At 69.1% G+C, this 57,359-nt stretch carries 51 protein-coding genes and 2 pseudogenes (1 of these 53 running past the window's edge); 22 read left to right on the top strand and 31 right to left on the bottom strand.

Translation table 11 applies throughout. The features are described from left to right. Positions 1-652, top strand: the 3' portion of a protein-coding gene (locus tag A5702_RS19860; protein ID WP_068222923.1) for a nitronate monooxygenase family protein. The gene continues 368 nt to the left of window position 1, outside the view; the window shows 652 of its 1,020 coding nt (coding positions 369-1,020); the start codon falls outside the window, past its left edge; the stop codon is at positions 650-652. Here the strand turns inward: A5702_RS19860 and A5702_RS19855 are convergent. The 5 genes from A5702_RS19855 to A5702_RS19835 all read right to left on the bottom strand — a co-directional run bounded on the left by A5702_RS19855 (position 647) and on the right by A5702_RS19835 (position 5,790). Next, positions 647-1,471, bottom strand: a complete 825-nt coding sequence (locus tag A5702_RS19855; RefSeq protein ID WP_067822957.1) for a class I SAM-dependent methyltransferase — start codon at positions 1,469-1,471, stop codon at positions 647-649. The genes A5702_RS19860 and A5702_RS19855 overlap by 6 nt on opposite strands. After that, on the bottom strand, positions 1,468-1,938 hold the full coding sequence (locus tag A5702_RS19850; RefSeq protein WP_067822960.1) for a GbsR/MarR family transcriptional regulator: 471 nt from the start codon (positions 1,936-1,938) through the stop codon (positions 1,468-1,470). The genes A5702_RS19855 and A5702_RS19850 overlap by 4 nt, the downstream gene beginning before the upstream one ends. A 94-nt stretch (positions 1,939-2,032) precedes the next feature. Continuing rightward, the gene (locus A5702_RS19845; protein ID WP_068222918.1) at positions 2,033-3,301 is read right to left on the bottom strand and encodes an amidohydrolase family protein; all 1,269 of its coding nucleotides are present in this window, start codon (positions 3,299-3,301) and stop codon (positions 2,033-2,035) included. A gap of 133 nt (positions 3,302-3,434) precedes the next feature. Continuing rightward, positions 3,435-4,208 carry a class II aldolase/adducin family protein gene (locus tag A5702_RS19840; protein ID WP_068222916.1) on the bottom strand — a complete coding sequence of 258 codons (774 nt, stop codon included), beginning with the start codon at positions 4,206-4,208 and terminating at the stop codon, positions 3,435-3,437. Further along, positions 4,195-5,790, bottom strand: coding sequence for a class I adenylate-forming enzyme family protein (locus A5702_RS19835; protein WP_068222914.1), 1,596 nt, complete (start codon positions 5,788-5,790; stop codon positions 4,195-4,197). The genes A5702_RS19840 and A5702_RS19835 overlap by 14 nt, the downstream gene beginning before the upstream one ends. 906 nt (positions 5,791-6,696) lie before the next feature. On the opposite strand from A5702_RS19835, the gene A5702_RS19830 reads away from it, so the two are divergent. Continuing rightward, positions 6,697-7,056: an SHOCT domain-containing protein gene (locus A5702_RS19830; RefSeq protein ID WP_055401544.1), complete on the top strand. Its 360-nt coding sequence runs from the start codon at positions 6,697-6,699 to the stop codon at positions 7,054-7,056. On the opposite strand, the gene A5702_RS19825 is transcribed toward A5702_RS19830, so the two are convergent. The 4 genes from A5702_RS19825 to A5702_RS19810 form a co-directional block, all read right to left on the bottom strand. Continuing rightward, entirely contained in the window at positions 7,033-7,557 is a 525-nt protein-coding gene (locus tag A5702_RS19825; RefSeq protein WP_068222909.1) for a hypothetical protein, read from the bottom strand. The two genes, A5702_RS19830 and A5702_RS19825, sit on opposite strands and share 24 nt — an antisense overlap. After that, positions 7,550-8,902, bottom strand: a complete 1,353-nt coding sequence (locus A5702_RS19820) for a molybdopterin-dependent oxidoreductase (protein ID WP_082956139.1) — start codon at positions 8,900-8,902, stop codon at positions 7,550-7,552. The genes A5702_RS19825 and A5702_RS19820 overlap by 8 nt, the downstream gene beginning before the upstream one ends. A 72-nt stretch (positions 8,903-8,974) precedes the next feature. Continuing rightward, positions 8,975-10,381 (bottom strand): acyl-CoA desaturase, encoded by a 1,407-nt coding sequence (locus A5702_RS19815; RefSeq protein WP_068222907.1) that lies wholly within the window; start codon positions 10,379-10,381, stop codon positions 8,975-8,977. Between the two features lie 16 nt (positions 10,382-10,397). Further along, positions 10,398-11,495 carry a ferredoxin reductase gene (locus tag A5702_RS19810; protein ID WP_055401550.1) on the bottom strand — a complete coding sequence of 366 codons (1,098 nt, stop codon included), beginning with the start codon at positions 11,493-11,495 and terminating at the stop codon, positions 10,398-10,400. Positions 11,496-11,745: 250 nt separating this feature from the next. Here A5702_RS19810 and A5702_RS19805 point away from each other — a divergent pair, with 250 nt between their 5' ends. Further along, a complete protein-coding gene (locus tag A5702_RS19805; RefSeq protein WP_067822980.1) occupies positions 11,746-12,594 on the top strand; it encodes a DMT family transporter in 849 nt (282 codons plus the stop codon). Here the strand turns inward: A5702_RS19805 and fadD1 are convergent. From fadD1 to A5702_RS19760, 9 genes are read right to left on the bottom strand one after another with little or no spacing between them, the layout of a single operon-like run. Then, complete coding sequence (gene fadD1, locus A5702_RS19800) at positions 12,591-14,195, bottom strand: fatty-acid--CoA ligase FadD1 (protein ID WP_068222903.1); 1,605 nt, start codon at positions 14,193-14,195, stop codon at positions 12,591-12,593. The genes A5702_RS19805 and fadD1 overlap by 4 nt on opposite strands. Next, the gene (locus tag A5702_RS19795) at positions 14,192-15,793 is read right to left on the bottom strand and encodes an NAD(P)/FAD-dependent oxidoreductase (protein ID WP_067822987.1); all 1,602 of its coding nucleotides are present in this window, start codon (positions 15,791-15,793) and stop codon (positions 14,192-14,194) included. The genes fadD1 and A5702_RS19795 overlap by 4 nt, the downstream gene beginning before the upstream one ends. Further along, positions 15,790-16,746: an alpha/beta hydrolase gene (locus tag A5702_RS19790; RefSeq protein ID WP_067823116.1), complete on the bottom strand. Its 957-nt coding sequence runs from the start codon at positions 16,744-16,746 to the stop codon at positions 15,790-15,792. The genes A5702_RS19795 and A5702_RS19790 overlap by 4 nt, the downstream gene beginning before the upstream one ends. Before the next feature lie 29 nt (positions 16,747-16,775). After that, a complete protein-coding gene (locus A5702_RS19785) occupies positions 16,776-17,177 on the bottom strand; it encodes a Zn-ribbon domain-containing OB-fold protein (RefSeq protein ID WP_067822990.1) in 402 nt (133 codons plus the stop codon). 2 nt (positions 17,178-17,179) lie between these two features. Further along, positions 17,180-18,382: a thiolase family protein gene (locus A5702_RS19780; protein ID WP_067822993.1), complete on the bottom strand. Its 1,203-nt coding sequence runs from the start codon at positions 18,380-18,382 to the stop codon at positions 17,180-17,182. Next, a complete protein-coding gene (locus A5702_RS19775) occupies positions 18,379-18,834 on the bottom strand; it encodes a MaoC/PaaZ C-terminal domain-containing protein (RefSeq protein WP_067822996.1) in 456 nt (151 codons plus the stop codon). Before A5702_RS19775 ends, A5702_RS19780 begins: the two co-directional genes overlap by 4 nt. Positions 18,835-18,841: 7 nt before the next feature. Beyond that, on the bottom strand, positions 18,842-19,342 hold the full coding sequence (locus tag A5702_RS19770) for a MaoC family dehydratase N-terminal domain-containing protein (RefSeq protein WP_067822999.1): 501 nt from the start codon (positions 19,340-19,342) through the stop codon (positions 18,842-18,844). Next, positions 19,339-20,457, bottom strand: a complete 1,119-nt coding sequence (locus tag A5702_RS19765; protein WP_068222901.1) for an acyl-CoA dehydrogenase family protein — start codon at positions 20,455-20,457, stop codon at positions 19,339-19,341. The genes A5702_RS19770 and A5702_RS19765 overlap by 4 nt, the downstream gene beginning before the upstream one ends. A 17-nt stretch (positions 20,458-20,474) precedes the next feature. Beyond that, positions 20,475-21,653, bottom strand: a complete 1,179-nt coding sequence (locus A5702_RS19760; protein WP_068222900.1) for an acyl-CoA dehydrogenase family protein — start codon at positions 21,651-21,653, stop codon at positions 20,475-20,477. Positions 21,654-21,900: 247 nt separating this feature from the next. On the opposite strand from A5702_RS19760, the gene A5702_RS26770 reads away from it, so the two are divergent. Then, positions 21,901-22,065, top strand: coding sequence for a hypothetical protein (locus A5702_RS26770; protein WP_197281170.1), 165 nt, complete (start codon positions 21,901-21,903; stop codon positions 22,063-22,065). 11 nt (positions 22,066-22,076) lie between these two features. On the opposite strand, the gene A5702_RS19750 is transcribed toward A5702_RS26770, so the two are convergent. Further along, positions 22,077-24,749: an FHA domain-containing protein gene (locus tag A5702_RS19750; protein WP_082956138.1), complete on the bottom strand. Its 2,673-nt coding sequence runs from the start codon at positions 24,747-24,749 to the stop codon at positions 22,077-22,079. 309 nt (positions 24,750-25,058) lie between these two features. After that, complete coding sequence (locus A5702_RS19745; RefSeq protein WP_067823009.1) at positions 25,059-26,096, bottom strand: alpha/beta hydrolase; 1,038 nt, start codon at positions 26,094-26,096, stop codon at positions 25,059-25,061. A gap of 181 nt (positions 26,097-26,277) precedes the next feature. On the opposite strand from A5702_RS19745, the gene A5702_RS19740 reads away from it, so the two are divergent. After that, complete coding sequence (locus A5702_RS19740) at positions 26,278-27,123, top strand: SDR family NAD(P)-dependent oxidoreductase (protein ID WP_067823012.1); 846 nt, start codon at positions 26,278-26,280, stop codon at positions 27,121-27,123. A gap of 4 nt (positions 27,124-27,127) precedes the next feature. Here the strand turns inward: A5702_RS19740 and A5702_RS19735 are convergent, their stop codons facing one another. The 4 genes from A5702_RS19735 to A5702_RS19720 form a co-directional block, all read right to left on the bottom strand. Beyond that, complete coding sequence (locus tag A5702_RS19735; RefSeq protein ID WP_067823015.1) at positions 27,128-27,631, bottom strand: isoprenylcysteine carboxyl methyltransferase family protein; 504 nt, start codon at positions 27,629-27,631, stop codon at positions 27,128-27,130. A gap of 11 nt (positions 27,632-27,642) precedes the next feature. Continuing rightward, entirely contained in the window at positions 27,643-28,749 is a 1,107-nt protein-coding gene (locus A5702_RS19730; protein WP_082459784.1) for a type III polyketide synthase, read from the bottom strand. Between the two features lie 114 nt (positions 28,750-28,863). Further along, the gene (locus A5702_RS19725; protein ID WP_082956136.1) at positions 28,864-31,098 is read right to left on the bottom strand and encodes a molybdopterin-dependent oxidoreductase; all 2,235 of its coding nucleotides are present in this window, start codon (positions 31,096-31,098) and stop codon (positions 28,864-28,866) included. Between the two features lie 50 nt (positions 31,099-31,148). After that, entirely contained in the window at positions 31,149-31,574 is a 426-nt protein-coding gene (locus tag A5702_RS19720; RefSeq protein WP_068222898.1) for a PPOX class F420-dependent oxidoreductase, read from the bottom strand. Between the two features lie 177 nt (positions 31,575-31,751). Between A5702_RS19720 and A5702_RS26480 the strand changes: the two genes are divergently transcribed. The 4 genes from A5702_RS26480 to A5702_RS19705 all read left to right on the top strand — a co-directional run bounded on the left by A5702_RS26480 (position 31,752) and on the right by A5702_RS19705 (position 34,890). Next, a complete protein-coding gene (locus A5702_RS26480; RefSeq protein ID WP_156349483.1) occupies positions 31,752-31,928 on the top strand; it encodes a hypothetical protein in 177 nt (58 codons plus the stop codon). A 45-nt stretch (positions 31,929-31,973) separates the two neighbouring features. Beyond that, positions 31,974-32,417, top strand: coding sequence for a nuclear transport factor 2 family protein (locus A5702_RS19715; RefSeq protein ID WP_068222895.1), 444 nt, complete (start codon positions 31,974-31,976; stop codon positions 32,415-32,417). A gap of 154 nt (positions 32,418-32,571) precedes the next feature. Beyond that, a complete protein-coding gene (locus A5702_RS19710; RefSeq protein WP_055401585.1) occupies positions 32,572-33,960 on the top strand; it encodes a wax ester/triacylglycerol synthase family O-acyltransferase in 1,389 nt (462 codons plus the stop codon). Between the two features lie 57 nt (positions 33,961-34,017). Further along, complete coding sequence (locus A5702_RS19705; RefSeq protein ID WP_231965107.1) at positions 34,018-34,890, top strand: alpha/beta fold hydrolase; 873 nt, start codon at positions 34,018-34,020, stop codon at positions 34,888-34,890. Positions 34,891-34,952: 62 nt separating this feature from the next. Here A5702_RS19705 and A5702_RS19700 read toward each other — a convergent pair whose 3' ends face one another. Further along, positions 34,953-35,435 (bottom strand): nuclear transport factor 2 family protein, encoded by a 483-nt coding sequence (locus A5702_RS19700; protein ID WP_067823026.1) that lies wholly within the window; start codon positions 35,433-35,435, stop codon positions 34,953-34,955. A 379-nt stretch (positions 35,436-35,814) separates the two neighbouring features. Between A5702_RS19700 and A5702_RS19695 the strand changes: the two genes are divergently transcribed. Continuing rightward, positions 35,815-40,239 carry a cation-translocating P-type ATPase gene (locus A5702_RS19695; protein WP_082956135.1) on the top strand — a complete coding sequence of 1,475 codons (4,425 nt, stop codon included), beginning with the start codon at positions 35,815-35,817 and terminating at the stop codon, positions 40,237-40,239. A gap of 5 nt (positions 40,240-40,244) precedes the next feature. Here A5702_RS19695 and A5702_RS19690 read toward each other — a convergent pair whose 3' ends face one another. From A5702_RS19690 to A5702_RS19680, 3 genes are read right to left on the bottom strand one after another with little or no spacing between them, the layout of a single operon-like run. Continuing rightward, entirely contained in the window at positions 40,245-40,841 is a 597-nt protein-coding gene (locus A5702_RS19690; RefSeq protein ID WP_068222890.1) for a PaaI family thioesterase, read from the bottom strand. Beyond that, a complete protein-coding gene (locus A5702_RS19685; protein ID WP_068222888.1) occupies positions 40,838-41,638 on the bottom strand; it encodes a mycofactocin-coupled SDR family oxidoreductase in 801 nt (266 codons plus the stop codon). Before A5702_RS19685 ends, A5702_RS19690 begins: the two co-directional genes overlap by 4 nt. Beyond that, positions 41,635-43,245, bottom strand: coding sequence for an NAD(P)/FAD-dependent oxidoreductase (locus tag A5702_RS19680; protein WP_231965106.1), 1,611 nt, complete (start codon positions 43,243-43,245; stop codon positions 41,635-41,637). Before A5702_RS19680 ends, A5702_RS19685 begins: the two co-directional genes overlap by 4 nt. A 204-nt stretch (positions 43,246-43,449) precedes the next feature. Between A5702_RS19680 and A5702_RS19675 the strand changes: the two genes are divergently transcribed. The 7 genes from A5702_RS19675 (at position 43,450) to A5702_RS25885 (ending at position 49,435) form a co-directional block, all read left to right on the top strand. After that, positions 43,450-44,634 carry an acyl-CoA dehydrogenase family protein gene (locus A5702_RS19675; RefSeq protein ID WP_055405611.1) on the top strand — a complete coding sequence of 395 codons (1,185 nt, stop codon included), beginning with the start codon at positions 43,450-43,452 and terminating at the stop codon, positions 44,632-44,634. Positions 44,635-44,643: 9 nt separating this feature from the next. Next, positions 44,644-45,552 (top strand): biphenyl-2,3-diol 1,2-dioxygenase, encoded by a 909-nt coding sequence (gene bphC, locus A5702_RS19670; RefSeq protein WP_055405612.1) that lies wholly within the window; start codon positions 44,644-44,646, stop codon positions 45,550-45,552. Next, positions 45,549-47,015: an FAD-dependent oxidoreductase gene (locus A5702_RS19665; protein WP_068222887.1), complete on the top strand. Its 1,467-nt coding sequence runs from the start codon at positions 45,549-45,551 to the stop codon at positions 47,013-47,015. The genes bphC and A5702_RS19665 overlap by 4 nt, the downstream gene beginning before the upstream one ends. A gap of 137 nt (positions 47,016-47,152) precedes the next feature. Next, positions 47,153-47,962, top strand: a complete 810-nt coding sequence (locus A5702_RS19660) for an IclR family transcriptional regulator (protein ID WP_156669683.1) — start codon at positions 47,153-47,155, stop codon at positions 47,960-47,962. Next, a complete protein-coding gene (locus tag A5702_RS19655) occupies positions 47,959-48,309 on the top strand; it encodes a hypothetical protein (RefSeq protein WP_068222876.1) in 351 nt (116 codons plus the stop codon). The genes A5702_RS19660 and A5702_RS19655 overlap by 4 nt, the downstream gene beginning before the upstream one ends. After that, entirely contained in the window at positions 48,302-48,934 is a 633-nt protein-coding gene (locus tag A5702_RS19650) for a Dabb family protein (RefSeq protein WP_068222874.1), read from the top strand. Before A5702_RS19655 ends, A5702_RS19650 begins: the two co-directional genes overlap by 8 nt. A 63-nt stretch (positions 48,935-48,997) precedes the next feature. Continuing rightward, positions 48,998-49,435 carry an SRPBCC family protein gene (locus A5702_RS25885; protein ID WP_082956134.1) on the top strand — a complete coding sequence of 146 codons (438 nt, stop codon included), beginning with the start codon at positions 48,998-49,000 and terminating at the stop codon, positions 49,433-49,435. A 30-nt stretch (positions 49,436-49,465) separates the two neighbouring features. Here the strand turns inward: A5702_RS25885 and A5702_RS19640 are convergent, their stop codons facing one another. Continuing rightward, the gene (locus A5702_RS19640; protein WP_068222868.1) at positions 49,466-50,353 is read right to left on the bottom strand and encodes an SDR family NAD(P)-dependent oxidoreductase; all 888 of its coding nucleotides are present in this window, start codon (positions 50,351-50,353) and stop codon (positions 49,466-49,468) included. Further along, complete coding sequence (locus A5702_RS19635; RefSeq protein ID WP_068222865.1) at positions 50,350-52,281, bottom strand: NAD(P)/FAD-dependent oxidoreductase; 1,932 nt, start codon at positions 52,279-52,281, stop codon at positions 50,350-50,352. Before A5702_RS19635 ends, A5702_RS19640 begins: the two co-directional genes overlap by 4 nt. A 102-nt stretch (positions 52,282-52,383) precedes the next feature. On the opposite strand from A5702_RS19635, the gene A5702_RS19630 reads away from it, so the two are divergent. From A5702_RS19630 to A5702_RS19610, 5 genes and pseudogenes are all read left to right on the top strand, one after another. After that, on the top strand, positions 52,384-53,970 hold the full coding sequence (locus tag A5702_RS19630) for an acyl-CoA synthetase (protein ID WP_068223038.1): 1,587 nt from the start codon (positions 52,384-52,386) through the stop codon (positions 53,968-53,970). Next, positions 53,970-55,109, top strand: a complete 1,140-nt coding sequence (locus A5702_RS19625; RefSeq protein ID WP_068222862.1) for an acyl-CoA dehydrogenase family protein — start codon at positions 53,970-53,972, stop codon at positions 55,107-55,109. The genes A5702_RS19630 and A5702_RS19625 overlap by 1 nt, the downstream gene beginning before the upstream one ends. Beyond that, entirely contained in the window at positions 55,106-56,131 is a 1,026-nt protein-coding gene (locus A5702_RS19620; RefSeq protein ID WP_231965104.1) for an acyl-CoA dehydrogenase family protein, read from the top strand. Before A5702_RS19625 ends, A5702_RS19620 begins: the two co-directional genes overlap by 4 nt. 69 nt (positions 56,132-56,200) lie before the next feature. Beyond that, positions 56,201-56,677 (top strand): nuclear transport factor 2 family protein, encoded by a 477-nt coding sequence (locus tag A5702_RS19615; protein WP_068222860.1) that lies wholly within the window; start codon positions 56,201-56,203, stop codon positions 56,675-56,677. Further along, a pseudogene (locus tag A5702_RS19610) lies at positions 56,677-57,036 on the top strand (SDR family NAD(P)-dependent oxidoreductase); the annotation flags it as partial. The gene A5702_RS19615 and the pseudogene A5702_RS19610, both read left to right, overlap by 1 nt. Here A5702_RS19610 and A5702_RS25880 read toward each other — a convergent pair. Further along, positions 57,010-57,359: pseudogene (locus A5702_RS25880) on the bottom strand (SDR family NAD(P)-dependent oxidoreductase); the annotation flags it as partial. The pseudogenes A5702_RS19610 and A5702_RS25880 overlap by 27 nt on opposite strands.

Below are 57,359 nucleotides of genomic sequence, written 5' to 3'. Positions count from 1 at the left end.
GTCGTTCACCTTCGGTATCCCGCCGCGCAGCGTCCTCACCGCGTTGCATAAGGCCGGCAGCGTCGTGGCGCAGACGGTGACGACGCCCGAGGAGGCGGTGCAGGCGCGCGACGCCGGGGTCGACGCGCTCGCCGTGCAGGCGGCGACGGCCGGCGGACACTCGGGCACGCTCTCGCCGCGGAAGCCGTTGACGCCGGTGCCGATCGCCGAGTTGGTCGAACGGATCGTCGCGGCGGTGCCGCTGCCGGTGATCGCCGCCGGCGGGCTTGCCACCCCCGCCGCGGTCGCCGAGGTGATCCGCGCGGGAGCCGCCGCGGCCGCCGTGGGAACGGTGCTGCTGCGTGCGGACGAGAGCGGCGCCTCCGCCACGCACCGGGCGGCGCTGACCGATCCCGCGTACACCGAGACGGTCCTCACGCACGCCTTCACCGGCCGCCCCGCCCGCGGTCTGCGCAACGCCTTCATCGACGCCCACGAGGCGCAGGCGCCGCTGGGCTATCCGGCCATCCACTACCTCACCAGCCCGTTGCGTAAGGCCGCGGCCGCGGCGGGCAAGCCCGACTACGTCCACCTGTGGGCGGGCACCGGGTACCGGAACGCCACCGCGGAGCCCACCTCGGTGATTCTGCGGCGGCTGGCTTCCGACCTATGAGTATTCGAAGCGATTGAGCACGTCGTAGTTGCGGGCGCCCGCCACCCACATGACCTGATAGATCAGCCGCACCGGCGTCGAGTCGATCTGTCGGTAGCCGGCGAGCGTCGAGGTCTGCTCGAGCAGCCGCAGCCGCGGGTTCCATGCCTGAAGCGCCCGAGCGTCGCGGATGCCCCATTTGATGATGCCCCTGGTGAACGCCTTTGACAGCAACGGCGCCAGCGTCGACAGCGTGTCGAAATGCATTTCGCCGCAGCCGAATCGGTCGGTTAGGCGCAGCAGCAGCCGGCGAACCTCGCCCTCCGTCAGATACATCAGCAGGCCCTCCGCGATCACCAGCGTGGGGCGCCCGGTCGGCGTCTGCTCCAGCCACCGCGGGTCGGTCACCGACGAGCCGATCATGCGGTAGCGCTCGGTGTCGTGGTAGAGCCGGCGCCGGAGCTCGATGACGCCGGGCTGGTCGACGTCGAACCAGGAAACCGATGGCGGCACGGCGAGCCGGAACGCGCGGCCGTCCAGCCCGCAGCCCAGGTGCAGCACCACCGCGTCGGGGTGACGCCGCAGGAAGTCGGCGCACCAGTCGTCGAGTCGCTTGGCCCGCAACGCGACCAGGTATTGGTTGGACGCCGGCAGCGAGCTGCGATGGATTCGCTTGAAGTCGTAGTCGATGCGCTCCACCGCTTCCGCGGCCGCCTTATCGCCCAAAATGGGCCGGCGCGAGCGGCTTTCGTGGGCGCGCAGGTACAGCGTTACGAGGTTTGTCCACTCCACCGAGCCCCACGGCACGGCGGTGAAGTCGACCTTCTCCGTCGAGGTCATGGCTTCCTCCTTGCCGCCCGATATTCGGTCCACATCTGCATCAGCTTCTCGCGGTAGGCATCGGTGCAGAACTCGCAGAAATCGCGGAAATCCTCGACGCGCTGCCGCTGCTCGGCCCGGTCCTCGTCCAGCACGGAAAGCGCGAACTCGGCGGGTTCGATGCCCAGCCGCATCAGCGAGAGCTGCGTTCCCAAAACGCTGGTGAACCCGCCCGGCGTGACCCGGTAGAGGTGTTGACGGTCTGGGCTGGGCAACCGCTCCACCATGCCGCCCTCGAGGAGCTGCCGGGCGACGGTGCTGATGGAGGCCTTGCTGACCGACAACGCGTCGGCCAGCTGGGTCAAGGACTGCTCGGGCGGGTGGCAGATCAGCAGCCACCCGTATAGCCGGCCCATGGTCCGGGTGGCACCGAGCATTTCGAAGAACAGCCCGAGGCGGTCGACGAACTCGGACTCTTCCGGCGACATGATTCTCCATTACGTTTAGTACATACTGAACGTAGTTTACGCAATGTATGCCGGTCAAGGAGGGGCGCTTGCGGCGACGGCGATGCCCGCGGGATCAGAACGCGTCCGGGTTACGCTGCACTTCCGTCGGCACCGGGTGCCGATACAGGCGAGAGGCGTTCTCCCAGCTGAACTTTCGTATCACGTCGGCCGGCAGGTCACCGATCTGTTCGTGGATCGTCTGCTGGGTGTGGGGCCAGGTGGAGTCGCAATGCGGGTAGTCGGCCTCCAGCATGATGTTGTCCACGCCGATCCGGTCGCGTTGCACGAACGACGATTTGTCCTCCACCGCGCAGAACCAGAAGTTGCGGGTGAAAACCTCCGCGGGAGTCAGGCTTTCGCCGAGGGCCTGCCAGGTGCCGTACATCGCGTGATAGCTGAGCATGTGGTCGAGGCGATCCAGCAACCCGGCCACCCATCCGATACCGCCCTCCGACAGGCAGATCTTCAGGTTGGGGAACCGGCTGGGCAGGCCCGAGTACAGCCAATCGACGGCCGCCGAGATGGCGTAGGCGAAGAACAGCACGCCCTGCACGTCCGGCGGGGCGTCGTCGGTGGTGGACGGCGAGGAGCCCGACGACCCGATGTGCAGGTTGACGACGGTGCCCGTCTCGGCGCACGCCGCCATCATCGGGTCCCAGTGGCCGGAGTGGATGCTCGGCAACCCCAGCATCGCGGGGTTCTCGCTGAATGTGACGGCGTGGAAACCGCGCTCGGCGTTCTCGTAGATCATCCGCGCGCCGAGCTCGGGGGCCAGCAGCCACGGCAATTGGCATGGAATGATGCGTTCGGGGTAGGAGCCCGCCCACACGTCGAGGTGCCAGTCGTTCCAAGCGCGCACCGAGGCCAGCGCCAGGTCGCGGTCGCTGGTCACCTGCTGCAGGCGCTGGCCGGCGAATCCCGGCAGAAACGACGGGAAATTGAGCGAGGCGTAGATGCCGTTGAGGTCCATGTCCCTGACGCGCTCGTGGATATCCCATGCGCCCCTGCGCATCTCGTCGAAACGGACCGGCTCGAAGCCGTACTCGGCCACCGGCCGGCCGACGACGGCGTTGAACCCGACGTTGGGCAGTTCGCGCCCGTCGTAGACCCACGTCTGTCCCCCGGCATCGGTCTCCACGACTTTGGGTGCCCGGTCGGCGAACTTGCGCGGCAGCCGGCCGGTGAACGTGTCGGACGGCTCGACGATGTGATCGTCGACCGAGATCACCGTGTACCGTCGCGGCGAGCGCGGCGGATCCGGCAGGAACGTCACCGAGCGCTGCCCGCCGGTCTTTGCGGTGGTGAAGTTCAGGTCGGCGGCCAGCTCGTCGATCGATTTCACTCGTCAATCTCCTTGCCGGACAGCGTGCGTGTAGCGTGCGGCGAGGGCTTCCGGCGTGAGCCCAGGGCGGGAATCCAGCCCGAATTTCGCCCTGAGCGCACGCCCGACGCCCTGGATGCACACTTGACGGTGTTCACGTGAGCACGTCGGGATCGGCCTTGATGGTCATCCTGGCCGCCCCCGCCCAATACACGTCGGCGGCGCGTTCGACGAGCGACCGCTGCATGCCCGCCATGTCCGACCACTTCATCGACACCGGTTCCTTGCCGGTGAGCAGCACGTCGTAGGCCAGCTTGCACACCCGCTCGATGGACGCCGCGCGGTAGACCGCCTCGGGCAGGTTGCGGCCGGTCGCGATGACGCCGTGGTTGACCAGGATGGTCAGGTTGGCGGAGCCGATGCGGGCCGCGAGTTCGGCCGCCCGAGCCGGCGTGTCGATCTCGCCGTCGTAGGTGTCCACCAGGCAGAGGTCGTCGAGGAACAGCGAACCGGTCTGGTGCACCAATTCGGGCAGCAGGCCCAACGCGGCGAGCACGCACACGTAGTAGGGATGGTTGTGAATGACCACCCGGGCGTCGTCGCGGACCCGGTGCAGCTCGGTGTGGATGTGGATGGCCGGGGTGACGTCCCACCGGCCGCGCAGCACCCGGGCTTCGTCGTCGACCACGCAGATGTCGGACGCGGTGATCTCCTGCCACCACAGACCCCACGGGTTGACCAGCATCTGCGTCTGCCCGTCCGGTTGCCAGGTGATGTGTCCGGCCATGTTCTCGGCGAATCCGATGCCGGCCAGGTGCCGGAAGGCCACGGCGAGGGCCTGCTCGTCGGTCAGCTCGACCCCGATGGGCGGGACCACCGACGGCGCCCACACCTCCAGGCCGCCGCGGCGCGGATCAGGAGCGGTCATCTTCGGCCTCCGTTCTGGCTCGAATATCCTCGCGCAACCGGCCTTTGGCAACCTTCCCGCCCGAGGACCGCGGCAGCTCGTCAACCACGACGAGCCGTTCCGGCCAGAGCTCCTTCGACACGCCCAGCCCCGACAGGTGATCGCGCAGCTCGGGCAGGTCGATGGTGGCCGAGTCGACGAGTTCGGCGTAGAGGCAGACCCTTTCGCCGAACAACGGGTCGGGCATCGCGACCGCCGCCGCGACCGCGATGGCGGGGTGGGTGGTGGCGGCGTCCTCGACCTGGGTCGCGCTGATGTTCTTGCCGCCGCGCAGGATGAAGTCGGAGGTTCGCCCGGTCACGGTCAGGTAGCCGTCCGAGTCGATTTCACAAATGTCGCCCATACGCATCCAGCCGTCGCGGGTGAACAGCTTGTCGTGATCGGTCCCGCCCAGGTAGCCGAGGCTGGTCGCCGGACCGCGGCACGCGGGCTGGCCGCGCCCCGACGCGGTCACGTCCCGTTCCCCGTCGAAGAGCCGGACCGCCATCTCGGGGACGATCCGGCCGCCGGTGCGCAGCCGGCGTTCCCGCGGGTCGTCGACGGTGGTCGCGCTGAGCATCCCGGTTTCGTTCGAGCCGTAGAACTGCAGAATCGTGGCGCCGGTCAGCTCCTCGAACTCGGCGGCGGGGCGGTACGGCAGCGCCTCGCCGCCGGTGAACACCACGCGCAGCGAACTCAGGTCGTAGCCGGGCGTGGCGGGATCCGCCATCAACATGGTCAATTGGGTGCTGACACAACACAATACGGTGGCGCGGTGGCGAGATATCGCCTCGCAGGTGGCCGCGGTGCTGAACCGCTCCAGGATGACCGCGGTGGCGCCGAGGTAGATCGGCGTGGTGTGGCTGGTCCACAGCCCGAAGCCGAATGGCGTCGGGATGACCGGCAGAAAAACGTCTTCCGGCGTCAGCAGGCCGTTGGCGACGGCCTTCTGGTGGAAATAGTGCCAACGATTCTGGGTGTGCACCACGCACTTGGGCAGGCCGGTGGTGCCGGAGGTGGAGTTGATCAAAAAGACATCGTCGGGCCCGAGCCGACGTTCGGCCGTGAGCGGCTTCGGCTCACCGTCCAATCGCGGGGCCTCGGCGCCTAAAACCAGCGCGGGCAGCGAAAGCTCGTCGGCAACCGCAGTCGCGGCACCGCCGCGCTGGGAGTCGCTGATCAGAATCTTCGGTTGCGAGCTGCGCAGTATCGCGGCGACTTCGCGGGCTCCGGCGCGCGCGCCGACGCCGACGACGACGGCCCCGCACCGCTCGATCGCCACGAACAACACGTGCAGGGCGGCGGAATCGCCATGCCACACCGCCACCCGAGCGCCGGGCGCGACCCCGGCCCCGACCAAACGCCGGGCTAAGTCCGTTGCGGCGGAGTCGAATTCGCTCCAGGTAAGTGACTCACCCGGATGGTCGACGTACGCGCGACGACGCGGTGATCGTTCGGCGTTGCGGCGCACCGCATCCGACAACGTCGTGTCGGACCACCAGCCGGCGGCGTGGAAGCGGGCCACGTCCTCGTCGGTGAACGCCGGCGAGGACGGTGTCTGCATGAGCCGATCATAGGAAAGCCATGGACGGGCCCGTGCGCCATCGCCGCTAGGGGTTCTCCGGGGCCGGCGCGGGTGCGTCGTGTTGCGGGTCGCTAACGGGACCCGGAGGACGGGGGCGCGGCTTATGGCAGTTGCGCGTGCACCCGCAGTTGAGGCCGATGATGCAGCCGCCCCCGCCGGCGGGTTGCACCGGCAGGGCACCGCCCGGAGCGGGCGGTGGCGCCGGCGCCACGTGGGACGAAGACGTGGGGTTCGCGGCCCGGGTGACCATGCCGGCGTCGGACCAACCGAACGCCAGGACGAGCGCTGCGAAAACACCGCAAACCGCGGCCACGGGCTGGGCTTGTCGAATCTTCACGATCTCTCCAGTGTGTTTCTCGCCGCAGGGGTGGGCAATTGCGTTGTTGGACTAGGGATTTGGCGGCGTGGAGGCGGGCGGGACGTGCTGTGGATCGCCGGCTACAGCAGGCGGATGTGGGCGCGGCGGCGATTGGCAGTGTTGAACACATCCGCAGTTGAGGCCGATAAAACAGGGCGAGCTGGGCAGTCCGAGGGCACTGTCGCCGATCCGTGAGGACGGGGCCGACGCAACGGGTCTTGTCAGCTCCGCCGTCGCGGCGACGTCGAAAGGCGTAAAGACAAGTGCGGCCAGGCAGGCGCACAGCGCCGTCGCCTTCCCGGTCCGCCCATTTCCCATGCCGACCAGAGTAGTTACTCCCCGCGCACCGCGCAGAACACGCGCGGACTTTCAAAGAACACTCCAAGAAGTCGCCAAGAATCCTTCAAGCGCGGCCGTGGACGGTGAAGTCGCCCAGTGCCCTTTGGGATCGGTAGCGGCGTGGGTCGGTTGCACTTGCCCGACCACCGCTGCCGCCCGCAGCGAACAACACGGAAGGTACACCGCGGATGAAAAGCAAGGTCGTCGTGCTACTGGCCGGCGGGATGCTCGCGCTCGTGCTGCTGACGCGCTATTTCGCGCTGAGCCAGGCCGGTATGCCGTTGGGGTGGATGCTCTACCTCGGCCTGCCGATCACCGGCGCCGGAGTGCTGTTCGCGCTGCGGCTGCTCGACCTCGGCGCCGGGTGGACCACCAAGGACGCGGCGCTGCGCCACCACAGCGGCATCCAGGCCCAGCCGGTCGCGCTCCCGGTATCCGAGCCGCCGCTCTACCAGCGGCTCAGGCAGCTCGAGGACCTGCACGCCAGGGGCGCGATCTCCGACACCGAGTACAGCGCCCAGCGCCTACAGATCATCGCCAACATGTAAGCCGGGCGCGGGCTCGGGCCGCCGATGCGCCCTCGCCATGCGGATCGCATAGATCGCCGCGCTGACCCCGAACATCGCCGCGGTCAGCAGCAGCCACCGCCCGAGAAATGGATCCTGGGTTTGCCCGGTCGCCGCCGAATACGTCGGGGCGCCCTGCTTGATGATGCCGGGGAGGAACACCAGCAGCGTCAGGCCCGCCCCCAGCGCGGGCACCCGGACGTGATTGATTACCGGCACCCGGCGCGGTGCCGGACCGACAACGGCCCGCGACAGCAGCGCGTCGAGAAGCGCATAGACCGGGAACAACACCAGGTCGTGCGCGACGATGGCCGCGGCGAACCACACGATGATCGACTGCCACCACACATGTGGGTTCCACAGCGTAACCGGTTCCATGGTGGCCACCACGTAACCCAGGAGCGCGAACCCGGCGATCAGGGTGAGCAGATGCACCGGGCCGGAACCATAGATCCTAACGAAACCCGTTCGGGCGCTAGGCATTTGCGGCCCCTCGAAAGGCGATGGACTCCACCCATTTGGTGTTGTGCACCCCCGGCAGCGCCGGCACGATGACGCGCGCCGGGTAGCCGTGATCCGGTGACAGGTCGGCGCCGTTGACGCGCAACGCCAGCAGCGCATCCGGGTGCAGCACCTGGCTCTTCTGCAGTGTCGCGCGGCCGAACGCGCCGTTGCGCTCGAGGGAGGATACGTAAGCCGACTCCGGCGCGGGGACGCCGGCCCGCCGGGCCAGCTCCGCCAACCGCACCCCGGTCCACGTCTGGGTGGTCGACCAGCCTTCGACGCAGGCGATCGGAAGCACGGCGGTGTGCTGCGGCATGGCCAGCAGCGCCGCGCGATCCAGCACCACCGGGGCGGCACCGCCGCTCAGGGTCAGCCGCCAGCGCTCGCCGGCCTCCGCGGCGGAGATGCCGGCCACCGCCGCGGTCCGGTTGATCTCGAAGTCGTTGGGTCCGTCTCCACGGGTGCGCCCCCGGGGCAGCAGCAGCGCGGCGGGCCGCGTCCAGCCACCCAGCGTCTGACCCGCGGTGATGACCGCCATGAACAGCGCGCCGCCGCCCACCAACGCCAGGGCGCTGCGGCGGCTCATCGTCGCCGGGCTGGGGTCCGCGGCGACCAGCCCGTCCGGCTCCCACGGCTGCGCAACGGTTTCGGCGCGCCCGGTGCGCAGCACGTCGCGCGGCGAGATCGAGCGCAGGCCGGACCACATCGTCGGAATCTTGATCGCGATGTGCACGACGAATCCGGCGATGAACACCCAGGCGCCGAAGTAGTGCGCGGTGTAGAAGCTGAAACCGAAGATGTAGTCGTACTGGATGTTCAGCACGCCGGTGATGATTTCGAACAGGATGCCACCGACCAGCATCAGCAACGAAACCCGTTCCAGCAGTTGGGCTGTCGACCGGGCGGGCGGCCAGGCGAACAGCCTCGGTATCACCGACCATAGTTTGGCCAGCACCACCGGGATCAGGACGAGCCCGAGCCCGACGTGCAGCCCCTGGGTGAGCCGGTACAGCCACGAAGGGGTGGTGGGCCAATCGAACGTCGGCAGCTTGAGCCACCCGACGTCGCCCGGAATGGCCTGGCCGAACCGCGGCCCGTAGGCGACGTAGGACAGCAGGCCGGTGATTATGACGATCGGCAGCGTCACCAGCAGCACCGAGCCGAACACCGAGGTCAGCCACGGACCCCGCAGCGGGCTGCGCCATCGCTGCGCCCGCCGGACGCCCGGCGGCGGGTGCTCGTCCAGCCGACGCCACAGCCACGCGGGAAACCCGTACCCGTCGGAAGCGTCCGGCGCGTCGGTGTCTGCTTTCGGTTCGCCCATGCCGTGCATCATCGATGATGAGACACGGCGGGCCGGCGAAAATGGTTCAGACTCGCCGATCTGCGGCGCGCGTCAGTCCTTGCCCCGCGGCGGCGGCTGCACCTCGACGCCGGCGGAGTCGTGTTCGGGACCGGCGGCCGGGTGTTCGGCCGGGACCCGATCTCGGAAGCGGTCGCCCTCGCTGGGCCGGTCGGGATCGGGCCGGTGGACGTTGCCGTGGTAGGGGCCGGGCTTCGGCCGCGGCGCTCCGCCCGGGAAGGCCAGCCGGAAGATGCTGCGGTGCACCATCCCCCACTGCTTGCCGAAACGACCGGAGTTGTACGGCAGCTCGTAGCGCTCGCAGATCTCTTTGACCTGTGGCGCGATCTCCGAGTAGCGACTGCTCGGCATGTCCGGGTAGAGGTGGTGCTCCACCTGATAGCCCAGGTTGCCGCTGATGATGTGGAACAGGGGGCTGCCGTCGATGTTCGCGGCGCCGAGCAATTGGCGCACGTACCAACCGCCGCGCGTCTCGTTCTCGACCTCTTCCTGGGTGAACGTGTAGGTCTGGTCCGGGAAGTGGCCGCAGAAGATGATGGCGTGCGCCCACACGTTGCGGATGACGTTGGCCAGCGCGTCGGCGGCCAGGGTGCGTAGGTAGGTGCTCTCGACGCCGGGCGCGACTTTGTCGAGGAAGTTCGCCGCGGCGCCGGCGCGACGGCCCTTCGACACCCTGCGCAGCCTTCTGGCGATGCGGGATTGCGACGGCTGTTCGAGCCGGCCGCCCAGCGCCAACTGGGTGAGCGCGAACGCGCCGGCGCTGATGGCCGGCCAGCCGAGGTAGTCCTTGTAGATCTGCGCGCGCGCCTTGACCCCGATGCCCCGTAGGTCCTTGCGCACCTCCGACCACGGCTTTTCGCGCTTGCGGATGGCGTCGATGTCCATGTCGTGGACGGCCACGCCCCACTCGAACAGCAGCGTCAGCAGCAGGTTGTAGATCGGTTGGCCCAGGTAGCGCGGAGCCCATTTCTGATTGGGGTCGATGCGCATGATCTCGTAGCCGAGATCCTTGTCCTTGCCGAGGATGTTGGTGAACGTGTGATGGATGTAGTTGTGCGAGTGCTTCCACGACTCGGCCGTCGAGGCCGTGTCCCAGTCCCAGACCGACGAGTGGATGTCGGGATCGTTCATCCAATCCCATTGGCCGTGCATCACGTTGTGGCCGATCTCCATGTTCTCCAGAATCTTGGCCATGGAGAGGCAGGCGGTGCCCAGCAGCCACGCGGTCTTGGACCGCGACGCCAGCAACAGGATTCGGCCGGCCACCACGATCTGACGTTGTGCCGAGATGACGTTCTTGATGTAGCGCCGGTCGCGGTCGCCGAGGTCGGCGAACACCTCGTCGTGGATCGCGTCGAATTCCTTGGCGAGTTTTTCCAGTTCCTGCTCCCCCAACCGGGACAGCGGGCTCTCCCCGGCCCTTTTAACGGCAGTTGTCACGAGCCGCTCCTTTCCATCACAGTTCGAGTTCGACGTCGCCCTCGGCGGTGTTGATGCAGATCCGCACGTCTTGCTCCGTCGGCTCGATCACGTCGCCCGAGCGCAGGTCGCGCAGCTTGCCCGACTTCAGCGTCCCGACACAGGTATGACAAATTCCGATCCGGCAGCCGAACGCAAGATTGAGTCCCGCCTTCTCGCCGGCTTCGAGAATGGATGTGCCACCGTCACATTCGACTTCCTTCTCACTGTCCAAGAAGCAGACGGTGCCGCCCTCGCCGGCGTTGGCGTCGCCGCCGATCTTGGGCTGGAACCGCTCGAAGTGCAGGCGATCGCAATCCCCGTTCTCTTTCCAGTGCTCGATCAGGGCGTCGAGCATTTCCCCCGGACCCGAGCAGAACGCCTCGCGTTCCCGCCAGTCCGGGCACACGTCGTCCAGCTCCTCGGGTGTCAGGCGCCCCTGCTCGGAGGTGAGGCGCAGATCCAGCCGCAGCCCTTCGTGGCGTTCCTCGAGCTCTTCCAGGGCCGGCAGGAACATGGCCTGCTCGCGGGTCCGCGCCGAATGGATGACCACCGCGTCGCGCAATTCGTCGCGATGGTCGAGGTCGCGCAGCATGCTGATTATCGGCGTGATGCCGCTGCCGGCGCTGATGAACAGCAGCTTCGGCGGCAGCGGGTCCGGCAGGGTGAAGACGCCCTCGATCTCGCCGAGCCGCACCAGATCGCCCGGCTGAATCTTGTGCACGAGATACGGCGACACGACGCCACCGTCGACCCTCTTCGGCGTGACGCTGATCAGCCCGTCGTCGGGCCTGGGATCAGACGTCAGCGAGTAAGCACGCCAGTGGTAGACGCCGTCGATGACCACGCCGAGGCGCACGTACTGTCCGGGCTTGTGGCCGGGCCACTCGTACCCCGGGCGGATCAGGACGCTGGCCGCTTCCGAGCCCTGGGCCTCGATGCCCTCGACCTTCCCGCGCAGCTCCTTGGTGGTCCACAGCGGGTTGATCATCTCGAGGTAATCGTCCGGCTGCAGCGGGCTGAACAGCCGCCGGACCGCTCGCAGGAACAGCCGACGCCCGCGTGGGACCTGGGGTTCAGCGCCGCGCTCAGCCATGCAATCAGAGTACACACTTGTACACCGACTTTAAACGTCGATATTGAATTAGGTTGTACTATCAGGCAACACGACGTTTTTCAGGCGCCATACAGAAGGCACGCCTGTTCACTATTGCAAATGCTGTGTGGCTGGACCTGGCGCGATGCGTTACACCCCGCGTGCCCGGATCCCGCAACGCCCAAACATTTGTTCAGCGGATTCTCAGCTGACGCGCCACCGCGTGAGCGGTGCGCCTATTGTTCGACGTGTGCTGATCGGCTTCCTCCTCGCGCTGGGCTGCTCGGTCTGTTACGGCACGGCGTCGGTGTTGCAGGCGGCCGCGACGCGATCGGTGGAAGCGGGCAGCGGCTCGGGCGTCGACACCGTGCTGCTGATGCGCGCCGCCCGCCAGTGGCGCTACCTCGTCGGCGTCGGCTTGGACGGGCTCGGCTTCCTGCTCCAGGTGGCGGCGCTGCGACTCGTGCCGATCTACGTGGTCGCCGCGGCGCTGGCCGCCTCGATCGCGGTCACCGGCGTCGCGTCCGCGTGGCTGCTGTCGGCCCGGCTGTCGCGGGCGGAATGGACGGCGGTGGGCGTGGTGTGCGTGAGCCTCGTCGCGCTCGCGCTGGCGGCCGGCCCCGGGCACTTCCGGCACGCTCCGGCCGGGCTGGGCTGGGCATTGCTGGGCGTGGTGGCCGTGGTGTTCGTCGCCGGCGCCGTTGCGGGCCGGCTGCCGGACCGCCCGCGGGCGCTGGCGTTGGGGTTGGCGGCCGGAACCGGTTTCGGTGTCATTGAGGTCGGTGTCCGGCTGATCGAGGTGATCGACCCGACCCGGCGCGCCTTCTACACCAACCCGGCGTTGTACGCGGCGGCCGCGGGCGGGGTCGCGGGTTTCCTGCTGCTGACCTCCGCCCTGCACCGCGGATCCGTCACGACCGCCGTCGCCGGGATGGTCGTCGGTGAGACCATCGCGCCCGCGTTCGTCGGGGTGGTCTGGCTGGGCGACAACGCGCGCGACGGGCTCGGCTGGTTGGTGATCACGGGGTTTGTGGTGGCCGTGTCCGCCACCCTGGTACTGGCGCGGTTCGGGGAAGCGCCGCAGGAAACCGTCGCCTAGCTCACCGGGACCTGCCGGCCGGGGGTGCGCTCCGGACGGTATGTCCTCTCGCGCGCCGCGCGGGTCCACAGCACGCCGCCCTGCGCGCTCGCGCCCGCGGCGATCAGCGCGCGTTTGAGGATCTTGTTCGTCGCCGTGGTGGGCAGGTCGACGTTGATCCGCACGTACCGCGGCCAGCCCTTCGGCGACAGATCGGGTTGCGCGGCAAGGAAACTCGCGAACTCGTCGGGCCCCAACCGCGCGCCCGGGCGCAACACCAGCGCGGCCATCACCTGATCGCCCACCCGCTCGTCGGGCACCCCGTAGACGGCGACCTGGCTGACCTCGGGCAGCCGCTCCAAAATCCGTTCGATCGGGCCCGCCGCCAGGTTCTCGCCGTCCACCCGCAGCCAATCCGCCGTCCGCCCGGCCAGGTAGATCCAGCCGTCGGCGTCGCGGTAGGCCAGGTCACCGGACCAGTACATGCCATGCCGCATCCGCTGGGCGGTGGCGTCCGGATCGTTGTAGTAGCCGACGAACGGCCCCGCGCCCTGGGTGTTGACGAGCTCGCCCACCGCGTCGTCGAAGTTGGTCAGCGCCCCGTGCTCGTCGAATTGGGCGACGGCGCATTCGCGCAGCGTCTCCGGGTTGTAGACGCTCACCCCCGGATACGGCCGGCCGATCGATCCGGGCGGGGTGCCGTCCTCCCGGACGACTATCACCGCGAATTCGCTGGAACCGAAGCTGTCGACCACCCGGCACCCGAAACGCCTTGCGAATTCGGCGATGTCGCGGTCGGTCGCCTCGTTGCCGAAGGCCACGCGCAACGTGTTGTCCGCGTCGTCGGGGCGCTCGGGGGTGGACAGGATCAGGGCGAGCGGCTTGCCGACATAGTTGAGGTACGTCACGCGGTAGCGGCGCACGTCGTCGAGGAACCGCGACGGGGAGAACCGGGCCGGGACCATGGTCGCGCCGGCCCCGATGGCAACCGCCCATCCGGCGGCGACGCCGTTGGAGTGGAAGAGCGGCATCGACAGGTAGCAGGCGTCTGAGGCGGTGACGTCGTACTGGTAGATCAGGCTGGCGCCGCACATGACGGTCATCGCGTGGGCGAGCCGCACGACCTTCGGGTCGCCACTGGTCCCGGAGGTGAAGATCATCATCAGGGTGTCGCCGCCGGCGACCTCGCGATGCGGGACCAGGGCCGGCGCCGCGGCCACCAGGTCGGCGTAGCGCCGGCCGGTTACGTCGAGCACCTGAATCCCGTTGAGCTCCAGGCCATCCAGTAGGGCGACGTGCTCGGGGTCGACCAGCAGCAGCTGACAGTCGGAGCGCCGGATGTCGGCCAGCAGGCCCGCCCCGCGCCGCGTCGTGTTGATGCCGCACAGCACGTAGCCGCCCAGCGCGGCCGCCGCCATGGCGCGCAGCATCGCCGGGGAGTTGGGCAGCAGGGCGCCGACGTGCAGCGGGCGGGCGGGGTCGGCGAGGGCGATCAACGCGGCGGCCTGCGCCTCGGCCTCGGCGAGGTGTTCGCGCCAGGTCCACACGCGGTCGCCGGAGGCCAGCGCCGGGGTGTCGTCGTTGCGGCGTTGCCGCAGCAGCTGCTGGACCGTCTCGATCATCGGGTGGTCAGCACCAGCCCGGCGTAGTGCCGACGGGCCACCTCGTCGCAGTGGCGCCGATACGTGCCGAACCCGCCGGCGTAGGGCATGAAGATTCGTTTCTTGCCCTCGATGTTCGCGCCCAGGTACCAGGACGAGGCCGCCCTCGGGAACAACGTCTGCTCGGCCGCCTCGGCGACGTGGTCGGTCCAGGTGTCGGCGGCGTCGCGGCGCGGTTCCACCTCCGTCACCCCGAGGCGGCGGGCGGTCAACATCAGCTCGGTGACCCAATCGACCTGCACCTCGGCGTGCAGCACCATGTTGGCCAGCACCGAGGGACTGCCCGGGCCGCTGATGGTGAACAGGTTCGGCAGGCCGGGCACCATCAGGCCCAGGAACGTCACCGGGCCGTCCGCCCAGACGTCGCTCAGCCGCACTCCCCCGGGCCCCTGTGGATCGATGCGGGTCAGCGCGCCGGTCAGCGCGTCGAAGCCGGTGGCGAAGATCAGGACATCGCAGGGATAGGTCGCCGCGCCCGTGCGCACGCCGTCGGCGGTGATCGCCTCGATGGGCTCGCGACGCAGGTTGACCAGCGCGACATTGTCGCGGTTGAACGCGTCGTAATAGCCGCCGTCGGTGCAGATTCGCTTCGACCCGATCGGGTGGTCGACGGGGATGAGGTCGGTGGCCACTTCGGGGTCGGCGACGATTTCGCGGACCCGCTGCTCGGCGAACTCACGGGCGATGTCGTTGGCCGCGAGGTCGGAGTTCTGGTCGGGGAACGTCTTGGCGAACAGCACGCCGCCCTCGCGCCAGCGCCGCCACAACGCCTCGGCGCGTTCCTGCGGTTCGGTGTCGACGGCCCGCTTGTGGTAGGTGCCGTGCGGGGTGCCGGCCGCCGCATAGGCCGACATGCGGCGCCGCTCGGGATACTGCTCCCGAATCTGTTGTTGCTCCTCCGGCGTCCAGGGGCGGTTGGGCATCGGGATGCTGTAGTTCGCCGATCGCTGGAACACCACCAGCCGATCGGCCTGCGCGGCGACGATCGGAACCGCTTGAATGCCAGACGATCCCGTGCCGATCAGGCCCACGTGTTTGCCACGCAGGTCGGGGTCCTCGCGCGGCCAGGCGGCGGTGAAGTACACCTCGCCCGCGAAGTCGTCGACGCCGGGGATGGCCGGACGGTTGACCGCCGACAGGCAACCCGTCGCGCAGACGAGGAACGACGCGGCGTGGGTCCGCCCGTCGCGGGTTCGTATCCGCCATTGGGCTTGCTCGAAGGCCGCGCCGACCACGTCGACCTCGAATCGATAGTGCCGGCGCAGATCGAATCGGTCCGCGACGTGCCGCAGGTAGGCGAGGATCTCCGGTTGCGCGGCGAACCGTTCGCTCCACGTCCAGTCCTGCTGCAGCGCGTCGTCGAACGAGTAGGAGTAGTCGACACTTTCGACGTCGCACCGGGCGCCGGGGTACCGGTTCCAGTACCAGGTGCCGCCCACGTCGGGCGCCGCCTCGAGGCCGATCACCGACAGGCCGGCCGAGGCCGCCCGGTGCACGGCGTAGAGCCCGGCGAACCCGGCCCCGATGACGATGACGTCGGTGTCTGTCTTCGGGGTCATGTCGACTCGCAGACGGTGGGTTGCAGCAGTTCCCGAAGGTCGGCGTAGATCATGGCCTGCGCCGAGGCCGCCGGGGGGAAAGCGGGAATGGTCAGGAAGCCGTGGAACAGGTCCGGGAAGTCGCGGTGCACCACGGGCACCCCCGCGTCGCGCAGTCGGCACGCATAGTCGCGGCCCTCGCCGTGTAGCGGATCGAGGCCGGCGGTGACGATCACGGCGGGTGGCAGGTCGGCGTGCGAAGCCGCGCGCGCCGGCGCGACCAGGTGTGGCGGATCCAAAAGCGTTGTGCTGTCCAGGTATTGGCCCCAGTACCACCGCATGGCGGCGCGGGTGAGGAAGTAGCCGGTGGCGCAGCGCCGATAGCTCTCGGTGTCGAAGGACGGGTCGATTACCGGGTAGATCAGCAGCTGCGCGGCCGGCGGGGCGACCGCCCGGTCCCGGCAGAGGATGGCGGTGACGGCGGCGAGGTTGCCGCCGGCGCTGTCGCCGGCGACGGCGGTCCGCACCGGGTCGATGCCGAGTTCGGCGGCGTGGTCGATCACCCAGCAGAACGCCGCGAACGCGTCCAGTGCGGCCGCGGGGGCGCGGTGTTCGGGCGCGAGGCGGTACCCGACCGACACCACGACGGCCTCGGTGCCGCGGGCCAGCGCGCGGCAGAAGCCGTCGTGGGATTCGATGTCGCACAACACGAATCCGCCGCCATGGCAGAACACGATCGCGGGGCGCTCGTCGCGCGTGTCGCCATGGGGGTGGTAGACCCGCACGGGGATGGCGCCGGCGGGGCCGGGGATCGACCGGTCCTCGGTGCGGCGGACGTCGTCGATGTTGTTGACCGGCTGGCGTCGCTGCGCGACGGCGGCGCGGGCCTCGTCGGCGGTCATGGTCTCGATGCGCGGGAATCCGGCGTCCAACTCGCGCAGCATCGCCCGGACGCCGTCAAGGGGGCCGTCCATGTGAACCTCCGCCCGCATCGCCGGGCCGCTCATGCCGGCCGGTACTTCAATAGGGTGATTCCGTTTTCGGGCAGATCGTAGAACACCGGCCGCACCCGCATGCCGATTCCGACGTCGCCGGGGTCGACGTCGACCAACTCGGTGCTGAACTTCGGCCCCGCGTCCCACTGCACGACCGCGAGCAGCTGCGGCAAGGCGTCGGCCCACGGTGGCGCGGTGGGCCGGCGGGCGATCGTGAACGTATACAGCGTTCCGGCGCCGTCGATTTCGCGCCATTCGAGGTCGTCGGCCAGCGTTCCCGGGGCCAGCGTGCGCGGGTAGAACACGTGGCGCGCCAGCGAGGGCGAGTACTGCACCACGATGCGGTGGCGGGCCAGGCCGTCCCAGAAGGGGCGTGACACCGGCGTGGGCTCGGGAACGGGGACACTCATCGCTAGTCCCCCCGCATCAGCAGCGCGACTTGCTCGCTCATGATGCCGCCGTTGCCGGTGACGAACGCGGTGTGGCAGTCGCGCACCTGCGCGTCGCCGGCCCGGCCCATGACCTGCCGGGCGCCGTCGACGACGTGGTGCATGCCGCCGGCCATGCCGGCCTGCCCGTAGGACAGCTGGCCGCCGGCGGTGTTGAGCGGAAAGTCGCCGCGGTAGGTCAGGTCGTGGCCGGCGATCCACGCCATCGCCTCGCCCTTGCCGCAGAAGCCCGCGTCCTCCAGGCTCATCAGCACGGTGATCGTGTAGCAGTCGTAGATCGACGCCATGTCCACCTCGGACCGGGTCAGGCCGGCCATCGCGAAGGCCCGGTCGGCGGCGCGGGCGATCGGGGTGCGCAGCATGTCTTCGGCGTAGGTCGGGGTCTTGAAAGCGATGTGTTCGCCGAAGCCGGTGACCCACACCGGCCGGTGGCGACCGCGACGGGCGATGTCGGCGTTGGCGATCAGCACGCCCGCTCCCCCGTGCACCCGCATCACGGTCTCCAGCATGTGGATCGGGTCGGCGATCATCGGGCTGGCGAGCACGTCGTCGACCGTGAGCGGGGTGCCGTGGAACACCGCGCCGGGGTGGGCGCACGCGTTGGTGCGTTGGTCGACCGCGATCTTGGCCAGCGTGGAAGGGTCGTAGCCGAATTCGGCGGCGTAGCGCTGGGCGATCTGCGCGTACGGCGCGTTCTGGCCCACGTTGCCGTACGGGATCTCGAATTCGGCTTGCGGCGATCCGTAGTTGTTCGACGACGCGCCATACCAATTCGGTGCCGGTGGTGGTCGCTTCTCGGACTGCGGCTGCGACGCCGAGCCGGGGACCACGGCCAGCACCGCGTCGCAGATGCCGAGCTCCACGGCGGCGGCGGCCCGCCAGATCATGCCCGCGGCGGTGGCCCCGCCCAGGTCGACGCGCTCCCCGAAATCCAGTGCCAGGCCGAGGTATTCGCACAGGGTGGCGGGTGCGAACATCGTCGACTCGGCGATGCCGTGCGTCAGCAGGCCGTTGACGCAGGCGGGGTCGACGCCCGCGTCCTCGACCACCATCTTGGCCAGCAGCGCGTACTGGTCGAGGGTGAACAGCGGCGGGCGGGTGGGGCGGCGCTGCGCCGGCAGCTCCGCGATGCCGACGATCGCGGCCTCGCCGCGCAGCCCGGTCACTGATCGGCTTCCGGAGGCGCCCCGCGTCGGGGCAGCGCGACCGTCGCCGTGCCCGGCATGAGCACGGTGTCCTGGCGGCGGCCCGCGATGTCGAGGTCCACCAGCCCCGCGCCGTCGTCGGAGAGGCGTTTGCCGGTGATCGTCCCGCCGAAGCTCAGGGGTTGCCCGGGGTGGGCGACCGCACGGTTCTGCACGGAAAAGGACACCAGGCGGCCTCGCCCGCCGATCCAGTCCCCGATGGCGCGGCCGAGGAGCGCGGCCTGCAGCGGACCGTGCACCAGCACGTCGTCGTACCCCTCGACCGTGCGCGCCCAGTCCTTGTCGTAGTGGATGCGATGGCCGTTGTAGGTCGCGGCGCTGAAGAAGAACAGCTGCGTTTCGTCGACGGTCACGGTGAGTTCGGGCATCCGGTGGCCCACCTCGACGTCCTCGTAAAAGACTTGGTCGGTCATGGCGCTCCTAGGGGCGGGCGATCATCGAGGTCGAGGCTTCGGCGAGCAGTTCGCGGTGCTGGTTGCGGTACACGGTGGTCCAGGTGACCAGAACGAATCTGCCCGATCGGCCCTCCTTTTCGACGATGGAGTCGATGGTGCGGACCATCTCGATGTCGTCGCGGTGGTAGGCCGGCAGGTGGAAGGTGAAGCTCTCCCCGCCGGCCATCCGCTTGGGCGCGCGGGGAAACGCGAGGCTGCCGGAGATCGCGCCGGAGGAACCGTCGGGGCGCAGCGCTTGCAGGTGGGTCACGCCGAGCACGGCGTACTGCAGGAAAAGCGGCGGGCAGATGATGTCGCGAAACCCGTTGGCCCTGGCGTGATCCGGGTCGAAATACAGCGGGTTGTGGTCACCGACCGCGGCCGCCCATCGCTGCCAGTCGCGCCGGTTCACCTCGCCCGTCGCGGACGCCGCGACGGTGCCGACCCGCGACGCCGATTCGGCGTCGATCAAGCTGTCCTGAATCACCGGCCCTCCTCTGCATCCAAGGTTTCCTCCAGCCACGACGCGGCGACGTCCGCCCCGCCGCCCCACGTCGAGCCCAGCCGCGCCCGCTCGGTCCACAGGTGCAGATCGGTCTCGGTGACATACCCCATGCCGCCGTGCAATTGGTGGGCGTCCAACGTGATCAGCCGGGCGGCGGTGGCCGCGTGCATCCGCGCGATGGCGGTCTCCCGGGTTGCCGTGTGGCCGTGCGCGATCCAGAAGACGGCCGCATGCGCGGCCAGTCGCGCCGCCGCCAGGGCGATATGCATGTCGGCGACCAGATGCTGGGCGGCCTGGAAGGACGCGATGGGCCGCCCGAATTGGTGACGCACGGTGGTGTAGTCGACGGTGCGGTCGATGACCGCCTCCCCTACGCCCACCAGGTCGAGCGACCCCAGGGCCACCGCCGCGTTGGCCACCCGCCGCAAGGCCGACGCGGGGGCGTCACCGAGCAGCGCGTCGCCGGTGACCAGGACGCCGTCGAAGCGGACCGTGAACGCGCGGTGCCCGCCCGCCATGGCGAGGGCCTCCATCGTCACGCCGGTCGCTCGGGCGTCGACGACGAAGACCAGCGTATGCCCTTGCGCGGCAGCCGAAATCACGATGACGTCGGCGACGTCGGCGTCGGCGACGTAGTCCGCGGCGCCGGTCAGCCGCCACTGCGCCGACACGGGTTCGGCGCGCACCGAGGCCGACACCACGGCGGCGTCGCGCGCGCTGAAGAGCGCCGTGGTACCCCGGGTCGACCCGCGCGCCAGGTCCGGCAGCAAGGCCGCCTTGGCGTCCGGTGAGCCGAGCTGGTCGATGGCGAGCGCGGCCTGGATGCTGCTGTGGATGGTCGTCGGGCACAGCGCGCGGCCGGCCTCGGTGTAGAAGACGGCGAGGTCGTCCAGCGAGCCGCCGGCCCCGCCGTATTCCTCCGCCAGGGCCAGGCCGGGGACGCCCGCGTCGGTCAGGGCCTTGTGCAGCGCCGGGGTGCGGCGGTCGGCACCCGGTTCGCTGAGCCCGCGCACCAACTCCACCGGGCACTCGGCCGCCAGCAGGGCGCGCAGCGAAGAGGCGAACTGGCGCTGTTCAGCGGTGGGGATCGCTCTCATGGTGTCCGGTCGCCCCGTCAGCGCCCGTAGCTGGGCATCTTGCGCCCGCGCTGGGCGATGATGTCGCGAAGCACCTCGTTGGTCCCGCCGCCGAAACGCATCAGGGGCGCGGCCCGGTACAGTCGCTCGAACTTGCCGGCCAGCGGCGCGTTTTGGCTGCGGTGCGCCAGCAACCCGTCCGGGCCGAGGAGATCGAGCGCGAGCACGGCGATGCGCTGGCGCAGTTCACTGGTGAACACCTTCTCGACGCTGACCTCCACCGACGGGATCACGCCGCTGTCGAGGATCGAGGCCGCCTCGTACCCCATCAGCGTGGCGACCGCCACGTCGGCCTCGGCCTGCGCAAGCCGGCGTCGCAGCGACGCGCTCTCGGCCGGCACCGTGCCGTCCCGGCGCGGCCGCCGCGCGAGGTCACGCAGCTCCTCCACGGCGCGCCGCAGGTCGCCGGCGTTGGTCAGGGCGCCGCGTTCGAGGTCAAGCGCACCGGTGATGTACGTCCAGCCGCGGTTGACCTCGCCCACCAGGTTGGTGACCGGGACGCTCACGTCGCGGAAGTGCACCTCGTTGGTGCGATAGCCCGACCACGCGTACAGCGGCCGGATCGTCACGCCGGGGCTGTCGATCGGCACGATGATGACCGAGATGCCCCGGTGGCGAACGGCGTTGGGATCGGTGCGGACACACAGCCACTCGTGGGTGGCGCGCTGAGCGCCGCTGTTCCAGATCTTGGTGCCGTTGATCACCCACTCGTCGCCGTCGCGCACCGCGCTGGTGCGCAGGCTGGCCAGGTCGGTACCCGCCTCGGGCTCGGAATAGCCGACGGCGCAGACCATTTCGCCCCTGGCGATCGGCGGCAGCCATTCGGTCTTGTTTCGTTCGGTGCCGTGCCGCATGATCATCGGCGCCACCGACGTGACCGTCAGATCCGGGCCGGGCACGCCCCAGTACTCGAATTCGCTGGCGAGCAGATGCAAATGGACGGCGCCCAGGCCGAGTCCGCCGTACTCGCGCGGCCAGTTCAGCCCGAACCAGCCCCTCTCCCCGATCTTGCGGCGGAACCGCGCCACCTCGCCGTCGGGGAACTCCAGGTCATGCTGGGCCAGCTCGGCTCGCAACTCGGCGGTGACGTTGTCGCGGAGGAACTCGCGGACCTCGGTCAGCCATGCGTGCTGCCCGGCGTCGAGTTCGAAGTCCATCCGGGCGCCTGTGCCTTTCCGCGAGCCTTACACCGAGCAGCGTCAGCGTAACGCCACGGCGAGATCGCGCCGGGGATTTCGCCGTGACGGTAGGCCGGGCCGAGGCCCGGACTGTAAAGACGCTGTCAAACTCCCGTTAATTCGCATCGGCGCTCTCGCCGTTGTGGGGAGGGACTGCGAAGATTTGCATACCGGCCGGTCGACGGGGACCGGGCACTCTGCCCAGCCGCAGCCTGAGGGAGAAGTCATGCCCACTGTTGAGACACGCCTCCGTGACGACCTGCGCAACTACTCGGTCGAATTGCGCCAGCTGGCCTACACCCTTCCGCTCGGCGTCGGCGAGCACGATCTCCTTGCGCTGTCGGATCGCATGCGCGCCGCGGCCGACCAGGTGATGCGCAAAGGGGCCTGACCGGCGGGGCCTCAGCCGCCCCGCAGGCGGATCTTCCAGCGGACGAAGCCCAGGTAGAAGAGGCTGATCAGCACCAGCATGGCGATGTCGAACCACCACGCGCCCGGCGTGTGACGCCAGTGGGAGTCCTTCGGGCTGAGCGGGCCGGGCACCAACGCGGTGAGGTCGGCGGTGGAGGCCGACGCGGCGAACCCCCAGCGCGCGGGCGTCGCCCAGGACATCTGGTCCAAACCCACCCGTCCGGTCACCGGGATCATGCCGCCGGAGAACACCAGCTGCGACATGACCGCCACGACGAGCAGCGGCATGATCTGTTCGTTCGACTTGGCGACGGCCGACAGCGCCAACCCCAGCATCGCCGAGGCCACGCACGTCAACGCCACGTCGACGAACAGCTCGAGGCCGGGCCGGCCCAGTGCGACGGCCCCGTGGGTCGGCCCGCCCTTGCCCAGCAGCACGATGATCGTCACGATCGCCGATTGGATGATGGCGAAAACCGTGTAGACGCAGACCTTCGCGAGCAGGTAGGCGGTGGTGGACAGGCCGACCGCCTGTTCGCGCAGGAAGATCGGGCGTTCACCGATGAGGTCGCGGATGGTCAGGGCCGTTCCCATGAACACCGCGCCGACGTTGAGCAGCACCAGGATCTGACCCGGCTCGTTGGGCGCGGCGCCCATCGGATTGGGGGTGCCGAAGCCGACGGTGCCGGGCACCGACATGGATAGCGAACCCATGATGAACGGCAGCAGCGCCAGGAACACGAAGTAGCCGCGGTCGGAGAAGATCAACCGGACCTGCCGCCTGGCGATCGTGGAGAACTGCCGGAACAGGCTGGTGTGCGAGGGGTCGCCGAGGTCGGCGGGCTGTTGCGCCGGGGGCGGTGGCGGCTGCGGTCCCGTGCGCGCCAGGTAGCGCGCCTTGGACCCGTCCGGATCGCCGGCGACCGTGCTGAAGATGTCGGCCCAGTTCGTGGTCCCCATGGCGGGGCCGATCTGGCTGGGCGGGCCGCAGAACGCGGTCTTGCCGCCCGGGGCCAGCAGTAGGACCTGATCGCACACGTCCAGGTAGGTCAGCGAGTGGGTGACGACGAGCACCACGCGGCCCGCGTCCGCGAGTTGCCGCAGCATGGTCATCACCTGGCGGTCCAGCGCGGGGTCCAGGCCGGAGGTCGGCTCGTCGAGGATCAGCAGCGACGGCCCGGTCAGCAGCTCCAGGGCGACCGACGCGCGCTTGCGCTGGCCACCGGAGAGCTTGTCGACGCGGGTGTGCAGGTGCTGGGTCATCTCCAGCTCCTCGAGCACCCGGGCCACCACCTGAGCCCGGTCGTCCTTGGTGGTGTCGGGCGGCAGTCGCAGCTCGGCGGCGTACATCAACGCCTGCTGCACCGTGAGCTGGCCGTGCACCACGTCGTCCTGGGGCACCATGCCGATCCTGCTGCGCAGCGAGGCGTACTCGGCGTGGACGTTGTGGCCCTCGAACGCGACCGTGCCGCGGGTCGGGTGCGTGTACCCCGCGACCAGTCGGGCGAACGTCGACTTGCCCGCCCCGGAGGGGCCGATCACCGCCGTCAGCGTGCCGGGCTGCGCGCCCAGCGAGATGTCGTCCAGCAGCGTCTTGTTGTTCTCGATCGTCCACGTCACACCGCGCACGTCCAGCCCGCCGGTGCGGGTGGCGGTGGCGCTCTCGTCGCGGCGAGCCAGGGTGCCGCCGGCGAAGACGAGGTCGATGTTGCCGATGGTGACCACGTCGCCGTCGTGCAGCACCGCCGAGTCGACCCGCGCGCCGTTGACGAAGGTGCCGTTGATGCTGCGGTTGTCGTGGATCTCGGTGCCGTGCGGCGTCGGGACCAGGGTGGCGTGGTGCCGCGACGCAAGCACCTCGGGGATGACGATGTCGTTGTCGTTGGCGCGGCCGATCTTGATTGCGCCCGGGGTCGACTCGACCGCCCGGCCCGGCCGCAGGATCTTCATCATCGACGTCGCGAGGTTCGACGCGTCACCGCTGACGCGCTGAGTCTCCAGCCCCGGCGGCTGCGCGGCCTGGGCCGGGGGCAGATTCATCGACTGCGAGCGGTAGATCTGGGGGGCGTGCTGCGGCCCGCTGGGTGGTGCCGCCGGCTGGCCACCGGTCGGGTACCGGGGCTGGGCGGCCGACGGCTGGCTGGGCATCGATCCGCTCGGCGGATGAACGGGCTGCGGCGCGCTCGGCGGGTGGACGGGCTGCGGGCCGCTGGGCTGCCGAAAGGCGGCCGACGCCGACTGCTGGCCGGGCCATGGCGCGCCGGGCTGAGGCGCGGAAGCCTGCGGGCTCGCCGCGGTGGCGGGGTTGACGATCGGTATCGACGCCGTCAGCGGGGGCCGTCCGGCCGAGCCCTGGTGGCGGCCGACCTCGAAGGTCAGCGCCGGACCGTCCGGGTTGCCGATGTTGACGCGCGTGCCGTCCTGGATGTCGACCATGGACACGCGATGGTGGTTCACGAACAGGCCGTTGAGGCTGCCGTTGTCGATGGCGACCCATCGGCCCTGGTCGAAACGGGCGATGAGGTGGGTGCGGGAGATCAGCGGATGCGCCACGCGCACGTCTGCGCGTAGGTCGCGCCCGATCGCTACGTCGTTGCCCGGGGCGAACGTGCGCTCGGATCCCTCGTACCGCACGGTCAACACAGGAGGGGATGGTCGGCTCATCACGACCAACTGTATCGGCAGCCGGGTGAATCGGGACGGCCAATCTCGATCGCGCCCTCGCCGGCCGCGAGGAGGCGTGGGTGCCGCCGCGTGTTGGACGGTGGGACCGTGGGCGACCGGCCGTGGATGCCCGAGCGCGACGATGGCCTTTCCGGCGACGTTTCCGTCGGCGACGCCCCACCCGGCGATCCGCAGGGCGGGGTCCCTCTCGAGGGCCCGGCGCCGGGCCGGAGCGAACAGCGTAGAACCGGGTGCGGGCGCTGGCCGATCATCAGATGGGTTGTGGTGCAGCCGATTACGACGACTGTGTTAGCCCGCCGCGGCGGTGGCATGCAGGTGGTGGCGCCACGGCGAGGCCGCCGCGGTGACGTCCTTGACGAAGTCACCGATGTAGCGAATGGCCCGCCTGCCCTCCGGCAGGATGTCCGCGGCCAACGGGAAGTCGTGAATCTGCCTGTCCCAGAGATGCAGATCGCACGGGATTCCGCTGGCTTCCAAGCGCTTTGCCATCAGTTCGGCGTCGGGAAGCAGCAACTCGTCGGAGCTGGCGTGGATGGTGACCGGCGGCAGCGCGGACAGCTCGGCGTCCACCGGCGATGCCACGGCCGAATCGCCCCGTCCCTCGAGGACCTGCGCCTGGCTGAGGTATCGGGCGAACATGGACAACGCGCCGCGGGTGAACATGGAGCACTTGCGCGCGTTGGGGTGCTTGAGCTTTCGTGCCGGGTCGGCATCGGTGAACGGTGAGATCGTGGCGATCCCGGCGGGCCTCATGAACTCGCTGTTGATGGCCAGCAGCGTGGTCATGAAGGCGAGATATCCGCCGGCCGAGTCGCCGGCGACAACGATCCGGTCGCCGGTGAAGCCGCGTTCCTCCAGCCAGCGCAGCCCGTCCATGCCGTCGTCGATCGCGTCGGTTATCTGATGGGTGGGCAGCTTTCGGTATCCGACGGTGAGCACCGCGGCATCGGCGGCCTTCGACAATCGGGTGACCACCGAGCGGTGCGTGTTGAGGCCGCAGGTGAGGAAGGCCCCGCCGTGCAGGTAGAGGATCGCCCGATCGGTCGAGGCGCCTGGCGCGCAAACCCACTCGGCGGCACAGTTTTCCAGCCGCACCGGCTCGATCTGCGCCGAAATGCCAAACCGCGGCATCAATCCCGCGAAGCCGTCCACATATTCGAACGGCCAGTGCAGGTTCGGCGTAAACGCCCACGCACGGATGGTGTTCTTCACGATCAACCGGCTGGCCAGCGAGACCGCTACCGATTGCGGGCTGTGGCGGTGGTGGACTCGCCGCTTCATTGCGCCACTTGGCAATAAGCGACGTGGATCGGTGGTGCTAACCATGCAATCCTCCTAAGTGCGGACGGAATACCCACCGGCGGCCAGGAAAAACTGCGGGTGAAGACGGCGCGAATGTTGGCTACATCACGGTTTACCGCCGGTTAAGGGTGGGTATAGGACGGTATTCCGGCTGTTTGCCGTCCCGGGGTTCGCGATCGGTTCGCGGTGGCCCAAGATATGAGCGATGAACGACGAAACGCGCCCTGACGCGCTGCTGGATGATCGGGTGGCGGTGGTGACGGGGGGCGGCGGCGGCATCGGCGCCGCCACCGCGCGACTGTTCGCCCGGCAGGGCGCCCACGTGGTCATCGTCGACATCGACGGCGGGCTCGCCGCCGGCGTCGTGGACGACATCGCCGACGCGGGGGGTTCGGCCGTCGCGGTGGTTGCCGATGTGCGGCTCGCGGCCGCGGTCGACGACCTGGCGCGATCGGTGCTCGATCGCTACGGCAGGGTGGACGTGCTGGTCAACAACGTGGGCCACTGGCTGCGGCACCCGGGGAATTTCGCCGACACCGATCCCGGTCTCTGGGACGAGCTCTACCGGATCAACCTGCATCATGTCTTCCTGGTCACCCACGCCTTCCTGCCCGCGATGGTGGCCCGGCGGGCCGGTGCGATCGTCAACGTGTCGTCGGTCGAGGGCCTGCGCGGCTACCCGGAAGACCCCGTCTACGCCGCGTTCAAGGCCGCGGTCATCCAGTTCACCCGCAGCCTCGCGGTGCAGGTCGGTGGCCGCGGGGTGCGGGTCAATGCGATCGCGCCCGACGTCACCGAATCCCTTCAAGTGCCCTACTCGCGATGGTTGTCGGCCGACGAGCGGGCCCAGTGGCCGCAGTGGGTTCCGGTCGGCCGGATGGGCGTGCCGGAGGACCAGGCGCGTGTGATCCTGTTTCTGGCCTCGGATTTGTCGGCCTTCGTCACCGGCCACACCGTCCCGACCGACGGCGGTACCGCCGCGGCGGGCGGCTGGTTCCGCTCGACGCGCCGCCCGGACCGCGAGTGGACGAATCGCCCCATCGCGCCGTGAGCGCTCACGCATAACCCAAGGCGGCGTTCTCAGCGCGGATCCGCACGCGCAACACCGCCGCGTTTGCAACGCTGAACGCGATGGCCGTCAGCCACGCCGAGTGGACCAGCGGCAGCGCGGCCACCTCCGCCGTGACCGCCGCGTAATTCGGGTGGCGCACCCATCGATACAACCCGTCGCGAACCAGCGGTGCTCCCGGGAGCACGATCAGCCTAGGGTTCCAACGCTTTCCGAGAATGCGCACGCAGCGCCAGCGCACCACCGTGCTGAGCGCCACCACCGTGAGCATCGGCCAACCCAGCCACGGGACGAACGGCCGCGCCAGCGCGAAAGTCTCGACCAGACACGAGACCAGCAGCAGGGCGTGCATGCCGACCATCGCCGGGTAATGGTCGCGGCCGAATTCCTTGCCGCCCTGCGCCAGTGACCATTTGGTGTTGCGTTGCGCGACGGCCAGCTCGACCACGCGCTCGGCGGCGATGGCCAGGATGAACAGGCAGTAATACATGGTTTCCCCCGTCACCACTGCAGCAACAACAGTTCGAAGCTGAAGCCCGGCCCCATCGCCAGCATGACCCCGAAAGACCCCGCCGCAGGTGGCTGGTTGCCGGTCCGGCGCAGCACGTCGAGCACGGACGCCGAGGAGATGTTGCCGTTGTCCCGCATCGAGTCCCGGCTGTGGCGCAGGGCGGCGGGCGGCAGCCCCAGCGCGTCCTCGATCGAGTCGAGCACCTTCGGGCCGCCGGGGTGACACACCCAGGCCGAGATGTCGGCCAGGGACAGGCCGTGGTCCGCCAGGAACCCGTCGACCTCTTCGCGGAGGTAGGTGTCGGCCATTTTCGGCACGTCGCGCGACATCACAAGCTGAAAGCCGCTGGAGCCGACGTTCCACCCCATCACGTCAACCGTCTCGGGAACCACGCGACTCCTGGTCGCGAGCAGCCGCGGGGCGGACCGGTCGTTGCGGCGCAGCGGAATTCGTTCTGCGCCCGTGGCGACCACGGCGGCGGCGCCGTCGCCGAACAAGGACACACCGATGAGGGCGGGGATCGAGGTGTCGTCGCGTTGCAGGGTGAGCGAACACAACTCGACCGACAGCAGCACGGCCACGTCCTCGGGGTGGCCCTGCAGGTAGTCGTGCACGCGCGCCATGCCTGCGGCGCCCGCCACGCAGCCCAGGCCGAACAGCGGAACGCGTTTGACGTTGGGCCGCAGGCCGATCCGTGTCATCAATCGCGCGTCGATGGTCGGCACCGCGATGCCGGTGCTCGAGACCATCACAATCGTGTCCACCTCGTGCGGGTCGATGCCGGCCTCGGTCAGCGCCGAGCGTATCGCCCGCTCGCCGAGGTCCACGGCGACCTCGAGATAGGCGTCGTTGGCTTCGGTGAATCCGCTCAACCGCGGGTACCGCGACAGCGGCAGCGCGAGGCTGCGCTGGTCGACCCCCGTCGTCTGCGCGAAGCGCAGGAACCGCGGATCGGTGAATTCGGTGAGCTCGCGCGCCACTTCGTCTTGGTTGTAGCGGTGCTGGGTGAAGGCCACCGCGGTTCCGGCGACGTGCGCCCCCGCGCGCCGTCGTCGAGCGGGTCGGCCCTCGGATCTCAAATGCGTTGTTGCAGTCATGCCTATGCCGACGACGGGCTCGCTTCGATGGTTCAGCCGGAGGCGCTCCGGGTGAGATGAACCACAGTGCGGTGCACGCCGTTAACGATGCGGCGGGGGAAACATCTAAGCGGCTCAGGTTGTTTGCGCGGGACGGAACCGGGCTTGGTCGTCGATGATCGTGACCGGTATGCCGTTCAGTGCGCCGTTGCCGGACGGCTCGTCGATAAACGTCGGCGGGGAAAGCACATTCGTGTTGGCGCCCGGCGAGCCGTTTGCCACGGCCATCCGGGTGCCCGGCTTGCCGTGTCCCCAGCCGTGGGGCATCGACACCACGCCGGGCTTGATCGCGTCGGTAACCTCGACGGGCACTTTGATTTCGCCGGCCTCGGACTTCACCGTGACGACGTCGTTGTCCGCGACGCCGCAGCGGGCCGCGTCGTCGGGGTGAATCAGCAACGTGCACCGCTCCTTTCCCTTCATCAGGGCGGGCACGTTGTGCAACCAGGTGTTGTTGGAGCGCAGATGCCTGCGGCTCACCAGGACGAGCGGTTCGGCCGGTCGCTCCAGCCGGGCGGCCAGCCGGGGCAGGTCGTCGAGCAGGTACTGCGGGGCGAGCCGGATCTTCTTGTCGGGCGTGTCCAGAATGTCGGGCAGCTGCGGCACCATCGGCCCGAAGTCGATGCCGTTGGGGTTGGCCTTGAGCAGGTCCAACGTCAGCCCGCCGGGGTTCTTGCCGTACTGGTCACCGAACGGGCCGGTTCGCAGCGTGAGGTCCAGCATCCGCTCGGGGCCGCCGTGCGCGTAGAGCTTGCGGATCTCGGCCCCGTCGAGTCCCCGCGTGAAGGCCAGGTAATCGAAGAAGCCGTCGTCGATCGCGGCGACGTCGACGTCTTCGGCCGGCGTGCCGGTGCACAGGCCGGTCAACCGGATCAGGATCTCCCACTCGTGCGGGCGATCCCCCGGGTCGAACACCGGCGCCGAATAGTTCGCGATGCTGCGGATCGCGAAGAGCAGGATCAGATCGTCGTGGTGCGGCTGCTCAAGCGGCGACAGCCCGGGCAGGATCACGTCGGCGTGCCGCGTCGTCTCGTTGAGCCAAAGGTCAACGGAGATCATCGCTTCCAGCATCGGCAGCACCTCGTCGAGCTTGTCGCCGCCGGGGGTGGACAACACCGGGTTGCCGGCGACGGTGATCAGCGCCTTGAGCTGCCCTTCTCCCGGGGTGGCGATCTCTTCGGCCATGCATGACACGGGCGCCTGCCCGAGCACCTCCTTGGCCCCGCGCACCCGGGTGTGCCATCGCCCGAATTCCGCGCGGCCGCCCTCCAGCCCGGGCAGCGGCTGCGTGGTGATCGACCAGGCGGCCGGCCGCGGAAACATCGCTCCCCCGGGCACGTCGAAATGACCGGTCAGGATGTTGATGACGTCCACCATCCAGCTGGCCAGGCTGCCGAACTCCTGGTTGCACAAGCCAATTCGCCCGTACACCACCGATCTCTCGGTGCCGGCGAGCTCGCGTGCCAAGTCCCGGATGCGGTCCACGCCGATACCGGTGACCGCGCTCACCCGTTCCGGGGGCCAGTCCGCGGCGGCTCGGCGCATCGTGTCGACACCGCCGACGTGTGGTCCCGGATTGATCAGGTTTTCGTCGAACAGCGTGTGCGCCACCGCCAGTAGCAGCGCGGCGTCGGTCCCGGGCACGATGGGCAGCCATTCGTCGGCGCGGGCCGCGGTCTGCGTGCGCACCGGGTCGATCACGATCACCTTGCCGCGCTCGCGTATTCGATCGATCAGGCCCATCACGTCGGGCGCGGCCAGCAGTGAGCCCTGCGACGCGGCGGGGTTCGCGCCCATGATGACCATCAGGTCGGTGCGTTCGATGTCGGGCACCGGGAAGTTCCACCAGAGGCCGTACATCAGGTGTGACGACAGGTTCTTCGGCCATTGGTCGACCGTGCCCGGTGAATACGTGACCGGCATTCCCGACATGCCCATCAGGACGCCCGCATACCGGGCCAGTGAAAACGAGTGCGCGAGCGGGTTGCCGGTGTAGGCGGTGACCGCGCCGATGCCGTACTCGGCGATCACCGGCGTCAGCAATTCGGTGCAGCGCCGAAACGCGGCGTCCCAGCCCACTTCGCGCCATTGCCCGTCGACCTTGATCATGGGCCGGCGGATGCGGTCCGGGTCGTCGTGCAGCGCCGCGAGTGAGACGCCCTTCGGGCAGATGTGCCCGCGGCTCCACACGTCGTCGCGATTGCCGCGGATGCCGGTGACCCTGCCGCCGTCGACGTGAATCTCCAAGCCGCACATGGCTTCACACAGGGGGCAGGTGCGCAGGTGCCTGCCGTCTTCGCCCGTCGTCACCCACCCACTGTATTCCGCTACCGGTCGTCGCGGAAGTGGCAGATCGGGCGTCAGGCCGCCCAGGGTCCGATGCCGCCGACTTTGTCGATGCGGATGCGGGTCAAAAATCCCGGCGGCGCGCCGTCCGGCGGAAACTTCGTGTTCGGGTCGCCCAGGATCGGGTTGAGCTCGGCGAGAAGCTCCGGCGCGCCGCCCTCGACGATTCGCGCCGTCCCGGCGATCGAAAGGTATGGCCGCATCCCGGCGCCGAACCCGTCCAGCGACACGATGGTGACGGCCACCCGGGGGTCACGACGGACGTTGCGAACCTTCTTGTGCGCGGCCAGGTGTGCGGTGACGAGCTCGTCGCCCTCCGGCGTCGACCGCAGCGCCACCCAGACCAGGCTGACCTGGGGGCTGCCGTCGGGGTTGAGGGTGACCAGCGTGGCATCGGCGCCCTTGCCAATGAGGTCGCGGGCGGCGGCGTTGAGTTCCATGCCTGTTGTACGACTTCGGACCGGGATTCATTCCCGCGCGTGGCAGACACATTTGAGTTTGGCCAGTTGGCTGTACACCGGCGACGCGCGGCACTTAGCGTCGAGGCGGGAACTTTCGCCGAAGGGAGCTGGCTCGTTGATCACCGAACCGGGTCCCTGGCGCGATCGGGATGCGCGATGAGCGACCTGCCGTCGGGCATCGATTATCTGCGCGACGAGGTCCTCAGTCGCCTCGACGCCCAGCCCTTCGAGGACTGGTCCCCTGCCCTGCTGCGGGCGCTGATCGCCGTCTTCGACCTCAACGGCGTGACACCGGCGGCCCCGATCGGTTTCCGGCCCCACATCGTGAAGTAGCGATCGCCCTTTCGCGTATTAGGCTGCGCGCGAGGAGTAATCACTGTGGAGATCTGGGAATTGGTCGCGCGGGAACGGATCCGCGACACCCTCGCCCGATACAACTGGGCCGGTGACGCCGGCGACTCGGGCGGTCTCGCCGACACGTTCTGCGCGGAGGGCGTCCTGGAAATCCGCGGCATGGAGCCGCTGCGCGGGCGATCGGCGATCGCGTCGTTCCTCGGCCGCGTCGACGTCGCCGGGCAAGCCGATGCCAAGGCGGTCGTCCGGCACAACCTCACCAACGTGCTGTTCACCGGCCTGACCCGCGACACTGCGCACGTGTCGTCGTATTTCACCGTGGTCACCCATGTCGGGCTCGACCATTTCGGTCGCTACCGCGACACCCTGGTGCCCGACGGTGACAGCTGGCTGATCAAGCACCGCAAGGTGTCCACCGACTGGGCGGCCCCCAACTCGGCGATGGCCCGGGGCCCGGCGAATCGCTGACTTTTCGATGTTTGCCCGAGACCGCACAACGGCTACAGACAGTCATCACATCTAGAGATTGCGGTCGGTCCTGATCGCGTTCGCCCGCGTGGACCGGGGCTGACCACAGGTCATCTGACCAGCGGTCACGGCCGCGCAAAAGAGACGAGCGGAAATGCAACGACTCAGTGGGTTAGACGCGTTCTTTCTATACCTGGAATCGCCGACGCAGCCATTGAACGTTTGCTGCGTGATGGAGCTGGATCCCGGTGACATGCCGGGCGGCTACACGTTCCACCGGTTTCGCGACGCGCTGTCTGAGCGGCTCGACGCGGTGCCCGAATTCCGGCTCAAGCTGGCCGACAACCAACTGAACTTCGACCATCCGGTCTGGGTGGACGACGATCGATTCGACCTCGCGCGCCATCTGCACCGCGTCTCGCTGCCCGCGCCGGGCGGCTCCAGGGAGTTAGCCGAGATCTGCGGGCACATCGCCGGGCTGCCACTCGATCGCGATCGCCCGCTGTGGGAGATGTGGGTGATCGAGGGCATGCACGGCGGCGAAGCGCTGTCCGTCGTCCTCAAGGTCCACCACGCGGTCGTCGACGGGGTGGGCGGGGCCAACCTGTTGGCCAAGCTGTGCAGCACCGCCCCGGACGCCCCCGCCCCGGAGCCCGCCACCCGCGCCGGCGGGGCGAGTCCCCTGCAGATCGCGGCCTCCGGGCTGATCGGTGCCGGGCTGCGGCCATGGCGCCTGGCCAAGGTGGTGCCCACGACGGCGCTGACGGTGGCGCAGACGATTCTGCGTGCTCGTGGCGGGGGCCAGACCATGGCCGCCCCGTTCGCGGGGCCGTCGACGGCGTTCAACGGCCCGTTCAGCCGGCGGCGCAACGTCGCCTTCGCCAACCTGGACCTCGACGACGTCAAAACGGTCAAGAACAGGTTCGGCGTCACCGTCAACGACGTCGTGACGGCCCTGTGCGCCGGGGCGCTGCGCCAGTTCCTGTCGGACCGGGGCGAGCTACCGGACCGACCGATGGTCGCCAGCGTGCCGGTGTCGGTGCGGGGCAGGTCAGGCCGGCCGGGCCGCAACCAGACCAGCTGGATGCTGTGCCGGCTCGAAACCCACCTTGACGATCCCGCCGAGCGGCTGAGCAGAATCGCCGAGGGGAACGCCGCGGCCAAGGACCACGCCGCCGCCATGGGACCCAGCCTGCTGCAGGACTGGACGCAGGTGGTCGGGCAGACCATGTTCGGCGCCGCGCGCCGGCTGCTGCCTCGCTCAGCCCTGTCCCAATACCCGCCGCACAACCTGGTGCTGTCCAACGTGCCGGGACCGCAGGAACAGCTCTACTTCACGGGTTGCCGCGTCGACGCCATGTACCCGCTGGGCCCGCTCATCGCGCCCGCCGCGCTGAACATCACGGTCATGTCGCTGGGTGGCCGGCTCGGCATCGGCCTCAACTCCTGCCCCGACCTGGTTGCCGACCTGTGGGAGCTCGCCGACGCGTTTCCGGCGGCGCTCAAAGAGCTACTGAACTGCAGCGAGCCCAGCCACGATTAGACCCGGTGAGCGGAACCGCGTCCGGCGATGCCGCTACGGCATGGCAAGGTGACATGCGTGGCGAAACCCGTTGAACAGCCCGAGCTGCGCGAAATCAGCACGCCGAAGGGCGCTTTGCGCTACTACGACACCGGCGGCGAGTCCCGTCCGGTGCTGCTCTTCCTGCACGGCTCCGGTCCCGGCGTCACCGGGTGGCGCAACTTCCGCGGCGTCCTGCCCGCCTTCGCCGAGCGCTTCCGCTGCCTGATCCTCGAATTCCCCGGGTTCGGCGTCAGCGACGACTTCGGCGGCCACCCGATGGTCACCGCGTTCGGCACGGTGTCGCCCTTCCTGGACGCCCTGGATGTGCGGCGGGTGCACATCGTCGGCAACTCGATGGGCGGCGGTGTCGGCATCAATTTCGCCACCCACAGCCCGGATCGCGTGGACCGGTTGGTGACCATCGGCGGTATCGGGACCAACATCTTCAGCCCGAGCCCCAGCGAGGGCATCCGGCTACTGCAGGAGTTCGTCGAGGACCCCACCCGGCAGCGGCTGGTCGACTGGCTCAAGTCGATGGTCTACGACCAGGCGCTGATCACCGAGGAGCTGGTCGAGGAACGTTGGGAGCTGGCCACCGACCCGGACACGCTGGCCGCCGCGCGCCGGATGTACGGCAAGGCGGCGTTCGCCGCGATGAACGCCGCGATGGCCGCTTCCGACCGCCCGCAGCCGTGGGCCGTCATGCACAAGCTCACCGCGCCCACCCTGCTGACCTGGGGACGCGACGACCGGGTGAGCCCGCCGGACATGGCGCTCATCCCGATGCGGACCATCCCGAATGCGGAGTTGCACATCTTCCCCAACTCCGGCCACTGGTCGATGATCGAGGCCAAGGAGGCGTTCGAGAGCACCGTGCTGGCGTTCCTGTCGCGCGGCCATCAGGGCTAGCGGCGATCGCGAGCGCGGCGAAGCCGGGCGATGCGGGTCGCCGCCATCAGGGCTAGCGGCCATCAGGCCTCGGCCAGCCCCGCCAGGCCCGCGGTCAGCAGCGCGTGGGCTTCGGGTTTGCCGTCCAGAATCCGGCTGGTGCGCGCACCGATGTGCCACCGGCCGTCGATCCGGCGCAGCACGAAATGATTTGCGGTGCAACGCCACACGCGATACCCGTTGCCGTCACGAACCAGCACCAGGGATTCGCACACCGCCACCGCCGAGTCCCCGGTGACCGTGACGACGCACGGCCCGAGGAAGTGACAGCACCCCTTGGCCACCAGGTTCCGGTGCGCCGACGAGTTGACCATGGCGTGCACGTCCGCCCTGCCTTGCATCCGCCAGCCGTCGACGTCGTAGCTGCCGTCGCTCGCCCACAGCCCGGCGGCGGCCTCGGGATCCGCGGCGTCGACGGCCGGCCCGTACGAGGCGATCAGCCGCTCGATGTCGCGCTCGTCCTCGAGCCGGCGCAGCCGCGCCTTCAGGTCGTCGATGTCGCTCATGGTTGCTCCTCATCGCCGGGATCGCGGCAGCGGACCACTACTAATCCCCCACACGTTAGGACGGACGGCATGAGCATCAGGGGCTAACGGCCGCAATCCGGGGCGGGTGTAACCACAACGGCCGGTTCGGGTTTGCTCCAGCTTTGAATCAGGCGGCCCGAACAATCTGATCGATGCTCCCTAACAGCCGCGATCACTTTTTACATGTTATTTACGCGGCTCCATCTCAAGTTGCTGGCCCCTTGACCGCGGGTTAGGTTGGTCGGGTTTGCGGTCGCGGCCAGCGCCGGTCGTCGGCCTCCCTCGCGGAAAACCGCGAAGCAGCCATTCGTCATGTGCGTGAAAGGGGTTGCGCGTGCGACAGCTTTCACCCCTGGGGATGGTGTCCACGGGACTCGGCGCCGCCGCGGGACTCGGCGACGCGGTCGGCAGGCTGGCGATCGCCGGCCTCGATGTTGTCGCGCTGCCGGTCCGGGTCGGCGCACAGGTGCTCTCGGGCGAGGTCTCCCGCTCCACGCTGACCCGGCGGTGCGGCCGCGGCGACGGCCGCGTGTGGATCGAGGTGCGTGGCCTCGACGGCGCGGGTGGGGCGGCGCGTGGCGCGGCCATCCTCGACGCGCTGCGCGCGCACCCCGGCGTCACGAACGTCGTCCTGAACCGCCCGCTTTCGCGGGCGGTTGTCGAGACCGACGGCGACGGGGTATCGCTGAACGAGCTGTGCACGGTGCTCGATGACACCGAAAAGGACCATGGCGCAGCCGATTCCACGCGGTCGGACAGCTTGCCCGGTGACGGACTGCCGTTGGCCGCCCGCGGCGCGATGGTGGCCGTCAACGCCGCCGGGTTCGCGGTCGCGGTCGCGGGCCGGGCGATTCGGTTGCCGGCGGCCCCGATCGCCGTCGAGGCGGTGTCGGCGGTCGCGAATCATCAACCGTGGCTGCGCCGTGCGCTCGAGGCGGGGATCGGCCCCGGCGCGACGGACACCGCGTTGTCGGTGTTCGCCACCGCCGCGCACGTGGTCACCCTGTCGCCGGCGAAGCTTTCCGTCGACCTGGCGGTGCAGGCCTTCAAAGCCGCCGAGTGCCGGGCCGCCGCGCGGGCATGGGAGCGCTGTGAACCGGAACTGGCCCGTCACGCCGACGAGGCGGAGTCGCTGCACCTGCCACGCCCGGTACCCGCGCCGGCCGGGCCGGCCGAACGCCACGGGAAGCGCGTGGCGTGGGCACAGCTGATCGGCATCGGCCTGACGGGTGCCCTCACCCGAAACGTCACGATGGCTTCGAATGCGGCGCTGGCGGCTTCGCCGAAGGCGATGCGCACGTCGCAGGAGGCGTTCGCGACCACGCTCGGACGGGGGTTGGCGGACCGGCACGGGGTTCTGCCGCTGCGGCCGGAAAGCCTGCGCCGACTCGACACGGTGGATGCGCTGCTCATCGATCCGCGCGTGCTGTGTGGCGAGCAGATGCGGGTGGTGCGCGTGCGCGGCGCGCGCGACGGTGAATTGCTCAGCGCCTGGACCGGCGCGCAGGAATTGCTCGACGAGGGCGTGGGCGCGGGCTGGCACGCCATCGTCGCCGCGGCGGGTGACGGCGAGGTTGTCGAGGCGCTCATCGCCCCGGCCCCCCACCCGCTCGCATCCGCGATGATCACCCAGGCGCGCGACTCCGGTGCGCGGGTGGTGTCGGTCGACACCGACCTGCTCGGTGACCTGCGGCCCGCGTTCGATGACGTCCGCCCCGTCGGTGACGACGGCATCGACGACGCACTCGCCGCTGCGGTGTCCGCGCTGCAACGCGACGGGCATACCGTCGCGTTGGTGTCATCGACTGCCGCGCAAGCGCTTTCGGGTGCCGACGTGGCCCTGGGCATCAGGCCGGACGCCGACGCCCCGCCGCCCTGGAACGCGGACCTGATGCTGGATGACCTGGCCGCCGCGTGGCGGGTGCTCCACGCGATGCCCGCCGCCAGGAGGGCGAGCGAGCAGGGCATCGCGATCTCGGTGGGCGCTTCGGCGCTGGGCGCGTTGTTCATGGTGCCCGGGGTGCGCCGGCTGCGCGGGCCGGGCCCGGTGACCATGGGGGCCGTCGCGGGACTTTTGTCCGGATACCTGTTGGCGCGCGGCACGATTCACGCGCAGGTGCCGCGGCCGGCCCCGGCGTTCGAGTGGCACGCGATGTCGGTCGAGCGGGTCCGCGACGTGCTGGCGGCGCTGCACGAACCCCAGGAGCGTTCTGCCGGCTCCCAACCGGGACGGGGCGGCGGGGCGTGGGAATTCGCCCGGGCCGCCGTCGCCGAACTGACCGGTGACCCGCTGACGCCGATCCTCGGATTGTGTTCGGCGGCCACCGCCGTGCTGGGCTCGCCCACCGACGCGGTGCTGGTCGGCACGGTGCTGACCGGGAACGCGTTGCTGTCGACGGCCCAACAGCTTCGGGCCGAGAACCGGCTGAACCGCCTGCTGGCCCAGCAGACCCCACCGGCCCGCGTCCTCACCCAGGGGTCCGGCTACCGAGAGGTCGTCATCGAACAGCTGCGGCCCGGCGACGTGATCGAGGTGCGCAGCGACGAGGTGGTGCCCGCCGACGCCCGGGTGATCGAGGCGCACGACCTCGAGGTCGACGAATCGTCGCTGACCGGTGAATCCTTGTCGGTCCAGAAGCAGGTCGAGGCCACGCCCGGGGCCGAACTGGCCGAGCGCCGCTGCATGATCTACGCCGGCACCACCGTAGTGGCCGGCACCGCGGTCGCGCTGGTCACCGCCGTCGGGGCCGACACCCAGAGCCGCCGCGCGGCCGAACTGGCGTCCGGCGCGCTGCCGACCGTCGGCCTGCACCATCAACTCAGCCGGCTGATGAGCCGCGCATTCCCGTTCAGTGCGGGCGGCGGCATCCTGGTCGGTGCGCTCGGCCTGCTGCGCGCCGGCGGCCTGCGCCAAGCCCTCGGCAGCGCCATCGCTGTCGCGGTGGCGGCCGTCCCCGAGGGCATGCCGCTGATGGCCACCCTCGCCCAATCCGCGTCGGCGCAGCGGCTGGGCGAATGCGGGGCGCTGGTGCGGGTGCCGCGCGCGGCCGAGGCGCTTGGCCGCGTGGAGGTGGTCTGCTTCGACAAGACCGGAACGCTGAGCGAGAACCGCCTCCGCGTCGCGGAGGTGCACCCGGTGGCGGGCCATTCCCGCGAAGACGTCCTGCGGTGCGCCGCCCAGGCGGCACCGGCGGACGACGGGAATCCCCACGTGCACGCCACCGACGAGGCCATCGTCAAGGCGGCGGACGCGGTGCCGGGGTCCGGTCCACGACCCGCGGCCGACGCGCACCTGCCGTTCCGGTCCGGCAGGGCGTTCTCGGCGTCGGTGACGGGCACTGCGCTGACCGTCAAGGGCGCGCCGGAAGTGGTCTTGGCGGCGTGCCGGGAGGCGGGCCCGCAGGTGCACGACGCGGTCGCGGCCCTGACGACCGCGGGGCTGCGGACGATCGCCGTGGCGCAACGCCGCCTGAGCGCGCAACAGGCGCGGTCGTTGCGGAAGGACCCCGACCGCATCACCGAACTGTGCGGCGCGGGGCTGACGCTGACCGGATTCGTGGGTCTCTCGGACACCCCCCGCCCGCAGGCGCCGCAGTTGCTGGCCGACCTGGCCGCGCGGGGCGTGGCGATCCGGCTGATCACCGGCGACCACCCCGTGACCGCCACCGCGATCGCCCGCGAACTGGGGGTATCGGTGAGCGCCGACCAGGTGATCACCGGGTCCGAATGGAACGCGCTATCGCGCCCGGATCAGCAGCGCGCGGTTTCCGAGCGGGTGATCTTCGCGCGGATGTCGCCGGAGAACAAGGTGCAGGTGGTCCAGACGCTGGAGCGCGCCGGGCGGGTGTGCGCCATGGTCGGCGACGGCGCCAACGACGCCGCCGCGATCCGGGCGGCAAGCGTCGGCGTCGGTGTGGTCGCGCGCGGCAGCGACTCCGCCCACACGACCGCCGACCTGGTCCTCACGGACGGCCGCATCGAGACGCTGGTGGCCGCCATCGACGAGGGACGCCGACTGTGGCGCGGGGTCCAGGCGGCCGTCGCGGGTCTGCTCGGCGGCAACGCCGGGGAGGTGGTTTTCTCGGTCATCGGCACGGCGCTCACCGGGACCTCACCGCTGAACACCCGGCAGTTGCTGCTGATCAACATGCTCACCGACGCGTTGCCCGCGACCGCGGTCGCCGTCAGCACGCCGGCGGGGCCGGTACAACGCGTCGGGCGCGGCATCGACGAACGGGCCCTACGCCGAACGGTGGCGGCGCGCGGGGCACTCACCGCCACCGCCGCCACGGCGGCCTGGCTGATGGCGTCGGTCACCGGGCTACCGCAACGGGCCTCCACCGTCGCGTTGATCTCGTTGGTCGCGGTCGAGTTGGGCCAGACCGTGGTCGATTCGCACGCGCCCCTGGTGCTACTGACCGCCGCGGGCTCCTTCGCCGCGTTCACCGCGATGATCAGCACCCCGGGGATCAGCCAACTTCTGGGCTGCACGCCGGTCGGCCCGTTGGGCTGGGCGCAGGGGCTGGGCACCGCCACGGCCGCCGTCCTCGCCGTCGCCGCCACGAATCGATTGCGCTCGGGCCGTCGGGACGAAGAATCGCCACGCACCGATGACACGGAACCGCAGGAGCCCGCCGAGTCCCCACAACCCCCGCAGCACAGCGGATCTCGGGCGCCGCACACCGCGATCCTGATGGCTCCCGCGAAGGCCGCGCGCGCGCTGAAATTGGTGGACCAACATCAGCATCGGATTTCGGCAGAGGCCGTCACCGATCGCCCGTGAGCCGCTCAGTCACGGTCACCGCGCGGCTTGATGAACACACCCTCCGCACCGACGGTGATTCCTTCGCTGTCGGTGATCTGCCCCTTCGCGAAGGTTTTCACGCCCTCGACACGGTCGACCCACGCTTCGGCCCGCACCAGACCCAACGGCGTCCCCCGGACATAGCGCAGCGTGAGCGTGCCGGTGTAGGCCGGTCGGCCGGGTTCGTGCGCGGTCGCGCCCAGGATGTGGTCGAGGACCATCGCACACACTCCGCCATGGACGTGTCCCGGGGGCCCCTCGTAAGCGGCGCCCAGTGTGATTTCCGTCCACACGGCGCCGTCGGCACCGCGGTGAATCACCAACGGAGGTGCGAGCGGGTTCCGCGCGCCGATCATGACGTTGCCGGAGGTGACGGGTTGTCCGTCGGAACGATCACGCATGGCGAACGAGCCCGGCATGAGACTTTCGCTCAATTGCTCTACCGCGCAATCAATGTGCGCCTTCGCCGACGCCACGGCGGCGGCGCGGGCCTCGGTGCGGATCGTCGCGTCGATCAGTCGCCGAACGGACTGGGCGAGCGGTTCATACGCCGGTGCGCCGCTGCCACCGGTTTCGGTCATGTCGCCTTCTGCGAAAGGCCGGCGTCGACGACGAGCTGGGTGCCCGTGATGTAGCGGCCCTCCTCGGAGGCCAAAAACACCACCGCATTGGCCACGTCGACGGGCTCTACCCAGGGCACCGGCAGCAGGTTGCGCGCCCGGAAGACTTCCGCGACATCGTCGGCGGTCGGGTTCTCGAGGTCCGGGCGCAAGCGTCGAAACGTCCCGTCATTGAGAATCATCGGGGTCGCGACCGGCCCCGGATGAACCGTGTTGACCCGGATGCCGGAAGGGCCGAGCTCGTTCGCGAGGGTGCGCGCCAGCCCGACCACCGCGTGCTTGCTCGCGGTGTAATGCGCGGAATTGGGCGTCCCGCGAAGACCATTGGTCGAACTGATGATCACGATGGAGCCCCCCTCGCCCATGTGCGGTACGCCGGCCTTGACCGTGTGCCACACACCGGTCAGGTTGATGTCGAGCGTGCGATGCCAGTCTCGGGGGTCGAGTTCCCATGTTCGGCCGCCCGCTATGTGGATTCCGGCATTCGCGATGATGGTGTCGAGGCGCCCCAGCGCCGTGACGCCATTGGCTACCGCGCCCGTGACGGCGTCCAGGTCACTGACGTCGGCAACGCCCGTCACGCAGCGTCGGCCACGGCTTTCGACATCCCTTGCGGTGTCGAACAACTCGCTGCTCGCCGCGGCGGCATCGAGCGCGATCACATTCGCGCCCTCGTCGGCGAAGCGCTGACAATGCACCCGTCCCGTTCCCTTGGCGGCGCCGGTCACCAGCACCACCTTGCCAAGCAGTCTCGTCATCGTGGCCCCTCAACCAAATCGAAGCCCGGGTACCCGGCCCCGGCCACCTCGGCGCAGATGTCGTTATAAGTGGCGAAGCCGCCGACGAATAGCATGAATCCCCTTGGCTTTCCGGGCACGTTGGCGCCCATGTACCAGGACTCCGCCTTGGTGAACAACGTGGCGTCGGCGAGTCGTGCGCATTCGGCTCCCCAGCCGTCGACGGCATCACGGGTCGCTTCGATCGCGGCGAGCCCGTGGTCATCGAGGTAAGCAATCGCCGCGGCTATCCAATTCACCTGCGCCTCGGCATGCAGCACCATGTTCGCCAGCACGGCGGGCGCCCCGGGACCGGAGATCAGAAACAGGTTGGGGAATCCGTCGACGCCCAGCCCCAGGTAGGTGCGCGGCCCTTGCGCCCAGTCGTCGCGCAATCGACGACCGCCGCGTCCGATGATGTCGATCTTCGCCAACGCACCGGTGAGGGCGTCGAAACCCGTTGCCAGCACGATCATGTCGACGTCGTAGTGCGCGCCGGCGGTTGCGATCCCGCTGGTGTCCACGGATTCGATCGGTGTGTCACGCACGCTGATCAGCGACACGTTCGACCGGTTGAAGGTGCTGAAGTAGTTGCTGTCGGTGCAGATCCGCTTCGTGCCGATCGGGTGATCATTGGGAATGAGCAGGTCGGCCAGCGCAGGGTCGTCGATGACCGCGCGCACCTTCTCTTCGTAGAACTGTCGGGCCTCGTCGTTGGCGGTCAGGTCGGTCATCTGGTCGGGGAACGTCTTCGAGAACAGCACACCGCCCAGCTGCCAACGCTTCTCGAACGCCGCCCGACGTTCCTCCGGCGTGAACTCCATCGCCGGCTTCGGCGCCGTAATGTGCGGTGACCCGCCACCGCTGCGCCACGAGAGCCGCCGTCGTTCGGCGTAGTTCGCCTTGATGTCGTCGAGCTCGGTTTCGCTCAACGGCTTGTTGCCGGCCGGGACGCTGTAGTTGGGCGTGCGCTGGAAGACGAAGAGATGTTCGGCGTGCTCGGCGATGATCGGAATCGATTGAATGCCAGACGAACCGGTGCCGATGACGGCGACCCGCTTTCCGGTGAAATCGACGGCATGCTTCGGCCACGCGGCGGTGTGGTAAATCTCGCCCGCGAACGAATCGAGGCCGCGGAAGTTCGGCGTCAAAGCCGCTGACAGCGGGCCCGTCGCCATCAGACAAAATCGGGCGGACAGCACGTCGCCGCCGTCGGTGGTGATCACCCAGCGCAGCGTGGTTTCGTCTAGTGCGCAGGACACGACGCGGGTGCGAAATGTGATGTCGCGGCGCAGGTCGAGTTTGTCGGCCACCCAGTTCAGATACGCGAGGATCTCCGCCTGGGTCGCGTACTTCTCGGTCCAGTTCCACTCTTGCTGCAATTCATCGGAGAAGGAATAGCAGTAATCGACGCTTTCGACGTCACAGCGCGCACCCGGATAGCGGTTGTAGTACCAGGTGCCGCCGAGCTCCGGCGCCGCCTCGAGGACCCGCGCGGACAGTCCCTGGCTGCGGAGCTTGTGCAGGGCGTAGAGGCCGGCGAACCCCGCGCCGACCACGACAACGTCGACCGGCTCCGCGCTACTCACGGGCAGGGACGTTATGTCGTACCACCCCGACCGCGGGGGCCGATTCCCGGTCACCGGACACTGAGGTGACCTAGTCCCGGCCCGTGGGCGCCACGGTCGTGCAGTCAACTTCGACCGCTTTTTCGCCCGCTCATTGGGAAGGGCTTCGGCTGAGGCACGAACTGCGGTAGACCATTACTAAGCCCCCAGACGTAAGGAACCAACATGAGCGAACGGGTACTCGACCGGGTCGTGGCGATGGCGGATCAGTTGCGCGACCAGGCCGCCGAGGCCGAGCGGATCGGGCGGCTGACCGATGACACGGTCAAGCTGATGAAGGGCGCCGGCCTGATCCGGCTGCTGCAAACCAAGCAATACCAAGGCTTCGAGGCGCACCCCCGCGAATTCGCCGAGACGACGATGGCGACCGCTGCGCTGGACCCCGCGGCCGGCTGGATCGTCGGCGTGGTCGGCGTGCACCCCTATCAGTTGGCGTACGCGGACCCCAAAGTCGCCGCCGAGATCTGGGCCGACGACGTCGACACCTGGATGGCCTCCCCCTACGCGCCGCAGGGGGTGGCCAAACCCGTCGACGGTGGCTACATCTTCAACGGCCGCTGGCAGTTCAGCTCGGGCACCGACCACTGCGACTGGATCATCCTGGGCGCGATGCTCGGCGACGAAAAGGGCATACCGATCATGCCGCCCCAGATGCTGCACATGATCCTGCCCCGCAAGGACTACGAGATCGTCGAGGACTCGTGGAATGTGGTGGGGTTGCGGGGAACCGGATCCAAGGACGTCATCGTCAAGGACGCCTTCGTCCCGTCGTACCGGACGATGGACGCGACGAAGGTGATGGACGGCACCGCCCAGCGCGAGGCCGGCATGACCGAACCGCTCTATCTGATGCCGTGGTCGACGATGTTCCCGCTGGGCATCTCAGCGGCCACCATCGGCATTGCCGAGGGGGCGCTGGCCGCGCACCTGGACTACCAACGCGAGCGCGTCGGCGCCACCGGAACCGCGATCAAGGACGACCCCTACGTCATGTTCGCCATCGGCGAGGCCGCCGCCGATATCAACGCCGCCCGCCAGGAACTGCTGGCCAACGCCGACCGGATCTACGACATGGTCGCCGCCGGCAAGGAGGTTTCGTTCGCCGACCGCGCGGCCGGCCGGCGCACCCAGATCCGCGCGGTGTGGCGCGCGGTGTCGGCGGTCGACGAGATCTTCGCCCGCTCGGGCGGCAACGCGGCCCGCATGGACAAGCCGCTGCAACGGTATTGGCGCGACGTGCACGTCGGCCAGCTGCACGCCATCCACATGCCGGGCACCACCTATCACGCGTCGGCGCTGAGTTCGCTGGGCATCGAACCGCCCGAGGGCCCGCTGCGGGCCTTGATCTAGGAGCAGATGTTGACCGACCTGAAAAGCCTGGGTTACATCACCATTTCGACCAACGACATCGACCGCTGGCGGCAATTCGCCTTCGGCGTCCTGGGTTTCGCCGAGGGTAAGGGCCCCGACCCCGAGGCGCTCTACCTGCGGATGGACGAGCGGGCGGCGCGATTGATCGTGGTGCCGGGTGAGACCGATCGGGTGCTCACCATCGGCTGGGAGGTGCGCGACCACCCGGCGCTGCAGCGGGTCAAGGCGACGCTCGACGGCGCGGGGGTGCCGTTCAAGCAGCTGTCCGTCGACGAGGCCGAGGCCCGCCGGGTGGAAGAGGTGATCAGCTTCGAGGACCCGGCGGGCACCACGCTCGAGGTCTTCCACGGCGCGGTGCTCGATCACAGCCCGGTGATCACCCCGTTCGGCGCGAGGTTCGTCACCGGCGATCAGGGGATGGGCCACGTCGTCGTGCCCGCGATGGATCCGGGCGGCGTGTTCGACTTCTACACCGAGGTCCTCGGCTTCCGTTCCCGCGGGGCGTTCCGGGTGCCGCTGCCGAAGGAGTTCGGCCCGGTGCGGGTTCGCTTCCTCGGGATCAACGAGCGCCACCACAGCCTGGCGATCGTGCCGGCCGCACACATGCGTGACCCTCGCCTGGTGCACATCATGGTCGAGGTCGACGCCCTCGACGCGGTGGGCCAGGCGCTGGACCGCGTCAACGCCGAAGGCTTCCAGTTGTCGTCCACGCTCGGGCGGCACACCAACGACAAGATGATCTCCTTCTACGTTCGCGCGCCCGGCGACTGGGACATCGAGTTCGGCACCGAAGGCATGCGAGTCGACGAAAACTATTACACGGCAGAGGAAATCACCGCCGACAGCTACTGGGGTCACCAGTGGATCGGCGAAATGCCCGCGGCCATGCGGCTATGACACCGGATACCGACGTCACGCCGGTCCCGGCCGCGTCGATCACCTCGTGGGATGACGAGGCCGACGTCGTCATCGCCGGCTACGGGGTGGCCGGCGCCGCGGCGGCGGTCGAGGCGGCGCGCTCGGGCGCCGAGGTTCTTGTCCTGGAACGCACCGGATCCTGGGGCGGCGCGGCGGCGATGGCGGGCGGGTTCATCTACCTCGGCGGTGGCACTGGACTGCAAAAGGCCTGCGGCTTCGACGATTCCGTCGACAACATGGCGGCCTTCCTCAACGTCGCGATGGGACCCGGCGCCGACGAAGACCGGATCGCCGACTACTGCGCCGGCAGCGTCGCGCACTTCGACTGGCTGGTCGGCTGCGGTGTGCCGTTCAAGGCGGAGTTCTTCGCCGAGCCCGGCTGGGAACCGATGGGTGACCAGGGGCTGATGTACAGCGGCGGGGAAAACTCCTACCCGTTCAACACGATCGCCTCCCCCGCCCCGCGCGGGCACGTCCCGCAGATGTCGAACAAGAAGCAGGGTGAAGCGAGCGCGGGCTACATGCTGATGAAGCCCCTCGTCGAAACCGCCACGGCCGCCGGCGCGCGCGCGCTCTACGACGTGCGCGGGCAACGCCTCGTCGTCGAGGCCGACGGCAGGGTGGTCGGGATCCGAGCCCGCCGGTACGGCGGCGAGATTTCGGTTCGGGCGCGGCGCGGGGTGGTGCTGGCCATGGGCAGCTTCGCCTACAACGACGCGATGGTGGCGCGCTACGCCCCGCGGATCGCCGGCCGCCCGGCCGCCTCGATCGAGCAGCACGACGGCCAGGCGATCCGGATGGCGCAGGCGCTGGGCGCCGACCTGGCGCACATGGATGCGACCGAGGTCGCGATCTTCATCGATCCCCAGCAACTGGTGCGCGGCATCCTGGTCAACGGCCGCGGCCAGCGCTACGTCGCCGAGGACACCTACCCGGGTCGCGTCGGGCAACTCACGCTCTACCACCAGGACAACACCGCCTACCTCATCATCGACAACGACGCCAACGAAGAGGCGAACGCGTCGTGGTCGCCCAAGTTCATGCTGCGCCAGGCGACCTGGGTGGCCGACACCGTCGCCGACCTGGAGCGCGACATGGGGCTGGCGCCCGGCTCGCTGCAGGCGACCGTGGCCGCCTACAACGAGGGCGCCGCGCGGGGCGAGGATCCGTTGCTGCACAAGAAACCCGAATGGCTCAAGCCGATCGGCTCGCCGGTGGGCGCCATCGATTTGCGGGAGAACACCGGCGGTTTCACGTTGGGCGGGCTGGCCACCACGCTGAACGCCGAGGTGCTGCACGTCAGTGGGGAACCCATCCCCGGCCTCTTCGCCGCCGGGCGCTGCACCGCGGGGTTGGCCGCGTGGGGTTACGCCAGCGGCATCTCGCTCGGCGACGGCAGCTTCTACGGCCGCCGCGCGGGCCGGTCCGCGGCCAAGGGCTGAGCCCAGCCGCATCCTTCGCCGCCGCCCCGAAACTCGCCGACTTCCGCGATGCGTGACAACCGCCACACCGGTGTGCTAGGAATATATTCCTAATAGGAATATACCGGTCAGGCACACTTGGAGGATCGATGTCAGGCATCGCTGAACCCGCCACCCCGACGGCCGTCATCGACCGCATATCGCTGGTCCTCGACGCCTTCGAGGGGCCGGGGCGGCTCACCCTGGCGCAGATCGTCAGGCGCACCGGCCTGCCCCGCTCGTCGGCGCATCGGATGCTCGAACGCCTGGTGCAGCTGCGCTGGCTGCGCCGCAGCGGCCGGGATTACGAGCTGGGCATGCGCCTAGTCGAACTCGGATCGCTCGCCGTGCATCAGGACCGGCTGGTGCGGGCCGCCGGCCCGCTGCTGGGCGAATTGCACCGCGCCACCGGCCTTGTCGTGCACCTGGCCGTGCTGGACGGCCCGGACGTGGTCTATCTGGACAAGATCGGTGACCAGAGGATCCCGACCCGGGTGGGTGGTCGCCAGCCCGCCCACTGCACCGCGGTCGGCAAGGCGATCCTCGCCTATCGCGACGAGGACGCCGAGCTCGATCTGCGGGTCCGCAAGACGCGATACTCGATCTCCAGCGGCAACCAGCTGGCCGTCGAGTTGGCCAAGGTGCGGGCCCATGGCGTCGCGTTCGAGCGCGAGGAGTCGCTGCTGGGCTTCGGCTGCGTGGCGGCACCGATCGGCGGGCCCGGTGAGGCGGTGGCCGCGGTGTCGGTCTGCGGGCCGATGAACCGCATGATGTTCGACCAGCGACTGACGGCCCCGGTGCGGATGACCGCGATGGGCATCTGGCGCAACGTCGAGGGCGGTCCGCAGCGCGTCGCTCCAACCCTGCAGCCGCTGCGCCCGTTGCGTCCCGCGGGTCCGGCGACGCGGCCCGCCCTTCAGTACGCGTGAACGCGGGCGGACGGGTCTTCGTGATCGACCGGGTGCTCACCCGACCCGGGTGCGCTCGACGATTCGTCGACGCCTACCTCGCCGAGTACGCCCCGGGCGCGCGGGAGCGCGGCATGACGTTGCGCGATGTCCTCGTCAGCCCGCCGATCTGGTTCGATGACGAAACCAACACCGTGACCATCACCTGGACGCTGCCCGACGTGCGGGCGTGGTGGGAGATGACGTGGAAGGGCAGGCCGGACCCGGCCCTCGGTGAATGGTGGTGCGGCATAGCCGATCTCGTACAGGAGCGGTCCCGCTCGTTCGCCGCGTCCGCCGAGGACGTGGACCGGCTTTGCGATGTTTAGCGTCACCAGGTTGTTGGACGTCGTCGAGGACGAACGCGACCGGATGCTCACCGCGTTGCGCTCGGCCGCCCGCGACGCCCAAGCGTCGCGCTGGGTGGTGCAGCCGACGCTGCCCGGTTCGCGTAACGGCGGCGACATTCTCCTGCACATGCGGTTCACTGGTCCACGCGAATGGGACTCTGTCGCAGGAACATTCAGCAAGCTGCTGCGAGACCCGTCGGTTGGTCACGTCAACGGCGCGAGCTATCACGGCCGTCCCGCCAGCACGGATTGGTCGGCTCTTCCGGGGTCCGTCTATCGCACCCTGTTGTTGAGCGTGGTGCCCGGTACCGACCGGGCGACCATCGCCCGTTTTGAGGCCGATCTGCGGCTGATGCCGAAATACACTCGGACCATCACTGATTGGCAGCTCAGCCGTGTAGACGAAGCGTCCGGCGCCTCGGCGTGGACCCACGTGTTCGAACAGCACTTCACCGACGTCGACGGGCTCATGGGCCCGTATTTGACGCATCCCATCCACTGGGCGGTCGTGGACCGTTGGTTCGACCCCGAATGTCCCGAAGTCATCGTGCGCGATCGCGTTTGCCATAGCTTCTGTCTCAGTGCTGCTGCGGTTTTGAGGTAAGCGGAAGCCGTGAGTGTGCGGCCATGCGGCACCCGGACGTTGTGCTTCGCGTAGTCTCTACCCGTGCGCTTCTCCTGTCGCGTCGAAAGGCCGTGCACCGCGCCTGCCGGGGTCGTTTATGACCTGCTCATCGACGTCGAGCGGTGGCCGGATTGGTTGCCCGGCACCCGGAGCGCCGGTTGGGACGACCCAGGAGGCGCCGGTACACGGGAAGGCGCCATACGCCGAGTCGTGGTGAGTGGATTGACCATGCGCGAAAAGGTTTTGGTGGCCGAGCGCCCGCACCACCACGCCTACACCATCTTGTCCGGGATCCCGGTCGCCGACCACCGCGCGGATGTCGACATCCGTGACAAACCTGGCGGGTCGCTCATCGTCTGGCGGGCAACGTTTCGTTCGCGAATCCCCTTCGCCGGACCACTCGTTTGGGTGCTGCTGCGCATGAGCATGCCCAGAATGGCCGCTGCCCTGGCCGAGGGAGCCGAGCGCCGGCCGGTGTGACGCTGCCAGGCCACTCGCATTTGACCCCAGTTAGAGCCCCGCGGCCCTGATATTCGGATTGGCCGTCGGCGGTGGCGGCAACGGCGGCAACGATCGGGTGCCATCCAGGCTGTGCACGGGCAGTTGCTGCGACCAGGGAAAGTGCAGGCTGAACGCGACGAGTCCGGTGCGCTCGGCGGCCGGCAGGTGGCACATCGCCAGCACGGTCTCGGCCAGGTATTCCACCGGCTCGGTCGGGAAGCCATCCGGAATGAGCTGGGCCGCACCGGGTGTGCGAACGGCCGTCGACGGGCCGACGCAGTTCACCGCGATGCCGGCATCGAGCAATTCGGCGGCGACGCCCTGGGTGAAGCGATGCAGCGCGGCCTTGCACGACGCGTAGATCACGTCGCCGGAGGTCTTGTTGTAGTCGCGATACGGTCGCACCGGGGCGACGCCGGTCACCGAGCCGATGTTCACGATCCAGCCCGCGCCCCGCTTGCGCATCTGCGGTACAACGGCTTTGGTCAGAACGAACGGTGTGCGCAGGTAGTGCTCCACCGTGCGGTCGAACGTTTCCAGACTCATGTCCTCCACCAGACAGTAGTCCGCGAAACCCGCGTTGTTGACCAGGATGTCGATGCGGCCGGCGCGGTCGACCACCTCGTCGATCAGCCCGTTGCGCTGCCCGGCATCCTCGAGGTCGGCCGCGACGGCGAACGCGTTCCCGCCGGCGGCCTCGATCAACTCGACCGTCTCGCCGATGGTGCCGGGCAGCGTGCTGGCCGCTCCACCGCGCACGGACGACGACGCGTCGTGCGAGCGGGCCGTGACCGCCACGGTGGCGCCTTCCGCCGCCAAGCGGAAGGCGATGGCCCGGCCGATCCCGCGGCTACTGCCGGTGACCAAAGCCGTCCTCCCGGAGAGCAACCCGGTCATCGCAACTCGAAATCGCCCTCAACGGGTACCCGGTGATCACGCCATACGTCGAGCAGCCGGTAAGGGAAGGCCGTCACGATCCGCCCACCGCCCGAACGGTAGTACGTGTGCGCGGACGGGGTGTGACACCACACGGTGCCCTCCATCGTCGCGTCGATGTCGGCGACGTAGTCGTCGTAAGCGCGCTGCTTCACTTCGATGGTCGACGCCGCTCGCAGCGCCATCAGCTGGAGGCATTCCACCACGTAGTGCACCATCACCTCGACGCCGAAATTGTGTCCAGCGCCGTGTCCCGGGCTGTAGTTGGGCGCCGACGAGATGAACAAGTTCGGGAACCCGGGGACGGTCCCACCGCGGTAGGCCCGCGGCCGGTTGCCCCACTCCTCGGCCAGCCTCTTGCCGCCGCGCCCCTCAATGTCCATGGTGGACAGGAAATCCAGGTGATAGCCGGTCGCGTAGACGATGACGTCCAAGTCGATCTGCCTGCCGTCGGCCGTCACGATGCCCGCCTCGTTGACACGGGCGGGTTCGCTCGCTTCGACGTCGACGTGCTCGCGGGCCAGCGCCGCGTAGTACCCGCCGGGATCGCGGATGATCCGCTTGCCGTAGGGCGCGAAGTCCGGCGTGACCTTCCGGGCGAGTTCGCTGCCCGCGCCGAAAACGTCGTCGATGTACTTCAGGCACATCTGCAGCAGCGCGTCGTTGGCCGGCGAAATGGACAGATGGTCGCGCGCCCATTCGGCGTCGTACAAGATCACGGGATAGTTGTTGTCCGCGGTTCCCCAATAGGATTTGAGCCGAATCCAATTGGCGTAGAACGGCAACCGGGTGCCCAGCCACCGCTGATAGTCGGGCACGTCATCGGTCAGCCGCCGCCGCGGCGCCACCCAGTGCGGCTGGCGCTGGAACACCGTCAGGTGCGACACCTCATCGACGCACGCGTCGACGATCTGCACCGCGGTGCATCCGGCACCGATGATGGCAACCCGCTTGCCGGTTAGATCGAGGCCGGGATCCCACTGCGCCGAATGGATTTCGACTCCCGCGAAGGTCCCCCTTCCGTCCAGTTGCGGCCAGCGTGGCCGGTTGAGGTAGCCGGCGGCCGGGATCACCACATTGGCGTAGCTGATCTCGCTGGCACCGCCGGGGCCCACCGCACGGACCTGCCACTGCTGACGCTCGTCGTCCCACCGAAGGGCTTCGACTTCGGTTCCGAAGCGGGTGCGTTGCCGCAGTCGGTATTTGTCGGCCACCGACACCAGATAGGACTGATACTCCCGCCCCATCGGGTAATAGCTGGACCAATCGCCGTTGATGTCGCGCGACAACGAGTAGTACGCCGAGGGCGTGTCCACGCCGATACCCGGATAGGTGGTCGTGTACCAGGTGCCACCGACCTCGTCGTGGCGGTCGAAGATTTCAAAGTTCACGCCGGCGTCGGCCAACTCCAACGCGGCGGTCAATCCCGCGATGCCGGCGCCGATGATCGCCACCCGAAAGTCGTCGGGGAGCTTCGCGGTGCGAGGCAGGACCGGCTGGGGCGGTTGGAATCCGCCCTGCTCCAACAGCAGCGGGAGGTATTCGGGGTCGATCGTTCCGCCGAGCGCGACCGGCGCGATCCGCGCGAACAGGTCGGGGTCGTCGGCCCGGGCGGCGTGCGGGGGCCGGTGCACTTGCAGCGCGCTGACCACAGCCTCGACGATGGCCGCCCGCGTCTCCGGGTCGGTCGTGCCCGCCTGCTCCGGCGGGTCGGGCACGTGGGTGATCTTCGGCGCGAAGCGGTCGACCACGCCGGGGTCACCGGTGAGCTGCGCCAGCACCGCGACGAGCACGCCGGGGTCGGCGCGAAGCAGGTTGGCCCGCAGTTCGTCGCGATCGACGCCCACGGGCCCGGTGCGGTCGGCTCTCGCGGTTGCGCCCGTGCTCATGACGCCGAGTATCGCCGCCGCCCGTCGCCATCGGGTGGCCCTTGTCTACTCAGCGGGACACCGGGGACAAACCGTCGAGTGTCGGCGCCTACGGTGGCCGGCATGCAGTTGGGCGAGTTGGACGTCAGCGTCGCGCGCGCCCGCGGCCATGCGCTCGGCGATATCCCCCGCCGGTCGGCGCGCAGACACCCGGACAAGATCGCGATTGTCGACGGCGACGTCGTGCTGAGTTTCGCCGACTTCGAGAACCTGGTAGACCGCGCGGCCGCGGCGTTGGGCGACAACGGTTTTCGAGCCGGCGATCGGGTGGCCCTCCTGTCGCACAACTGCTGGCAATACGCCGTACTGGCGTTCGCCACGGCGCGGGCGGGGGTGGTCCTCGTCCCGGTCAACTTCATGCTCACCGCCGAGGAGATTTCCTACATCCTCGGCCACAGTGGCGCACGGGGATTCATCGTCGAAGCGGACTTGACACCCACCGCGGAGCAAGCCATGCGACTGGGTGGCTCGGTGACGACGAAGGCGGCGCTGGCGCCGCCCGGGCGGTCCGCGCCGGTCGGCTGGCCCGACTTCGCCGAGTGGCTGAGCACCACGTCGACGGCCCCACGCCCCCACATCGATGACGACCAGCTGCTGCGCCTGATGTACACCAGCGGCACCGAATCGCGCCCCAAGGGCGCCATGCATACCAGCCGAAGCCTGATGTGGAACTACATCAGCACGATCCTGGCCGGCGACATGTCCGCCGACGACGTCGAGATCCATTCGCTGCCGCTCTACCACTGCGCGCAACTCGACAACTTCCTGGCCACCGATGTCTATCTCGGCGCCACCAGCATCATCCTGCCGCGGCCGGACCCCGAACTCGTCCTGCACACCATCGAGCGCTACGCCGTCACCAACTATTTCGCCCCACCGACGGTGTGGATCTCGTTGCTGCGATCACCCCTCTTCGACACCGTCGACCTGTCCAGCCTGCGCAAGGGCTACTACGGCGCCTCGGCGATGCCGGTCGAAATCCTCAACGAGATTCGGGAGCGCCTGCCGCGCATGAGGTTGTGGAACTTCTACGGCCAAACCGAAATGGCGCCGCTGGCCACCGCGCTCGGGCCCGACGAACAGGACGCGCACGCGGGTTCGGCGGGGCGGCCGGTCGCCAACGTGGAGACCGCGATCCTGGACGACGCGGACAAGTCCGTCGTCACCGGAACAGTCGGTGAAATCGCCCATCGCAGCCCGCATTTGATGCTGGGTTACCTGGACGATCCGCAGCAGACCGCCGAGGCCTTCCGGGGCGGCTGGTTCCACTCCGGCGACCTCGGCTACTACGACGAGAACGGGCTGCTCCATGTCGTGGACCGCAAGAAGGACATGATCAAGACCGGCGGGGAAAACGTCGCAAGCCGGGAAGTCGAAGAGGTCATCTACCGGCACGGCGGCATCGAAGAAGTCGCGGTCTTCGGCCTGGCCCACCCTATTTGGGTCGAGGCCGTCGTCGCGGCGGTGGTGCTGCGCGACGGCGTCAACCTCGCCGAGGACGACGTACTCGCGCACTGCCGCGCGCACCTGGCCGGGTTCAAGACACCGAAGCGGATCTTCCTCGTCGATTCCCTACCGAAAAACCCCAGCGGCAAGCTGCTGAAACGCGTGCTGCGCGAGCGATTCAGCGCGGGGTGGAAGATACGGTGATGGCCTCTTCCCGGCAGGTGCCGCCGATCGCGCTCGACCCGTTGTCGAACCAGGACCTTCGCGACGAGGTGCGGCAGTTCCTGGACGACCAACTGGCCGCCGGGGCGTTCACCCCGTCGGTGGACGCCTGGCTGTCGGGATGGGACGAAAACTTCACCGCCGCGCTCGCGGCGCGCGGCTGGTTGGGAATGACGGTGCCCGTCGAATACGGCGGCCACGGGAGCTCGTTTCTGGAGCGGTTCGCCGTCACCGAGGAGCTGCTCGCCGCCGGCGCCCCCGTCGCCGCGCACTGGATCGCCGACCGGCAGATCGTGCCGTCATTGCTGAAATACGGCACGGAGTCACAGAAGCTGGCCTTCCTGCCGCGGATCGTGCGCGGCGAGTGCTTCTTCGCCATCGGCATGAGCGAGCCGGAGTCCGGCTCCGACCTGGCCAGCGTGCGCACCAGGGCGCTGCGCGTCGACGGCGGGTGGTCGCTGACCGGCACCAAGGTGTGGACGTCCGGGGCGCACCTCGCGCACGCGTTCATCGTGCTCGCCCGCACGGCGCCACTGGATCCAGAGCACCGGCACGCCGGACTGAGCCAATTCATCGTCGACCTGCGGGGGCCCGGCGTCGACGTGCGCCCGATCGTGTCGATGAACGGCGCCCACCACTTCAACGAGGTGATACTCGATGAGGCGTTCGTCCCCGACGAGATGGTGTTCGGCGCAATCGGTGACGGCTGGCGGCAGGTGACTTCCGAGCTGAGCTTCGAGCGCAGCGGACCCGAGCGGTACCTGTCGACGTTCGTCCTGCTCGCGGCCTGCGCCGACCGGATGGCCGCGAACGCCATTCCCCGCAACGCGGAGCTGGGGAGGCTCGTCGCGCGAGTCGCCGGTCTGCATCACATGTCCACCGCGGTTGCCGGCGCGTTGGAACGGCGCGAGCCGGCCGATATCCCCGCCGCCCTGGTCAAGGTGCTCGGCACGACCACCGAGGGCGAGATCGCGGAGTTCGCCGACCTGCAGGACTCCCCCGACCGGATCTTCGCCGCGTTGGTGCGTGCCGGCGTGGATCAACGGCCGGGATTCACCCTGCGCGGTGGCACCAACGAGGTGCTTCGCGGGGTAATCGCCCGCGCATTGGGGCTGCGGTGAGCGCCGGGCCTTCCGTCGACGAAGCCCTGGCCGACATGATGGGCGCCGTCTTCGGCGCTCACCGCGAAAAGCTCGGGAGCGAAACGATCGTCGAGCGGGGCTCCGGTCTGTGGCGGCAGCTCGCTGAGCTTGGTCTGCTGCGCCTCACCGGTGCGGTCGAGCACGGCGGCAGCGGGGCCGGGTGGTACGAGGCGGCCGAACTGCTGAACGCGGCGGTGCGCAACGGTATTCGAATTCCGCTGGCGGAGCACGACTTGCTGGCGTGCTGGCTCCTGGACGCCAGCGGATTGGGCGCCGACGGCGCGGCGCGCACAGTCTGCGTGGTCGACACGCGCGGCGTCGCGACGCACGTGCCATGGGCGAGCACGGCCGAACGCGTGGTGGTCGTATGGCGCGCCGACGGGCAGTACCGCGTCGCCGACGCCGCGGCCGAGATGCTCACCATCACCCCCGGCGCCAATTCGATCGGTGAACCACGTGACACCGTGGCCGCCGAGCTCTCCGGCCTGCAGGGAACGCCCATCGGCCTGACCCTGGTCAGCCAGCTGCGGCTGAGGTCGGGGTTGGTGCGGGCGATCCAGGTGTGCGCCGCCCTGGACGAAGCACTGGGACTCTGCATCGAGCACGTGACCTCGCGAACGCAGTTCGGGCGCCCACTGGCGAAGTTCCAAGCGGTTCAGCACCTGGTTTCCGACGTCGCCGCCGAGGCCGCGCTCGCCCGGGCCGCGACCGAGGCGGCGTTGGCGGCCGGCGTCGGGGGCGAGTGGTCGAGCCCGACGCTGGAATTCCTGGTGGCCGCCGCGCGTTCGTGTGCGGGCCACGCGACCTCCGTGGTGGTGAGGAACGCCCACCAAGTGCACGGCGCCATCGGCACCACCCGCGAGCACCGCCTGCACGAATTCACCACGGCCGCGCTGGCGTGGCGGTCGGAGTTCGGTTCGATGCGCTACTGGGACGACGTCGTCACCGACGCCGCCATGCGCGTGAGCGCCGGGGGTTTGTGGAGCCTCATCACGGAGTGAGGCGGATGTGTTCCACTCATCGGGCGGTCACCGTGCCGTCGCGCCCACAGTGGAGTTTCATTCGATGCCATGAACCACGACATCGCGCTGTCGGAACTGCAGGAGTTCGTCGGCGAGTTCTGGTACCACTACGACGAGGCCCACTACGACGAGCTGGCACTCCGATACGCCCATGACGTGCGCTATGTGACCAGAAGTGACTCGGGCGCAAGTCCTTTCGAGGACCTGATGTCGCCCGAGCTCAACGGCCGAGACGCGGTGATCCAGTGGTTGTCCCAGCACCGCATGCAGAGCCCGTACCCGCTGCGCCACCACGCCACCAACATCCACCGCACCGGCACCGACGGTGACGTCACCCGCGCGCGGTTCTACATCCTCGTCAACCAGATCGCCAATTACGTGCCGTTCGCGGTTTCCAGCGGGGTTGTCGACGTCGCCGTCCGGCGCGGCGACGACGGGCTGCAATTCAGCGAGATGGACGTCGTTCTCGATGCGACCAACTCGGTCCTGCTGGCGGACCTGCACGCCGACAGCACCACCCCCTGATGAGCGCCCGCGGCATCTTCGCCGGCGGCGTCGCCGTCATCACCGGCGCCGGATCCGGGATCGGTGCCGGTTTGGCGCGGCACGCCCACCGGCTGGGCATGACCACGGTGCTCGCCGACATCGACGCCGACGGCATCGCCGCGCTGCGCGACGAACTGTGCGCGGCCGGAGGGACGGCCGACGACATCGCCTGCGACGTGCGTGATCCCGAGGCGATGCAGGACCTCGCGGACCGGGTCTATCGGGATTTCGGCGCGGTACGGCTGCTGGTGAACAACGCCGGTATCGAACAGTTCGGCTATCTGTGGGACACGCCGGTGACGAACTGGCGGCGCGTCGTCGACATCAACATCAGCGGATTCGAAGATGTTGGACACCACCGGCCCGGGCAGCACCGCCTGCACATGGATGTGGTGGTGGTGTCCCGCCAATTGCACCTCGGTGCAAAGGCATTCGGTCATGGCCAGCACGGCGTGCTTGCTCACGAGGTAGGGCGTCTGCAACGGCATCGTCACTACGGCGCCGACCGACGCAACGTTCCACACCCACGCCTGCTCGTCGACGGCCATCATCTTCGGCAGAAACGCGCGCACGCCGTAGAAGACTCCGCTGATGTTGATGTCGACGACGCGCCGCCAGTTCGTCACCGGCGTGTCCCACAGATAGCCGAACTGTTCGATAC

The sequence above is a fragment of the Mycobacterium sp. E3339 genome (genome assembly GCF_001666915.1).
In the GTDB taxonomy this organism is placed as follows: Bacteria; Actinomycetota; Actinomycetes; order Mycobacteriales; family Mycobacteriaceae; genus Mycobacterium.
This window is presented reverse-complemented; position numbering and strand designations above follow the sequence as displayed.

Coding starts and splice junctions, on each gene's coding strand:
- A5702_RS19855 (WP_067822957.1), bottom strand. CDS start 1,471: ATGACCTCGACGGAGAAGGTCGACTTCACCGCCGTGCCGTGGGGCTCG.
- A5702_RS19850 (WP_067822960.1), bottom strand. CDS start 1,938: ATGTCGCCGGAAGAGTCCGAGTTCGTCGACCGCCTCGGGCTGTTCTTC.
- A5702_RS19840 (WP_068222916.1), bottom strand. CDS start 4,208: ATGACCGCTCCTGATCCGCGCCGCGGCGGCCTGGAGGTGTGGGCGCCG.
- A5702_RS19835 (WP_068222914.1), bottom strand. CDS start 5,790: ATGCAGACACCGTCCTCGCCGGCGTTCACCGACGAGGACGTGGCCCGC.
- A5702_RS19830 (WP_055401544.1), top strand. CDS start 6,697: ATGAAAAGCAAGGTCGTCGTGCTACTGGCCGGCGGGATGCTCGCGCTC.
- A5702_RS19825 (WP_068222909.1), bottom strand. CDS start 7,557: ATGCCTAGCGCCCGAACGGGTTTCGTTAGGATCTATGGTTCCGGCCCG.
- A5702_RS19820 (WP_082956139.1), bottom strand. CDS start 8,902: ATGGGCGAACCGAAAGCAGACACCGACGCGCCGGACGCTTCCGACGGG.
- A5702_RS19810 (WP_055401550.1), bottom strand. CDS start 11,495: ATGGCTGAGCGCGGCGCTGAACCCCAGGTCCCACGCGGGCGTCGGCTG.
- fadD1 (WP_068222903.1), bottom strand. CDS start 14,195: ATGATCGAGACGGTCCAGCAGCTGCTGCGGCAACGCCGCAACGACGAC.
- A5702_RS19795 (WP_067822987.1), bottom strand. CDS start 15,793: ATGACCCCGAAGACAGACACCGACGTCATCGTCATCGGGGCCGGGTTC.
- A5702_RS19790 (WP_067823116.1), bottom strand. CDS start 16,746: ATGGACGGCCCCCTTGACGGCGTCCGGGCGATGCTGCGCGAGTTGGAC.
- A5702_RS19785 (WP_067822990.1), bottom strand. CDS start 17,177: ATGAGTGTCCCCGTTCCCGAGCCCACGCCGGTGTCACGCCCCTTCTGG.
- A5702_RS19775 (WP_067822996.1), bottom strand. CDS start 18,834: ATGACCGACCAAGTCTTTTACGAGGACGTCGAGGTGGGCCACCGGATG.
- A5702_RS19765 (WP_068222901.1), bottom strand. CDS start 20,457: ATGAGAGCGATCCCCACCGCTGAACAGCGCCAGTTCGCCTCTTCGCTG.
- A5702_RS19760 (WP_068222900.1), bottom strand. CDS start 21,653: ATGGACTTCGAACTCGACGCCGGGCAGCACGCATGGCTGACCGAGGTC.
- A5702_RS26770 (WP_197281170.1), top strand. CDS start 21,901: ATGCCCACTGTTGAGACACGCCTCCGTGACGACCTGCGCAACTACTCG.
- A5702_RS19750 (WP_082956138.1), bottom strand. CDS start 24,749: ATGAGCCGACCATCCCCTCCTGTGTTGACCGTGCGGTACGAGGGATCC.
- A5702_RS19745 (WP_067823009.1), bottom strand. CDS start 26,096: ATGGTTAGCACCACCGATCCACGTCGCTTATTGCCAAGTGGCGCAATG.
- A5702_RS19740 (WP_067823012.1), top strand. CDS start 26,278: ATGAACGACGAAACGCGCCCTGACGCGCTGCTGGATGATCGGGTGGCG.
- A5702_RS19735 (WP_067823015.1), bottom strand. CDS start 27,631: ATGTATTACTGCCTGTTCATCCTGGCCATCGCCGCCGAGCGCGTGGTC.
- A5702_RS19730 (WP_082459784.1), bottom strand. CDS start 28,749: ATGACTGCAACAACGCATTTGAGATCCGAGGGCCGACCCGCTCGACGA.
- A5702_RS19720 (WP_068222898.1), bottom strand. CDS start 31,574: ATGGAACTCAACGCCGCCGCCCGCGACCTCATTGGCAAGGGCGCCGAT.
- A5702_RS26480 (WP_156349483.1), top strand. CDS start 31,752: ATGAGCGACCTGCCGTCGGGCATCGATTATCTGCGCGACGAGGTCCTC.
- A5702_RS19710 (WP_055401585.1), top strand. CDS start 32,572: ATGCAACGACTCAGTGGGTTAGACGCGTTCTTTCTATACCTGGAATCG.
- A5702_RS19700 (WP_067823026.1), bottom strand. CDS start 35,435: ATGAGCGACATCGACGACCTGAAGGCGCGGCTGCGCCGGCTCGAGGAC.
- A5702_RS19695 (WP_082956135.1), top strand. CDS start 35,815: ATGGTGTCCACGGGACTCGGCGCCGCCGCGGGACTCGGCGACGCGGTC.
- A5702_RS19690 (WP_068222890.1), bottom strand. CDS start 40,841: ATGACCGAAACCGGTGGCAGCGGCGCACCGGCGTATGAACCGCTCGCC.
- A5702_RS19685 (WP_068222888.1), bottom strand. CDS start 41,638: ATGACGAGACTGCTTGGCAAGGTGGTGCTGGTGACCGGCGCCGCCAAG.
- A5702_RS19675 (WP_055405611.1), top strand. CDS start 43,450: ATGAGCGAACGGGTACTCGACCGGGTCGTGGCGATGGCGGATCAGTTG.
- A5702_RS19665 (WP_068222887.1), top strand. CDS start 45,549: ATGACACCGGATACCGACGTCACGCCGGTCCCGGCCGCGTCGATCACC.
- A5702_RS19650 (WP_068222874.1), top strand. CDS start 48,302: ATGTTTAGCGTCACCAGGTTGTTGGACGTCGTCGAGGACGAACGCGAC.
- A5702_RS19640 (WP_068222868.1), bottom strand. CDS start 50,353: ATGACCGGGTTGCTCTCCGGGAGGACGGCTTTGGTCACCGGCAGTAGC.
- A5702_RS19635 (WP_068222865.1), bottom strand. CDS start 52,281: ATGAGCACGGGCGCAACCGCGAGAGCCGACCGCACCGGGCCCGTGGGC.
- A5702_RS19630 (WP_068223038.1), top strand. CDS start 52,384: ATGCAGTTGGGCGAGTTGGACGTCAGCGTCGCGCGCGCCCGCGGCCAT.
- A5702_RS19625 (WP_068222862.1), top strand. CDS start 53,970: ATGGCCTCTTCCCGGCAGGTGCCGCCGATCGCGCTCGACCCGTTGTCG.
- A5702_RS19615 (WP_068222860.1), top strand. CDS start 56,201: ATGAACCACGACATCGCGCTGTCGGAACTGCAGGAGTTCGTCGGCGAG.